Below are 55,327 nucleotides of genomic sequence, written 5' to 3'. Positions count from 1 at the left end.
GAATACAAGCCTCTAATTATGTCGACTCGACCGCCACGAGCCGATTACCCATCGTACCACGCCAATATTTCGAGATAGAAGCAGGGTGGTCGCATCCAGTTGGAGCGAGAACTCGCTCGCGCTAAGTCGACCTGATTGGCACGTGAGCTGTATTCCTTCTCTGGGTAGGGGTGAGGGGCGGCGCGAGAACGCCGCCCCTTTTTCTTTCCGAGGAAGGGCACTGGCTCGTCGCGAAGGGAGATGTCGCATGACCGCACCCCTCACCAAAGAGGTGATTGACGGCCTGGAGCCGGTGTTCCTCGGCCCGACCTGGAGCCACATGGACGATGGTTCGTGGCTGTTGCCCGAGCGCACGCTCGGGTGGCAGATCGCCGGATGGTGCGCCGAGTTCCTGAACTCGGACCAGGGCGGACCCTGGCAGTTCACCGCCGAGCAGCTGCGGTGGCTGCTGTGGTGGTACGCCGTCGACGAGCACGGCCGGTTCGTCCACCGATCCGGGGTGCTGCAACGTCTTAAGGGCTGGGGGAAAGATCCCCTGGCGGCGGTGCTGTGTCTGGTGGAGTTGTGCGGACCATCGCGGTTCTGTGGCTGGACGCCCGAGGGCGACCCGGTGGGAATGGCCCACCCGAACGCCTGGGTACAGGTCGCGGCAGTCTCCCAGTCCCAGACGCGCAACACCATGACACTGTTCCCTGCGATCATGTCGGACCGGTTCATCGAGACCTACGGCGTGAAGCCGGGCGCGGAGCTGATTCGCGCCGGAGGCGGGCGCCTCCGCCTGGAGGCGGTCACGTCCTCGTACCGAGCCCTTGAGGGCGGACGCTCCACATTCACCATTCTCAATGAAACGCATCACTGGGTATCGGGCAACAACGGCCATCAGATGCATGAGGTCGTGGACGGCAACACCACCAAAACCGACAGCCGGTTTTTGGCGATCACAAACGCCTACATGCCCGGCGAGGACTCGGTGGCCGAGCGGATGCGCGAAGCCTACGAGAAGGAGGCCGAGGGCCTGGCCCTGGACTCCGGGCTCATGTATGACTCGGTGGAGGCCGATCCCCGGACTCCTTTGACGCCGGAGGCGCTGCGGGTGGTGCTGCCCCAGATCCGGGGCGATGCGGTCTGGTTGAACATCGAGGCCATCATCAAGTCGGTTCTGAGCACGACGATCAGCCCGGCTCGGTCGCGGCGGATGTGGCTGAATCAGGTCGTTGCCGACGACGAGGCCCTGTACTCCCCAGCGGATTGGGCACGAATCGAGACCGAGACCGAACTTCAGGCTGGGGACGAGATCGTGCTTGGCTTCGACGGAGGCAAGACCGACGACGGCACCGCCTTGGTGGCCATTCGGGTCTCCGACGCGACGGCGTTCGTCGTCGGCTATTGGCAGGCCCCGGACGGGCCCGAGGCCGAGGGGTGGACGGTGCCGCGCGAGGCCGTGGACGCGGCCGTGCGCAGTGCTTTCGACGCCTTCAACGTGCGGGCGTTCTACGCGGACGTGGCTCTCTGGGAGTCCCATATCGACTCGTGGGCGGCCGACATCGGCGAGGGCCTGGTGGTGAAAGCCTCGGGCCGGCACCCGATCGCGTGGGACATGAGAGGTTCACTGAAGCGCTCGACCGCCGCTCACGAGCGGCTGATGAGCGCCGCCCTAAACGGGCAGTTGCGATACGACGGCGATCGGATCATGAGGCGGCACGCGCTTAACGCGCGCCGCCGCGTCAACAACTACGGCGTCTCGTTTGGCAAGGAGCACCGCGAGAGCAAGCGGAAGGTAGACGCCTACGCGGCCCTGATGCTGGCGCATGAGGCGCTGCAAGACCTCCGCATCCGCGTGAACGAGAAGCAACGGACGGGACGCGGGTATTTTGTCTAGCGCACCTATCCTCTGGCCCAAACAGTCCCTTTTGCGCTACACGCATGTCGTGACTGGCGATACCCGATCTATTACTTACTGGTAACAACTGATAACAGTTCTAACTGACCGCTTGGATACCGCGTGGGTGCTCGGGCAGGATTGGTTTATTGCCATGACGGCGACCGCGCGTTCAAAGGGACCGCCTTTGAGCCCCCTCGTGTGTTGTGACTGTGCGCGCGGTCGTCAACCCCTTGACCGGCCGGACTCCCGTGAAGTCCGGCCGGTTTTTTCTACCCATTTCCCCTGATCACACATAACTGAATAATGCGGGCGCCGAGCGCGCCTTGAGGCGGTGAAGCCCCCTTGTCGAAACCCCTGGCGAAGACTCTCCTGAAGATTCTGGAGGGCGACTCCGACCGTCTCGGCCGGATTGACGACTACCTGCGTGGCATCCATGCCGACCCGTATATTCCGCAGGACGCGGACGCCGAGTACCGCCTCCTCGCTCGGAGGGCGGTCTCGAACTGGATTCCGCTCCTCGTCGCGACGCCGGCCCAAGCCCTATATGTGGACTCGATCCGCCGGGCCGGTTCGGAGGCCGACCTCGCGGAGGCGGAGTGGGAGCACTGGCAGTACTCCCGGCTGGACGCCCGGCAGTTGGCGGTCCATCGCGCCGCCATCGCCTACGGCCACTCGTTCACGGTCACCGAGGCCGACCAGGCCGGGAAATTGCGGACCCGCGGTCTCTCGCCTCTCAGGACGGCGGCGGTGTTCGACGACCCGTCCGCTGATGAGGTGCCGATCGCGGCCATGACGGTGACCTCCTGGCCCGGCACGGACACCCCCGGCCGAGCCCGGCTGTGGGACCACACCTGGACCTGGGACCTGACATTCAAAGCGAACTGGGACGCCGACTCGATCCGAATCTCAAACGCCCGCAGGCACGGGGCACCAGAGTGCCCCGTCACCCGGTTCGCGGCCTACGTGGACTTGGATGGGCGTACGACCGGCGTGGTCGAACCGACGATTCCGATCCAGGACCGCATCAACCAGACGCTGTTCGACTTGCTCTTGACGCAGACGTACCAGTCGACGCAGGTCCGCTATGCCACCGGCATGGCCCCGCCGATCCGCCGCGACCCCGAGACAGGGGAGCCGGTGCTCGACGCCGAGGGTCAGCCGGTCCCGTTGCCGATCAACCACAACGGACGCCGGTTCTTGTTCGCCGAGGACCCGGACGTGCGCTTCGGGTCGCTGGACGCGACCCCGCTCAAGGGGTTTCTCGACGCGATCGAGACCTCCGTCCGCCACCTCGCGGCGATCTCCCAGGTACCGCCGCACCACATCCTCGGCGAGGTCGCGAACCTCTCGGCCGAAGCCTTGCAGTCGGCAGAGAATGCTCTGACGCGCAAGACCGAGGAGTTCCAGAACTCGTTCGGCGAATCGTGGGAGCGGGTGTTCCGGCTGGTGGCCGACGTGGAGGGCCGTGACGAGGAGGCGGGGGACTATACGGCGGAGGTGTTGTGGCGGGATATGTCGCAGACTTCCCTGGCTCAGTCTGCCGATGGCCTCGCGAAGCTGGCCGACGGGCTCGGCATCCCCAAGCGGGGCTTGTGGAACAGGGTACCGGGCGCGACGGGTGGGGAGGTCGCCTACTGGGACCGCCTCGCCCGCGAGAGCGAGTACCAGCAGGATCTGACGGCACTGGTCAACACGGCCACCACCGATGTTATGGCAACCGGAGCGGTGGTGAGTGTTGATGCCGGCCACGACGGTTCGTGAACGAGAGCAGGCCACCCGTGCCTACCACCAGACGCTGACCCGGCTCGGTCTCGCCGCCCACACCGGGGTGCTCAATCTTTGGCGTACCGCTGAGGCCGTGCCTTCAGCCCAGACGCAGCGGCGGATCGTCGCCACGGTCCTGGGAAACTCCTATTCAGTGACCGCCCGACTGGCGATCCTCTACTTCCAGCTGCTGCGGGCCATGTCAGTCGGCAGTGTTGCTCCGGCGGACGGTTGGCCCGCAAGCCCAGTAACGGTCCGGACGCTGCGCGAGATGTTCGCCCGCCTCACCCTCGGCGAGTATGAGCCCGGCGAGATGGCCGAGGACTATCGCAAGCTCGGCCTCGACCGGGGCGCGGGCGGCTCTCTGGCCGCCCGACTCTGGCAGGCACGGCTCAAGCGCTCCCTTGACTACCTGACCGGCCGCCTCGACCAGGTGAACGACGATGACGACCTGGACCCCGACGGCCTCGGGGACTGGTTGGCCGATGAGGTCGAACGGATCGCCATGGACGGCGCCCGCGACCTCATCCACGACGCTGTACGCCAGGACCGGACGGCGCTGGGGTGGGTGCGGGTCTCGAAGACGGGAACGCCCTGCGGGTTCTGCTCGATGCTCATCAGCAGGGGCCTGGAGTTCAAGTACCGCTCGGAGAAGACCGCGACCGGCCGCAGCCGCGAAGGCCCCGACCAGCAGGGCTACGACGGCAGCCAGTACCACCGGAAATGCCGGTGTATCGCCGTCCCGGTCTGGGACGCCGATGAATACGAGACCTCCGACCAGTTCACGACCAACCGCGAGCTTGCGGACGCCTGGCAGACGGTGACGCGCGGGGAGTCCGGCGCGGATGCCCGGCAAGTGTGGCGCAACTGGATCGACAAGCGCAACGCGCCGCTGCGAGAAGCAGCGAAGACCGCCGCTGAACGCGGTGACAACTGAATACGTAAACGAGCGTGGCCGGCCCCGGCGGCCGGGCCCGCTCTGACCTGAATCGTCCGGGAGGCGAGATGGACACCGAAAACACCGAGAACGAGACGACCACTGAGGCCCCTGCTGTTGAACCGGAGACCAACGACGACAGCTCAGCCTCTGATCAGAGTGATCTCCCTACTTGGGCACGCCGAGAACTCGACAAGACCCGAGGCGAGGCCGCGAACTACCGAACCAAGCTCCGTGCCACGGAGACGGAACTGGATTCCCGCGGTACGGCGATGGCTGAGCTGGAGGCGAAGGTGACCGCCCTGGAGGCGGACAAGCAAGCGGCCGAACTAGCCGCGACTCGAGCGCAGATCGCCGCGAAGCACGCACTTCCCGAGGCTCTGGCACGGGTGCTGGCCGGAGACGACTCCGAGGCACTGGAGGCGCACGCGTTCGAGCTGGCCCGCTATGTAGCGCCTGGGCCGGGGGACCCGCGCGGCGGCCTGGACGGCGGCGCGGGCGGCGCGGACTTCGACCCGGTGGAGCTGGCCCGACAGGTGCGGGCGTCTCGCTACTAACCACTTTAGACACAACTGAATAGGGACAACTTCATATGAGCTATACCCCGCATGATGTCGTCAAGCCTGAAAAGGTCGCGGCGACGGCAGCGGTCCTGCTGGAACAGCAACTGGTCCTCCCGGCTGTATTCCGGCGCGAAGGGATCGAACAGTACAAAGGCTCTGAGGGCGACGCGATCACGGTGACCGTCGAGGGTGTGCTTCCGTACCGCACGTACGGGTGGCGCAACGACCGCTCGACGGAACTCCAGTTCGACACCTACCGTGAACGCAAGATCGCCGTCACCTTCGGCGATGACGTGTACTCGGCGGTCAAGCTGACCGACGAGCAGGCCGAGTTCGACATGACCGGCTGGGCCAAGCTCTCGCGCAAGCAGACCGAAGCGCTGGGCAGAGGCCTGGAGCGCAAGGCCGTCGACTACGTCCGCAAGACCCCCTTCGCCGTGACCCTCGGCGTCGCCACGGAGAACCTGAAATCGGGGCTCATCCGCGCACGAGCGGCGATGCGCCAGCTACAGGTACCCGATGGCCCCCGCACGATCCTGTGCGGCGTGAACTGGGAGGCCGCTCTCCTGGAGGACGAGCGCCTGAACCTGGCCTCGAATGTGGGCGAGGCTGAAGCGGTGTCGTCCCTGCGAGAGGCGACCCTCGGGCGCCGGTACGGCTTCAACTTCGTCGTCGCTCCCGAACTGGACCCGGACACGGCCATCGCCATGGTCGATTCGGCCTACATTTTCGCCACGGGCGCACCGTATGTGCCGCAGTCGGTGCCCTTCGGCGCGACCGCCAGCCACAACGGGATTGCCCTGCGGTGGATCAGGGACTACGACTCCTCGCGCGTCATGGACCGCAGCATTTTCAACACCTACCAGTCGTTCAGTTATGTCGATGACATCCTTATCGGCGTGGACGACGCGACCGGTCAGGCGTTCGTCGGCGAACACGAGCACTTTATCCGCGCGATCGAACTGCGTCTCGATGGCACCGACAGTCTGCCGGACGGCGCGAACGGTCGCCCCGACCGCAAGCGCTCGGCCGAAGCCGATGACGAGCTGGCTGCGATCACCGGCCTCGGGACGCGCGCCGATAGCGCTGGCCCGCAGGCGGTGAGTGTCCAGTCGGCCGGAGCGAAGGAGACCGCTGATGGAAAGAGCACCGCTGGCAAGTCTCGTGGCCGTCGAGCAGCGTCTTGATTGGACGCTAGATCCGACGGAACGGAACATGGCCCAAGCGGCACTCGATGAGGCCTCGGCTCTCGCGCGGGAGTACGGGCATGCGGCCTGGGAACCGGGAACGGTGCCCCCGTTGGCGGCGAATCTCGTGGCCCGCGCGGTGGCGCGGTACCTGCGCAACCCGGCCGACTACTCCCGTTCCCGCTCCGGGGATGAGGTCGTTGAGTGGGCCGGCGAGGCGGGCGGGCTCGACTTCACCACCGAGGAGCGGCGTCTCCTGCGGTCCCTTTCGGGTCGGGGTGTGATCGCCTCCGTCCCCGTCATCGCGTGGCGGTCTCAACCGGTGGAGGAGACCGGCCGTGTGCCGGTCTCCGGCGGGGAGAAGCCCTTCCCCTATTACTCGGGTGGGGGGCCGTGGTGACGTATCAACGCCGACGCGGCGAGACGGCGGTCCTGTATCCGGTGGTCGAAACGGTTGACGGCCGGGGGCATCGGGTCCTGGCGGCATCTGTGGATAACCCTGTGGATATCCGAGGCCAGTTCTCCTTCGACCGCAGCTCACGAATGGAAGTCCCCGGCCAGAGCCTGATCAACTTCTACACGCTGCGCACCGAGCCCCATGAGGGCCTGGAGGTCGGGGCGCGGTTGAAATGGCGTGGCCGGCTGTGGGACGTGGAGTCCCCTCCGGCCCGCTACAGCGGGCCCAGAGCGACCGCGCACGTGACGGTGACGATCCGAGAGAGGGTGAACTCCTGATGGGCGACCTCCATATCTACCAGCGGGTCCCGGACACGAACCTCAAGTTGGAGAAAACCATCGGCCAGATCGACGGCGTGCAAGAGGCCCTGCGGGACTACGTCTTCGCGGCGAAGGCCCGGGGTGACGTGATGCTGATCGAGCACCGCGTCGACGGTCACGCCGAACTCCAAACCGAAGCCGGGAAGGTGGACCACTACCTCGTCCTCTCTGATGAAAGGGGCGAGCGGTACGCTGCTGCGATCGAGTTCGGCCGCGCCGCCTACAAGGACCCCGACACCGGCACCGTCTACCCGCAGACCGATGGCCTGTTCATCCTGCACAAGGCCATGGATGTCCCGATCAAGCACACCGTGAAGCCGCTCAAGATCAAGGCCCGCAGGAAGCCGGGGCCGAAGAAGAAGCGCAAACGGAAGAAGAGCTGACATGGCCGGACTCCCTGAAAATGTGCGCGACCTGGTCGAGCGCGAGCCGGTCGAGGACCTGATCCTCGCGCTATTGCGCGAGGCCCTACCGGGGGTGGCAGTCCAATCCCAGTTCGTCTACCCACAGCCGTTGCCGGTCGTCATCGCCCGCCGGGACTTCTCACCCGACAGCGATGAGGGCAACCGGTTCGTGGACCTGGCGGACGTAAAGATCCAGTCCATCGCACCGGACCCCGACGGGGACCGCGACGCCGCCCTGCTCGCCGAGGCGGTCCGGGTCGCGTTGCGCGAGGCGTGGACACGGCAGACGATCGTCCCCGGCATCGGCTACCTGACCTCGTGCCAGGTCCGCTATGCGCCTCGGCGGGTAGCGGACTGGGTGACAGCCTCCGGTCCGGTCCAGTACGCCGACCTGCCGGAAGGCACATGGCGGTACGAGTCCACCTACGCGGTGGCCGTGCGAAGGCTGATGCAACCCTAAGTCCAGAGACCGGAAATCTACTGACATATCAGCAGGAAGACAGCCGCATTCAACAATTCCACAACAATGGGGTGGCACAGTAGCAGGGCAAGAAAACCTCAGAACCTATTCCCTGAAGTTAAAAGGAGAATCGCTATGCGCAAATCTTGGATCACCCGCCTCGCGATCGCTGGTACCGCTGGCCTCGCGCTGGTCGGCATGACGGCTGCCCCTGCCATGGCTGGCGATAAAACCTACAAGACCGACCGTGGATACTTCAAGTTCATCGACGATGGCGACATGTTCAAGATTTGCGACACAAAGAAAGATGGACATGGAGTAAAGGGCTATCTTTACCTGAAAGATGGAATGACCGGGAAAGTTCGCAAGGTCATGACCATCGACGACGGTGGCGACAAGGGCTGCGATAAGAAGGGCTTCAATATCGGCAACTTTCACCAGTACCGGATGGTCTTCATCTGGAACGGCAATGGTGGCGAGTATCAGGCTGTTTCGCCCTGGTTCAATGAGTAACCACATTTCACTCAATCTAAGTCAATGATTCTCGACCGCTGATTGAGAATCATAAGCGCTTCCACACGGCGGAGGCGCTTTTCTTATGCCCCTGAAGTACTCCTGACCTCGGGCGGAAAACATAACTGAATCTCCATAACTGAATTAACACAACTGAATATAGCCTGCTCTCGGCTGCGGCCGTGGGCGGGGAGAAGGAACATAATTGAAGAACGACAGCGCAACGCTGGTCGTCGGTAGCGGTAACTATTTCGTCGCCCCGGTGGGGACGGCGCTGCCCGACGACCTTCTCTCTCCCACTTCTCCGTGGGACAACATCGGACACACCTCGCTCGAAGAGATCCTGGCGATCGAGGCCGAAGGCGGCGAGGCTACCTCGATCGGCACCTTGCAGAACAAGACCCTGCGGACGGTCTACAGCCCCCGTACCGAAACGCTGCGGGTGACGCTCCAGCAGTTCGACACTCAGTCGCTGCGGCTGTTCTTCGGCTCGAACATGGAGACCCTGTCGTCGGGGATGCAGGGCGTCCCGACCGAGGCGAAGCCCTCGAAGAAGGCCTTCCTCGCCGTCTTCCTTGACGGTGAGTCCTATTTCGCGATCTGGGCTCCGCATGTGGAGATCTTCCGCGCCGACAACCCGTCTCTTGGTGATGGCCAGACCCTCGCCGGTCTCCCGCTCGGGGTCAAGCCCCTCGCGTTCGAGCAGAACACCTGGACGTATGCGATCACGCCTCTCGGGGACACCCCGGTCGAGGCGGAGACGGCATGGGCCGGCAAGCCCGGCAGCTTCGAGCCGTACAACGCCGTCCCCCCGGCCGACCTTCAAGAATTGGGCGACCAGGCCCTGGCCGCCCAGCCCTCTGAGGCGTGGGATGAGGGCGAGTACATCGTGCTCGGCGACGCCACCGAAGCCCACTGGGACGGCACCGCCTGGACTGCTGGCAAGGCCCCGGCCCCCGAAGCCTGAATCGGTCTGTCCGCCGGCCAGACCAATATCGACAACTGAATAGAGGACGAATCACATGGCATCTACTGGGCTCGACGCGATCCGCGAGGCCGCCGAAGCGCGATACGGCAACCTCGACATCGACATGGGCGACGGCTCTACCGTCACCCTCTTGAACGCGCTGCGGCTGCCGGAGGCCCGCCGCGATCGTCTCGCCTCCCTCCAGGACTCGTTGAGCGACGGCGATATCGCCGTCGCCGACCAGATCGGAGCGTTGCGGGAGATGGTCGGCCTCGTCGCGGCCACGAAGGGGCAGGGCCGGCGCCTGCTGGAGGCGATCGGTGAGGACGTTCCGGCGCTGTTGACGGTGCTGGAGCAGTACGGGCAGGGCTCCGAGCTGGGGGAAGCCTAAGCCTGGCCCGACTCGTCGATGAGTACGGGACCGGGCTCTACCCCGATCTCAAACGGTATTACGGGGTCGACCTGGCCGGAGTGATCGCCGGGGACGGCCCCGCGCCGTCCCTCGTGCTGCTGCTGATCGAGGCGCTGCCGGAGGAGGCTCTGACGCGCGCCATCGCGGCGGGCAACGAGGGCCTGCACGGCTGGGACGCCTCCCGGTTCCTGCTGGCCGACATCTACGACGCCATCAACTTGAACACCCGCGCGACGGGCAACTGGAAGAAGAGCCCGCCGACGATTCCCCATTGGCCGCGCCCGAAACCCAGGCAGGCGAGGGAGCAGGCGAAGCGGGTGACGGTGGCGGATCTTCATGCCCGGTTCACGGCCGGGCCGAGGGGGTGAGGCCATGCCGAAGGTGAACACGGTCGGCAAGGTCGCCATCAAGGTCCTTCCCTCCACAACGGGGTTCGGCCGCCAGGTCAAGAAGGAACTCAACGGCGCCCTCAAACGCATCGAGAAGCAGTTGCGCAAGGTCGCCATCAAAATCGACCTGGCCGAGGCCTCGGCGGCTCAAGTGCGGGAACGCATCCGGGCGTGGGCGGAGAACCTGGACCCGTGGGCCGTGGACGTGACGCTCGACCAGTCGTCGATGAGCCAGGCGTCGGCCAAGTTGAAGGCGTGGCAGGCGCAGTTCAACGAGGCGCGCATGGAGTTGAAGCTCGACGGCACCGACGCCGCCGAAGCCCAACTGAAGACCTTCCTTTCGGAACAGCGGCAAGTCCTCATCGGCCTGGAGCTACCCGACGAAGAACAGGCGAAAGCCGAACAGGCCCTGGCCGACTGGGAGAACGACAACGAACCGAGGGACATCAGGATCGTCCCCGACCTCTCCCGCACGGCCGTCACGCTCACCAACCGGCGTATCGGCTGGCTGACTCGTGCTCGTCAGGTCGTGATCTCCCCGGTGATCGACAACGCCGCGTTCACGAACGTGGCGACGACGCTGGCCGCGCTCTCCGGGGCGCGGCTGGCGTGGACGGGCTTGGACAAGATCACCAACCAGCTGAAAGACCTCGACAAGGCTTTGCCGATCTGGTCGGCCTGGTCTCTGGGTTTGGCGAACGTGACCGGGTGGCTGGCCGCCGCGACCAGCAATCTCCTATCACTGGGCGCGGGATTGGCCGCGACCCTCCCGGCGGCCCTTGCGTTGCCGGGCATTCTGACCGGTATCGGGATCGGCCTGGGTGCCCTCGTCGCGGTCGTGAAGGACTTCAACCAGGTGCTGCCTGAGGTGAAGGACCAGCTGGCGGTTCTCCAGGATCAGATGTCGGCGGCGTTCTGGGCGAGGGCCGCCGAACCGATCCGGGGCATGATCGACACCCTCTTCCCCGCCTTCGCGGCGGGCCTGCGGGACACGTCGTCGGTGTTGGGGACGTTCGCGGCGAACCTCTCGACCAGTCTCGCAGCGAGCCTGGAATCGAGCATTCCGGGCATGTTCGCCGACCTCACCACCTCGATTGAGATTGCGGCGACGGCGACCGACGCCTACGCCGAGACGATCCGCATTCTCGGTGAAGTCGGCGCGGGAATGCTCCCGCGCCTCTCGGCGTGGTTCACCGACAACGCCGAGGCCTTCGCCGCGTTCCTGCAACGGGCGGAGGCCGACGGGTCGCTGCAACGGTGGGTCGACACTGCCGTTGAGAACCTGGGGCATCTGGGCGACATCATCGCCGCGACGTTCAGCACGTTCTCGGGCCTGGCTGGTGCGGCGGCCGACGCCGGAGCCGCCAGCCTGGAATCGTTCGCCGCGCGGATGCAGTCGATCTCCGATGTCGTGAACTCGCCGGAGTTCCAGGAGCCGCTGACGGCGTTCCTGGCCTCGGCGCACCGGGGGATGCAGGCCCTTGCTGATACAGCGGGGCCGGCGGTGCGGGACCTGTTCATCACGCTCGGCGAGACCATGCAGACCATCCTGCCCGTCGCCGGTCACGCCCTCGGGACGCTCGCGGGTGGCCTGGCGGAGGTGGCGGCGAGCCCGGCCGTGCAAGGCGGCTTGACCGACCTGTTCAACGGGATCGCCCTGGCGATCTACGACCTCGAACCGCTCTGGGGCCCCCTCGGGGCCGGGCTCGGGGCGCTCCTCAGCCTCGGCGGCCAGTTCGCCGAGTCCGCAGGTCCCTTGCTCGCGGGGGTGTTCGGTACCCTCGCCGAGACCGCCGCGATCGTCGCTCCGGCCCTGGAACCGGTCGTGGCCGTGCTGGCAGGCGGGCTCCTGTCCGCCGTTCAGGCCGCCGCTCCCTTGGTGCTCGCTGCGGCCGAGGCCTTCGCGGGCTTCGCCGCGGCCATCCCCTTCGACCAAATCAGTGGGTTCGCGACCGCGTTCGGTGGCCCGATCCTGGAGGCCGTCTTCGGGCTCGGCGCGGCCTTCGCGCCGTTGATCGAGTTCGGCGGCCGACTCGTCGCCGAAGTCCTCGCTCCCTTGGCGGCCGAATGGCTACCCAAGATCGCCGCGATTGTCACCGGGTTCATCAACGACGGCCTCACGCCCCTGATCAGCGCTTTCGGGCGCCTAGTCGATCTCTTGGAGCCGATCCTGCTGCCCGCCTTGAAGTTCGTCGGAGACGTCCTGCTTGACAGCATCGTCTTCGCCTTCGAGGGCGCGATGCAGGTGGTGACCGGTTTCCTGGAGATCATATCGGGGCTGATTGATTTCGTGGTCGGTGTTTTCACTGGCGACTGGGAACTGGCCTGGTCGGGGGTCAAATCCATCTTCGAGGGCATCTGGGACCTGATCGTGGGTGGCCTGAAACTCGCCTGGGTGCTGCTCACGGACGTGATCCTCGGTGGCGCCGGGAAACTGCTCGGCAAACTCGGGGAGTGGGCCGCCAAGCTGTGGCCTCGTTTCCAGAAATGGTTCGGTGACCTGTGGCGCAAGGCCGTGGCCCTCCAAGGCGAATGGACGCTGAAACTCCTGAACAAGATCAAGGAATGGGGCACCTCGTTCATCGAGTGGGTCAAGAGCCTGTGGCCGCGCTTCAAGAAATGGTTCGGCGACCTGTGGGACAAAGCGGTCCTGCTTCAGGCGCGGATGAACGAGAAAATGCTCGCCAAGATCAGAGAATGGGGCGAGTCCCTGATCAACTGGGTGAAGGGCTTGGGACGCAAGTTCGTCGACAAGTTCAAAGACATGTGGCGCAAGGTCGTGGACGGCGTGAAGTCCTGGGCGCGCAACATGGTGCGCAAACTCGGCGAGGTCAAGGACGGCATGATCGACCGCGCCAATCAGATCAAGTCCCTACTGCCGAAGAAGTTCCAGCAGGCGATTGACAAGGCGATCACGTCCGTCAAGAAGCTGCCGTCCAAGGCCAAAAAGGCCCTGAAGGGCATCAAGGACACGCTGATCGAGGCCGGTAAGAACCTGATCAGGGGTTTCATCACCGGCATCCAGGACATGTGGGGCGATGTGCAGGACTCCCTCGGAGACCTCACCGACGCCCTGACCGACTGGAAAGGCCCGCCCGAGAAAGACCGGAAGCTCCTCATCGGCGCGGGGCAGCTGGTCATCGAGGGGTTCATCGAGGGCCTGGAGTCCAAATATGCGGCCGTCCGCGCCTCGCTGGCCGGACTGTCACGCGAGGTCGCAGACACCGAGATCGCCCCGGTCGAAGCACCCGACGTGGTCGGGGAAGCGACGGCCGTCTTGCACCGGTCGGCTTCGGCCCGAGGTGAAACCGAAGGGGCCGGCGGACGCGTACTGAACTACTACGCCGCCCCCAACCAGTCGCTCTCGGAAGAGGAAGCCCTGTTCGTGGTGGCGGCGCGCAGCCGCCGCCTGGGATGGTGAGGAGAGACCCGTGTCGTATCTGATGTTGGTCAACGACTCGGACCGGCTCTCGCTGGGCGGTATCGCCAGCGACGGGACCGGGATCGAAGTCGGGCCCGGTGCGGGAGGCCTCGGCCTCCCACCGGTGGCCACCCAATGGGTAGAGGGCGCCGGAGACGGCGCCCTCTACCGCGGGCGGCGTATTCTGCCCCGCGATATCGACCTGCCCCTCCAGATCCTCGGGCAGAGCCCGGAGGACCTGCGCTCTTGGTTGAGGGTGTTGGAGCGGATGCTCGCCGGTCCGGCCGAATTGCGGTGGATGCTCCCCTCCGGCGAGTACTGGAAGGTCGATGTCGTCCACACCGGCGGCGGCGACTGGGCCACCGGCCAGGACACGACCGGCCGCGACTGGCTGCACACCATGATCACGCTGCGGGCGGGCGAGCCCTACTGGACCTACTCGCGCACCTCGCACGTGGTCATCAAGGCTATGGGCGGCCGAGGCCTGCTGGGCGGGAGCCTCGTATCGCTGCAGGTGTCGTCTTCTCAGGCGCAGGGTGAGGTCGCCCTCGTCAATGACGGCTCGGCCCCGTCCTGGCCGGTCTGGGAGGTCACCGGACCGGCCAGCAACCTATCGGTCTCCCTCGAAGGGAAAACCGGGTTCGACTGGAACGGAACCCTCGGCGAGGGCGAACGACTGGTGATTGACGCGAAAGCCAAGACCGTCACCGACTCCTCGGGGGCCTCGCGCTACGCGTCGATGTCGTTCGGGCCCGACCTGTTCTCCCTGCCGCCGGGCCGCAGCCACATCACCATCGGGCTCGACAACGTCACCACCGATTCCCTGGTGGTCTGCAAATGGAGGAAATGCGCATGGTCAGTTCTGTAGGGCGCGTGCGGATTGAGGTCCGCGACCGGACCCTGACGCGGGTCGGGCAACTGCCCGAATCCGCGTCCTGGCTCATCCAACCCCTGTTCAACGATGTCGGCACCTGGGAGGTGCGCCTCCCGGTCGAAGAACCCATGGCGCAAGCGCTGCAACAGCCGGGTGCGGGCATCATCGTCCACGGCCCCCACGGGCCCTTGTTGTCCGGGGAGATGACCCGCGCCGAACATCAAGCCACGGCCACCGACCCGGCCGGGATGGTCATCGTCACGGGCGTCTCCGACGAGATCCACCTGAAAGACCGCCTCATATTCCCGGTGTTCTGGAAAGGCCCCACCGACCAGGGCGACGCCACGTGGACGTTCACCGGCACCGCCGAGAAGGTCATGGTCGATGCCGTCAAGAAGAACCTCACGATCGGTTCCCGAAAGATCCGGCTGAAGCTCTATATCCACAGCCCGCCCCTGGGCCCTGAGGTCGCGGTGAAGATGCGGTGGGACAACGTACTGGACGTGTGCAGGCGCATGGGCGAGATCGGCCGTTTGCGGTTCTGGATCACCCAAGTGGGCTCCTACCGCGAGTTCCATTGCAGCGTCCTGGAAGACCTCACCCGTGAGCGGACGTGGACGATCAAAGGCAACCAGCTGGCCGGGGCCCGATGGGCCATCGCCGCACCCCAGATCACCCAGTACATCAACGACACTGTCGTGAAAAACGACGACGGGGCCGAGGAGCGGGTCATCACCGCGCCCACCGTCGCCGAGGTCGAGGCCGCCTCACGCGCATGGGGCCGACGCATCGAGCAGATCTCGGAGTCGACCAACAAAGAGATCGACGCCGAACTGAGGGCGAAACTCAAAGCCGAAGGCGTCGAGCAAGTCGCCGCTCAAGCCGTCCCGATGGACGACGGCGCCGACCCGGCCACCTACCCGCTCGGGTCGCGCATCAGCGTCGATATCGCCGGACGCCCCGCCACCGCCCAGGTCACCGGACACGTCCTCAAAGGCGACAAGGACGGCGTCCTCTTCGGTGTCCAACTAGGCGACCCCGAACTACTCTCCACCACCGAATACAAGGAGCGAACGCGATGACATGGACATCCTTCCCCTTCGAATCCCAAGACACGACCGAAGACCAGTACACGCTCCTATTCCAGGAACTGGCCGACTCCGGCGTGGTCGGCGGCTACCACTCCGGAGCACTCCAGGTGACGGCCAACGCCTCCGGCATGGAGGTCACGATCAGGCCCGGCTCGGCGATCGTGCGCGGCCACATGGTCGTCAACTCCGACGCCCACACGGTCCCTATCTCGGCGTCCGCTTCGTCGGAGCGCCGCGACCGGATCGTGCTGCGCCTCGACCCCGAGGCCAACACCATCGAACCGGTCGTCCTGGAAGGAACACCCGGCGCCAGCCTCCCGCCCCGGCCGACTCAGGACAAGACCGGAGTCTACGAACTACCTCTCGCGGCCGTCTCCGTGCCGCAGGGGTCGGTGTCCGTGCCCGCCTCGGCTCTCACCGACGAGAGGCCGCACGCCTCCCAACGGGTCGGCGTGTGGTCGACCGACACCCGCCCGACCTTCCCACAACTGGGATTGCTGGGCTACAACACGACACTGCGACGGTGGGAGTACCCCGACCGGATCGGATGGCATCCACTGGTCGAGTCGATCAACTGGTCCACCATCGAGGGCCGCCCCGAGACGTTCCCCGCCGCCGGCCACTCCCATTCCTGGGACTCGATCACCGGCAAACCACGATCGTTCCCACCGGGCCACCACAGCCATTCGTGGGGATCAATCACCGGCAAGCCCTCCACGTTTTCGCCCAGCTCCCACCGCCACTCGTGGAGTTCGATCACCGGCAAACCCAAGACCTACCGGCCTTCCGGCCACTCGCACAGCAAGTACCTCACCTCCGGGTCCACCATCGCGTGGGCCAACGGGTCGAAGCGCGTGCGCGGCAACAGCCCGCGCGGCTCCTCCACCTGGTACTCGGTGTGGATCGACGGATACAACAAGTTCTGCAAGAACACCAGCTCACGTCGGTTCAAGCAGAACATCCGCCCCCACGCCCTGGACCCGGCCGACGTGCTCGCCCTGCGCCCGGTCCTCTACGACCGCAAACCCGACAACGACGGTGAAGACGCGCCCCGCGACCAGTACGGGCTGATCGCCGAAGAGGTCGAACAGCACCTGCCCGAGCTGGTCACCCACGACGAGGACGGCCAGACCGACACCGTCCGCTACGACCTGCTGGGCGTAGCGCTGCTCGATGTCGTCAAGAACCTCACCGAACGCGTCCGCGACCTGGAAGACCGCCTGGCAGACAAGGAGAACCCCCGCCCATGACTGAAGTGCTCGTCGCCCTCATCTCAGGACTCTCAGCCGTCTCCGCCGCCGGAGTCGGGCTTCTGACCAAACGACTCAAGCAAGTCGACCACCAAGTCTCGAACAACCACGCTTCCAACCTGCGCGACGACGTGGACCAGATCAGCCACGGCATCGCCCAACTACTGGCCCGGCACGAACGCCACGAGATCGAACTCCAAGGCATCCGCACCGTCCTCGCCACCGACGCCTCACGACTCGTGGACCTGGACGCCCGCCTCGCCCACATCGAGGCCCCTCGGAAGGAAGCCAGCGGGACCGGCGACGCTACCCGTGATGAGGGGGCGACGTAGCGGCGCGAACGCGCCGGTCTGTTCGAAAGCATTATCTGTCTCGAACTCCGCCACTTCTAATGCCGAAATGGTTCTGCTAGAGACATTTCCTGAAGCACTGGTGTGAAAGCCTCACCCGCCCTGACCATCACTACTCCTGGCTCCGAAGAGTTTCTGCTGGAAACTTTTAACGAATCTCCGGACGGGCACCCCTGCCCGGCGACACAACTGAATAGAGGAGGTCGCGCATGACCTATGCGCCCAAGCAGCTCAAGAAGCTGCACAACTACCTGAAGGATAAGACGGGCCTGTCGCCAGCCGCGCTCGGGATCGTCGGCGATGCCGCCCACCGGGGCGGCTACCACTGCGGACGTGACCGGACCGTGTCCGGTGACTACTCGGTGGTCGAGTCGTCCCGCGACCGGCGTGGCCTGTCGAACGCCGCTAGCGCCATCGACATCGGCGGCTTCGCGAAGAACGGCAAGACCCTACGTGGCCTGTCGCTGTGGCTGGTCGGTCAGTGCCGCAAGAGTGCGCCCGGCACCGAGGACATCCGCGAGATCATCTACTCCCCGGACGGCAAGAGGGTCAAGCGGTGGGACCGGCTCGGCAAGCGCTCCTCCGGCGATGACTCGCACCTGTGGCACACCCACATCTCCTACTTCCGCGACTCCGAAGGTAAGGACAAGACGGCGCTGTTCAAGCGTTATTTCGGTGGCAGCGACTCGGGGAGCAAGAACCCATCGAGGCCCAGTCGCCGGCCCGCGCCGAAGCCGCGCTATTCCTTCCCGCTTCCGGGGGGCTATTACTTCGGGTGGGCGCACTGGGGCAACGAGTCGATCTCCGGCTGGTACGGCACCCGGTTCAAGGGCGTGTCCTCGCGGACCTGGCTGAAGAGGTTCGGGTCCCAGCTGTCCAAGCGCGGTTGGCCGGTCGGCAAGGGCCGCAAGTACCTGCGCCGGTTCGGCAATGACGGCAAGTACGGCGACGAGTGGGACCACCTCGCCCGGGCCTTCCAGCGCGACCAGGGCCTGGCCGTGGACGGACTGATCGGGCCGGCGACCTGGAGAGCTGCGTTCCGCAACCCCATCACCTGACCAGCCATTTCACCACAACTGAATAGGAGAAACGACGTGATCGACAACTTCATTGAACTCATCGCCCGCGGTAGCGTCCGCAAGCGCATCTACAAGGGCGTGGTCGGGCTTGCCCTGGCCCTCGCTGCCGTCGGCCTCCTGACCGACGCCAACGCCGAAGCCGTCATCTCGGGCCTTGCGGTCCTCGGCGGAGGCGGCGGCCTCCTCGCCGACGCGAACGTGACCAGCGACGACACCTAACCGATATGCGGGCCAGCTCTCACGCTGGCCCGCCTTTTTTGTTGCCCAAAGGGTTTCTGGGTCAAAAACCCGAATCTCCGGCCAAAACCTCATGAAAAATTTCATCGAACACTTGTACGATTGAGCCACTATTTTAACATTGACCTGCACAAACGGGTTTGTGGATGGCCAACAACACGGCTGGGGCCCGTGCTAGCCTAAATGTACTTGTAGTGAGGGGGAAGTCTGCGCTGAAGCGGACCGGCACCCATTGCGCTGCAAGACCATCGCCAAGGAGACCACACCCAGTGAACCCAACTCACCCAACAGCACACACACATGGCCAACATCAAGATACAAGATGAACGCCAGGTGATCGCTTGGCTCGAAGAAGGCCACACCTACCAAGCGGTCGCGAACCTGCACCTGGAAAAGTACGGCGTCAAGGTCGGTAAGACCGCGATCGCCGAATTCGCTAAACGACACGACCTCAACCCACGGCAAGTCATCAACCGGGACCTCATCCCCTGGAAGATCAAGCTGGAGCACCAGTACGAGCAAGACGCGCGGATGCTGCGGCAACTGGCCCGCCGACTCGCGGGCCGAACGGTCAGTCAGGCTGACGAGCTCGACCGTTGGGAGAGCCGCCTTAAAGCCGAGAACAAGGTGGTCGCCTACGACCCCAATAAGGGTTGGTCCCATGTTGAACGGCGCGACGGCGATGCGGAGTACATCCGCCCGCCCGATGCACGATTACCTCATGGGAAACCCTGGATTGTAACAACTCGATACCCGAACCCCGCGTAGTCCCGGACGTAATGCGTCCGGGACCAACTGTGCCGCACCCGTTACCTTTTGTGTCAGGACCCCTTGCTATAAGTAGTTACCACTCAGTTGTCAACCCCAATTGAGTGAAAGGTGAGCAGCAGCAGCCGCGCCCCTCCTAGCGCGGCCGGGGCTAGGAGTACATCCTGAAAGAACACACGCACTACCCCCTCATATCCGTTTCCGCGCCCGCATCGACCGTTGTTGACGACGAAGGGGACCAATTCGCGGTCATCCCTGCGGTCGACCACGCCAAGGTCATCACGACCGTCATGGCGGAACTGGCCGAGCAGGGGTACCAGCTGATCGACCCCGACATGGCCGATGACGTGAAAGCCCCGACGAAAGACGAGCACGACAACGTCCACATCCTCATCGTCACAGCACAATAGACATACCAGTATTGGAGGCTCTATGCCCGCAACCCTCGTACCGCTCACCCACCTGGGCACCGACCCGCAGGCGTCCGGTTCATGGCCGCGCAACGGGCGCGGCCAGCCCCTCGTCATTCCCCGAGGCGGCGGAAAGCCCGTGACGCACACCCGCGTCACCACCCTGGCCTCTACTCTGGACGACGGTTCGTCGCTGACGACATGGAAAATGCGCACCACCTTGTGGGGCGCGGCGACCACACCGAGCATCACCGACCGCGTCCGCACCATCGACGCGGGCGGCCCCGAGGGAAAGCGCGAGCTGACCCGACTGGCCTACAAGGCGTTCCGGTCGGGCGGCGGTCACGCCAAGGCCGACTACGGCACCGAGATGCACCACTGGACCGAACTCCACGACCAGGGCGAGGCGCCCCGTCCGTCCAGCACCGACCAGGCCCGTGACCTGGCCGCGTATGTCGCGGCCACGCGGTCGCTGACCATGCGCGCGATCGAGCAACCGGTCGTGGTCGCCGGAATCGGCGCGGCCGGCACCGCCGACCGGCTTCTTCACACGGACATGGAGACCCCCGACGGCGCGCCCGCCGGGACGGTCGTCGCCGACATCAAGACCGGGTCGATCGACGGGCAGTTGACGATCGCCACGCAGATGGCCTCCTACGCGCACGGTACCGCCTACAATCCTGTGCGCTGGCTGGCCAACCCCACCGACGCCGCCGCGCTCGACCGGTGGAAGGGCTACGAGTTCACCGCCGACCAGGCCGCCGAGGCCTACACCGACCTGACGGGCGTGAACCAGAAGTGGGGCCTGGTTATCCACCTGCCTGCCCGCGAAGGCCGCTGCACGCTCCACTGGATCGACCTGGTCGCCGGGTGGGAAGCGGCCGGTGAAGCCGTGATCGTCCGCAAGTGGCGGTCGCGCAAGGGCCTGATCACCGATTCCATTTCCCCGAAAATGGACTTGTAGCAAGTTGAACTTGTAGTGTAGAGTGGTCGTCACGTAAAGTTCACGGCTTGGTCGTGAAGCAAATTGGACTTGTAGCAAGGGGTTGGGATGTCGAACACCGGATACACGATGGCTCTCACGGTAGAGCTGCCCGAGGGCGTCTCGGCGACGTTCACCGGCAGCCTGGACGAGGTCGCCGGAGGTATCGCGGTGTTTTTCGACCTGGACGAGGAGGCCCTGAACCAGCCGGTCGCCTCGATGGTGGTCCGCGCCGCGCAGACAGCGCGGGCCACCGCGAAGCTCGTGGCCGAGTTCGATGCCACCGAGGTCGCCCCGGAGCCGGTGCAGGATTCCCTGCTCGGCGGAGTCAACAGTCTGTACGAGGCCGTTGAGAAGGCCACCGGTAAGAAGTCCCTGGATGCGCTGTGGCGGTCCAACGCTGAGGCGTTCAAGTCCGACAAGGGCTTGGCCTCGGCGTGGAAGGTCAAGGCCCGCGCTCTCCAGTCCCAAGCCCAGCCGCTGCGCTGAGGCACTACCCCGTTCCCTATATCCCGCACGAATTGAAGGAGGACTCCTGTATGGGTCTGATGTCACTGTCTGAAGTAGCCAGCTCTGGTTACTTTAAGCCCGCCGAGCACTCCGGGGTTGCCGCACTCCTGGTCGAGCCGACCAGTGTGGAGCGCGATGTGCCGAACGAGTATCAGGGCGTGGTCACCAACCGCGACGAGGTGACCGCCGATATCTCCGTGTTCGCCACGGCCGCCGATGCCGAGGCCAAGCGTCCGTCCACTGTCCTGCGGAGCGTGAAAGTCACCCACGCCCGCTTGACTCCACCCGCCTCGCGGGCCGTTGCAGGCGCGTTTATCGCCACCGTCGGCCAGAAGCCGAACGAGAAAGGCTATGTCTGGCTTCCCGTCGACGCACCTGTCGAGCGCGCGGTGACTGAGTATTACGAGGCCCGGCCCGCCGAGGCCGATCCGGTGACCCCGGCGCCGGCCTCGGCCGATGGTGCCGACGACGCGCCCCCGTTCTAAGGGCCGTCTTTGCATTCAGCGGCGCAAAGCCTGTTGGCGGGCGCGGAGGCAGCCCCCGAGCTGCCCCGCGTCCCGCACTTGAGACCGCTCTACGATCTCGGCTGCACCATCCCCGCCGGTGATCCGGTGATGGTCTGCGGCCGATCCGGGACAATGAAGAGCTTGTTCGTGATGTGGCTGTGCCACATGCTGGGTCTTCCGACGATCTACTTCTCGGCGGACATGAACCCCCGCACCGTGGGGTTCCGCCTGGCGGCGATGGCCACCGGCCACACCACGAAACAGGTCAAGGCGGCCTTCGCGCGCAAAGACGGCCACGGCCAGTACGTCGAAGCCCTCGCCTCCTCGCCTATCTCCTGGGAATACGATTCCCCGATCACCTGGGCGGCGATCGACCAGGCTCTGGACGCTCACGTGGAGGTCTGGGACGCCTGGCCGCGAATCCTCGTCATCGACAACCTCATGGATGTCGAGGGAGCGGCGGCGGACTACACGGCACAGATGGACGCGATGCAGGGGATCACAGAGCTGACCCGCGACATCGGTTGCACGACGATCATCCTCCACCACGCCAGCGACAAACCACAATCCAAGCAAGACCCGTGGAAGCCCCCGGCGCGCTCGGAGGTCAAGGGTGGCATGAGCGAAAAGCCCGGCCTGAGCCTGTCGGTGGCATTGGACCCGCAGACGAACGAATACCGAATCGCCGTGACGAAGAACCGCCACGGCCCCTCCGACCCGTCCGCGCAGACCTGGGCGAGCCTCTACGTCGACCCCGACACCTGCCGGTTCTACCCGTCCAAACCCGTCCCGGGCTCGACCGCGAGCCTCGGACGCTACTGAACCTCTACCCCTACAACAAGGAGAAGGCCATGAATCAGAACCTCCGACTCATCCGCGATGAGGACAACCGCAGCCTGTTCGATGAGATCAAGCACGTCAACAGCAGAGGAACAGAGTCCTGGAGCGGACGAGAACTGCTGCTCGGTGCCATGCGATACCGGGACTGGACCAAAGCGAAGCACGCCATCAACAGGGCACGCGAGGTGATGAAGCTTCAGGGCATTTCCCCTGATCAGCACGTAATCTCCCAGGTGGGAGTAAGCAAGATTGTCAATGCCGTTGGCGGGCGGCGACAGGTTGAGGACTTCCGCCTGACCCGCACGGGCGCCTACTTCGTTGCCATGTGCGGCGACCCCAGCAAACCCGAGATCGCGGCGGCTCTCACCTACTTCAATATCATGACCCAGGCCGCTGAGCGCATAGCCCGCAAGCTCCCCGAGACCTTCGGCGAGGCTCTGCGCGAGCTGGCCGACGAGGTGGAGCGCCGCGAAGTTGCCGAGACCAAGGTGGCGCTGCTCGAACCCAAGGCTGAAATCTTCGACAAGTGGCTATCTTCGGACGGCCTGGCCTCATTCCGCGACGCCGTGCGGATGCTCCGCGAGTACTACGGCGAGCACATCACCGAACCCAGCGTCCGCGTCCTCCTCCAGTCCTGGGGCCTGACCGAGCTGTACTCCAACGCGGCGACCGCCCGCGCCACTCGCAACGGGTGGATGCGCAACCGCGCCGGGCTCAAGGCCTCCGGCGCCCAGTGGGTGCAGGGCAAGTTCACCAGGCGTGGACTCGAATACCTGTTGAAGAAGTGGGACGGGGCCGGCGACGCCCGCCGCGGAACCGCAATTCCCGGCGTGGCCGAACGCATCCTCCCCTAACCCCAGCCCCCGACCGGAGAAGAGGCCACATGGCTAAGAAGACCACAGACGCGACCACAGCGCGCAACAACAGGAACAAACGCAACGGCCAACGCTGGCAAACCGCCCTCCGTGACGGACTCCGAGGCGCGGGCCTGGATGTGGAACGGCTCGTCCAGACCGGCACCGACGACGAGGGTGACCTGGTGATTCGCCTCGACGACGGAAGGTTCATCGTCATCGAGGCGAAGGCCGGGGTCATGCACGCGGCCGACTTCGTGGACCAGACCCGCCGCGAAGCAAGCAACTTCGCGCGGCACCGCGCCCTCCCGCACAGCGCCGTCGACGGGATCGCCGTCGTCAAACGCCGCCAGAAGGCCTGGGAAGAGGCTTACGTCCTCACGACATTGCGCGACTACCTGGGGCTCGGGGCCGCCGAGTGAGGCGAACCCGAGGGGCCGGCACCGACCGGCCCCAGAAACCGGACCTCGGTGACGTGCTCGCCCGCTACGGGCGGGCCGTCACCCGACCCCGACAGACCATCAACTGTCCCCTACATGAAGACCGCACCCCGTCCTGTTCCGTCGACCTCGACAAACAGCTGTGGCACTGCCACTCCTGCGACTCCGGCGGCGACGCCTGGACCCTGATCATGAGCCTTGAGGAGGTCGGATACCTTGACGCACGAAGCATTGCGGCCTCTGCCGGACTCGTCGCGGAAGATGCTCCGCGAGGCTACCGAGGCCTACGCCGGGCAACTGACCCCGGCGGTACGCGGCTACCTGGCCGGTCGTGGACTCGACGAGAAGACCGTACGAGCGGCAGCACTCGGGTACGTCGGTAACCCGCTACCAGGGTTCGAGCACGTCCGAGGCCGCCTTGCGATCCCCTACCGGAACCAGGCCGGGGTCGTCGGCATGAGGTTCCGTTGCCTCCACGCCCACGACTGCCGCGCCGCCGGCCACGGCAAATACATGGCACTGCCCGGAATGCAGGGCCGACTGTACATGGCCTCAGGGTTCCGGTTTGACCAGCCAGAAGCCCATGTCCCGGAAGGCGAACTTGACGCGCTTGTGCTCGCCTCCCTCGGGCTCAACGTGGCAGGGGTGCCAGGCGCGAACGCCTGGCGACCCCACTACGGACGCCTCCTCGCCGGGTTCCCGAAGGTCTACACCTGGGGCGACCCCGACACCGCAGGCCAGAAATTCAACGCCGCCATCACCAAGGACCTCCGGGCCGCCGAACCCGTCCCGCTGGAGGCGGGCGACGTGACCGAAACGTGGCAACAGCACGGACCCGACAAGCTCACCTCCCTGATCCCCAGATAGGAGACAACTGGATATGGACGAGACAAGGCTGCTCAGCTGCCCGCCAGCCGACCTGGAGTCGGCCTGGAGGGCACTGGGGCGACACCACCGACGCCACTTCGCGGCGGCCCTCACCAGGGAGCACGTCGCAAGCGAGTTCCTGGTGATGTGGCTGGAACAGTTCGGCTGGGACATCGACACAGACGAAATGGAACGGTATCGGCGCAGGGCCGGCATGGGAAGCGGACAGGGGGCGCAATGAGCCAGTACGAGCGAGCGACAGTCGAGATGCTGATGCCCTACATGTGGGGCCACGACTACGCCTATGGAATCCACAGCGTCTACGCGGCCGACCCCGACATGCCGCGAGGCCGTGCGAACCCGGCTGAGGGTTGCACGCTGTGGGCTGTGATGGCGGACCTGAAGCGAGCGTGGGTGAGAGCCGACCTGACCGATCTTGAGCGCGAAGTGATCGTACTGGTCTACGGAGCGAGGATGGGCCTCGGAGAGGTCGCCGCCAAGCTCCGGGTGGAGGGATGTGCAGTCGAGACCGCTCTGTACGAGGGTGTAGGCAAGCTCCTTGACCATCTCAATAACTGTCCATAAGCGATCATTCTCTTCAACACTTTTCCAACACAAGGCGCCACAAAAGGCCGGTAACCAGAAGTATGCGGAGGTATGTATCTCCTGGTTACCGGCCTATCGGGCATCTATAGAACATGTGTACTATTAGGGGCTTCTTCCTGAGGAAATAGGGAAGAGTGAAAATGAGCTGGTAGGAGAAGGTCAGGGGTTCGATTCCCCTCAGCTCCACAAACTGAAAGCCGGTTCTCTGCGGAGAACCGGCTTTTTCAGTCTCCATTGCATGGCCTTAGGGCCGAAATCCAGACATCTCCCCATGCAACGAGGACCCAGTGCCGACATGAACCTGCACGATCGGCCCGAGTTTTTCAGCAGGAATAGATGCCACCACGCGGTAGTATACTCACCGTATGGCATTCAAGAGAACGAGTCGCCTTCAGGTCTTTTTCTCCTGGTTCAAGACGGCCACGGGTACGAGCCTGGCAGATTGGCTCTTCCGATCACTGCGTCCGACGATAGAGCCGCCTCCTTTCATCGCCAGGCTTGCCGTGTGGAGGACGATGACGGGCTTCGCATGGACCACAGCCGTCTACTTCTCCCTGCACGGCCCTTCGGTCCTGGGCTGGATGACCGGGCAGCTGGTCGGCACGGTCATCACGATCGCAGGTATATACGCTGCAATCTACCTATTCGGGCCAATGTTCATATCGCTCTTCGGTATCGGAGATGAGAATCCAGAATTGGCTCGGAGAATTTGGACGAGGCCACTTACGCTCCTATGGTGGCTTTTCGTTGGTTGGGTATTCCTGGCTTCGGTGCTCGCTGTCGGCGCTACTGCGAACTTCCATTGGGGTGTGGGCCTGATCAGTCTACTGCTGCTCATTCCCGCTGGAGGGTTCGTGATCCGCTCAACGTATCTCGCGGGTCGGGACCTGTTCGCAGCGCGGGAGTTCCACCCCCTCCTACCGCCATTGCTGACTCTGATCGCGGCATGGTTCACCGCTTACGTCAAGTTCTCCATCATGTCGCCCGACACCCAATTGAGTCTGATTGAGCGGTTGACTCTGGCGGGCGGACTCCTGACAGTGAGTGCCCTGGCGCTCACAGAGGCTTGGTTCCTGCGGGACACCCTTCGCAGCCTTCCGGTTTTCCGCGACAAATTTCGGAAGCCCGTTTCATCTTGACCTCGTGCCGGCGACTGTACAGACTTTCGCTGCCGATGAACATTCCCCGAAGTCCAGGGCAGGGAGGTATCAACTGCAAGACTCCGGGTCGTATACCGCCGTGAGCATTGCTTCAAAGCTGGATCTGCCAGCGAAGGTGAACGATTGTGGCCATGAGGCATCCCCATGGAGCCTTGAACTCCCGAAGAACACTAATCAATGTGCGACTCGCTGCCGGAACTCCCGCGAAAGAGGCCGCTGGGGGATAGCAAACGTTGTGAACTGCGATTACGAGTACGAATAGGCGGCTGTGAGGTCCACAGTCAAAGAAGGGCTGCACCCGTGTGGGAGCAGCCCTTCTGGCTTTTCTGGTCTAGGGTCGGGCTTCGACCCCTGCCGCTATCGGCGGCCTCCCAAAGCGAAGTATCTCGTTGAAGTACAAGTTGCCGAACAGTGCCTCCCATCCCCATTCAGCACGATCGAAGCAAGCGTCATCGAAGGTCATGTTGATGGTCTCCTGGTACGAACCATCGACCAACCAGCTGCAGCGCTCGTCGATGCGTTTCATGCCCTGGGACTTGATCGATTTGATGACCAGGTTCAGCGTGTGGACCCAGGTAGCGTGGTCCCGGCGTCCGACAGTAGGCCACTGGGCAGGGGGAAGATCTGAAAGCGCCATATAAAGCGCGGCCTCGATCATATCCTTGTCCATGGCGAACACAGCTTCTGATACAGGGATCATGTCGTCAGAGACTGCGGGGACTCCTCTGCTGATAACGGATGAGGTGGACAGGTGGCATGTCATGTCGCTCTCCTTCGTCGTCGGTATCCACAACCGTCCATTGGAGAAAAGAGGTCGGCCATGGGCAGTAAATTGACTATGATCGATTAACGAAAGTGTGTGCAGATCGGTTACGGGTCAGGTGGACGCCGATCTAACTGCCACAGGGCGCTGATCGGGACTGCGTGGATCATGTCGCTCAGCGCGAATGAGTGGGGGACGGTGTGCAGGACGATTCCTGCGGCGAACCGGTCTCCGATTTCCTGGGCCAGCCAATCGAGGTGGACGGCGGCCTTGTGGTTCGGGGCGGCGTCGGCCTTGATCTCCACGGCGATGACGCGGTCTCCGGGAAGTTCGACGATCAGGTCGATCTCATGGCGGCCTTGCTGTTGTCGAAGATGGTAGAGGCGGGGAGAGAGCCCGGAGGCTTCGAGCTCGGCTCGCCACTGAGCGATCACGAACGTTTCGAGAATCTGCCCCACGAGGCGTCCGTCTCGGATGATCGAGTCCATGTCGAGTCGGAGGGCTGCGGCGAGTAGTCCTGAATCGGACATGACTCGTTTGGGAGCTTTGGTCAGTCGCTTGAGACGGTGCTGTGTCCAGGCGGGGACCGCCTCCACGAGAAAGAGGTTCTTCAAGAGCTGTTCGTATTCCTGGGCGGTGTTCCGCGCGAGTTCGGCAGCTTGCGTGAGTTTGGTGAGTTCTACCGTGGAAGCGCTGTTGAGAATGAAGGCGTGCACGAATCGCCTCACGCGGTCGGGATTGCGGTCTCGACTGTCGGGTACGACGTCACGCGAGTAGATCTGGTCCCAATAGCCTTCGTACCATCGCGCTCCGGCCCTTCGTCGATAGCGGAGCGCCGGTTCGGGGAAGCCCCCTCTCAATGCCCGATCGAGGTAGTCACGCAGGTCCAGCTCTGTCGGCGGTGTCTTCAGAATACCGGAACCGTCGCGAGCGATCTGGTCGATGAAGGACGGGCGGTGCTGGTTTCCCTCCAGTTCCCGTTCCGCCATGGGCGTGGCGTGTATCGGGACTACTCGCCCGGTCCCGGGCCAGGTTTGCGAGTTCAATCGCGCATTGACCGATCCGGTCAATAGGAATCTTCCCGCCCCGGCATCGGCGTCGATGGAGCGTTTGACTGCTCCGAGCACGGTCGGGACCTCTTGCCACTCGTCGATCAGCACCGTTTCCCCCTCTCCGCTCTGTATTGAACGTTTGACACGCTAGCTGCTGAACAAAATCCACACTATTTGATGAGCAAAATACGCCGATTAGACCGATCGGTTCTGAGATACAGGATCAACCTGCGGAAATGGGGACGAATAGGCAGATATGGGATTAACAACTAGAACCGGTTCTCCACGGAGGACCGGTTTTTCTTGCCCCGCTCCCTATCTCCGGATTCCCGCCGGGGCCGTCGTCCGAAATGTTCCCGGACCGGCTTCCATCATGGGGGACAGTTCTATCCTGAACTTGCGGATCGAGTCCGGGGCGCGTTGCCCTCGCTTCGCTCGCGGCAGTGCTCCTTTGTGTGGGTGGCAATGCCATTGGCATACGATGCAACAAGTGCGAACTCGATCCTCTCTGAGGCTACTCGCTCCGAATCGGAGCGGCCTCCGTCCTGCTGCTCGTTCTCAAACACCCGAATCACATGCATGGAAGATGACAAGGTCATCGATTTAATGATCGACGGCACATGGATTCGGTGCGATGACTCGCGGTCTCGCAGCGTCTAGCCAGTGTGGAAAAGAATGCCAAGACAGAGGGGAGCGGTCCCGTAGGCAAAACGGTCTACGTTCTCGGGACCGTATTCGGGACTGTGATTCTCCTGTTCCTCCTAGGCTGCGGTGTTGGTGCGGTGGACGCCTATCTCGGCCTGTGCGGGCCTGTGGACAAGGCCCTTGCACCAGCCATCATTCCAGCTAACGCCGATCGGGTGGAGTCCAAGTACGAGGAGTGCGGTTGGGAGAGGCCGTACTGGCTCGGGTACCCGAGTTAGTACGAGCGGATCGGATCCTGCGTCGCTCTTGAGCGGTCCAGTCCCGACACGTGTGCCGGGCGCGGACGCAGGATTTCGCCGCGTGAGCATTGGCCGGTCGCCCGACTTGCCTGCATCCTGGGCCTGGTGAACCTTGTACTTCCATGGCGCGACGGGCGAATTTTAGGAACCTCTCGGTCTTGTAGGGCAGCGAGGCCTCCGTGAGATCGGTCTTTTGGCGCGTCAGGGGCGGCCTTTGTCAAAGATTTCGACGAGGATGGGTAACGGCCTCGGGAGCTGGATATAGGGCGGGAACGAGAGTGGTCGCAGTGCTCGGACTTGTGTCCAGCGGTGAAACGGGAAAAGCCGGCCGGACTTGTGACTGGAGGGAAAGTCCGGCCGGCCAAGGGGTTGACGGCCGTGCGCACAGCCAGAACGCAAGGGGTATCCGGGGGCGGTCCCTTGGGAACGCACGGCCGCCGTATCGGGCTTGAACCAAGACTGCCCGAACACCCACGCGGTATCCAAGCGATAAGTTAGAACTGTTATCAGTTGTTACCAGTAAGTAATGAACTGAGTGTCGGTGGTCACGGTTTTGCGGTAACGCGTGAATGAACTCCGGCTGGATGGGGCGGAGCGAGTGGGACGGAGCATAGATCTAGCGCCTGAGCGGATGCGCGAGGCCCGTGAGCAGACAATCGGCCAGATGAACCCTTCCCCTCGAAAAACTGACGACCGCTGGTGGACACCGAATCGCGTAAGCGCCGCCTGGCGCGGCGCGGCGGTCGGCATTGTGAACTGCGCAGTACCGATGCTCATCTTTTTCTGGGTAGACTCCGAGCCGAAGCGGAGCTCACCCGAGGGCCCGGCCTATTGCGGCCGCTTCTTCCAGCCCGACTGTCCAGGGGACGATTCGTCCGGAGACGCCTTGTATGCGCTCTTCTTCCTTGGCATTCCGCTCTCGTTCCTGTTCACGGGCGCGATCGCGGCGGCCCTTCTGCGGCTGCCCTATCCAGGGGTTTTCATGCTCCTCGTAATCGTCTACGTCCCTGCCACATTGAGTCTTGCGCAGAGCGTCTCGTCCAGGGTGGAGCCGTGGCTTTGGCTGACGGCTTTCGTGTGGCCCGTTCTCACGTCGGCTACGGCGATCCTGCTGAGGGACATCCGCGACCGGCGGTCCGATAGGCGGCCGAGAACACAGGCGCCTTGACCGAACCCCTCCCCCCCGCGCCTTTTACGGCGCAACTCCTCTATTTGAAGGCGGAGTTCTCGTTGGACGCAGGTATAGGGGAGAACGCGAAGGCCAGGGCGTGCACCAGTTCGTCGAGGCATGCGTCAGTAGGCTTTCGCAGTCCACGATTCATACGGTGTGAGAATCCAGATCCGCCCGTCTGCGTCGACCAGTTGGTGAGTCGTGCCTTCCTGCCGGAGCCCTCCTGTCGAGGAGGCGAAACGATGGCCGCCCTGCTCTACGGAGACCAGAAGATGGGCCAGGAACATGAGGTACAGGGGGCCTTTGCCGAGCGATCCACCATGGGCAAGGGTGAATTCGAAGTCCGGCCAGGCGCCGATTTCCTCGTCCTCGTCCATGCGGGAGAAACCGCCGGCGGTCGGTAGTCGTGGAGCGCGAAGTGCCAGGCGTTCGCCCATCTCGTTTCGGAAGGTGAACTTGTCGGAAACGGTGGTCGAGTCCGGTTCGACCGTGTGCTCAGGCGACAGCTTCCCGGCCTGAATCAGTTTGAGGGTTTCGCACAACCGCTCCAGATACTCCTCCCAGGAGCGAATGTCGTTGAAGCCCGGTGCGGTGGCGCGTTCTGCTCCAGCACGGGAGGCTCGGTGGGCGTTGATCAGGATCATGCACCACAACACCACGACGCCCTGCCCTCCGTGGGGATAGGTGAAGATCAGCGTGGCGAAGCCGCCTGCGATGCCGCCGGTCCACGAGACGAAGTCAGCCCAATCGGGCAAGCGGTACCGGACCTCCAGGCAATAGGCGGGAAGCCCGAGGGTCACTTGGGTGAGGATGAAGAGCACCGGCACGATCTTCGCGGTCTGGGCGGCGAAGTCAGACGGCGTCACCTGATCGAACTCGTACAGCCCGAAGGAGAGGACGTATACCCCGCAGGCGGCCAGCGGAACCATGAGCAGATACTTGCGGAGCAGGGGTTTGACAAGGGGCATGGGATTCTCCGAGGGGGGGGCGGGTTGATCCCAGGATACTCTCCCGCGGTGCGTCCGTTCTTGGAGAGGCGGTGGCGACCAGACGAATCCGGAGTGGTTCAAGCCCGAGCCGTCACGGTCGACGCGCTATTGCGCGACTCGTCGCAGGGATGCGGAACTGTTCGGAAGACGAGGACTGTGGTTCCCTTTGTCGTCCGTTCGTCTGCGGGAATGCGGGCCGAGCGGCGAGTGCCGCCGCTCGGGGTCGTTCAGATAAGACCGCCTTCTGCCCCACCGGATGAGCTCCGCGGCCGCACCGCGAACACCGGCCGCGAGTCCGGTAGTGGAACGCGGCCGCGGCCAGGAGTACCAAGGGTCCCCAAACGGTCAGAGAAACGACGGGGAGGTACGAGACCCAGGTCAACGCCGAGTCGGTCCCCGCGTAGTAGACCGTTTCCCCGGAGACGGCAGTCAGCAGAGCGGGGGACAGGGCAGCACCGTATCCGGTCAGACCCACGCCGCAGGCGACCGCTGATCCGATCGGGAGCCAGTGCGGCACAGGCTTTCCTGCCAAGCCGATCACCCATCGCGGCCACGTCTCGCTCCACGGCCGGGCGAGCCCGAAGCACAACAGGCCGCCGCACAGCGCCAGCGAGGCGAGGGTCAGTTCCAGGTACACGGTCCCGTTCCCAGGATTGTTGGAGTTCAGCAGTTCGAGGTGTTCCTTAGTGGTGCCCAGAGGAATTCCGAGCGCCCAGCAGATGCGGCTGACCGCGTATCCCAGCGGTGCCAGGGCGGCGGCGAGCGCGGCGGCCGTTCCGATCCGCGACCACCGGCGGCGGGACCATCCCGGACGGCTTCCCCGTCCACAGTGAATGCAGGCCTGTCGACTGGACCGCGCGTACGCCAGAGTGGCGGCGCCCAGGGCCAAGCCGACGTAGGTCAGAACCACGATATGGACCGTCACCCAGTCCAGGCGTTTCAGGTTGAGCAGGTTGAGAACGGGAATGGTGTCGAGCGACATGGGTCCGGAGAGCACGAGCGCCAGAAAAGCCGCGCTCGAAGCCCCTACGGCTATGAGCACGGGACGCAGTGGGCCGCCAAGCCCGAGGCGCATCATCAGGAGCGCCGTAATAACGACCGCACCGCCCAGCAGTGTCGCACTTTGGACGGTATCGGGGTTCAGGCCGGCCAACCAGTGCTGGTCGAAGTTGTTCTCCGGGTTCCCCGGCAGCGCAAAGGCATACGGTCCGCCGAAATACCACAGCGCGGCGAAGATCGCGTATGAGGAGAGAACGGTGACGGCCACCGACCCGGTCCATTGCGGCCACTGCGTCGCCCAGCGGCGAATACGGTTGTTCGTTGTCGGTCGGGGTTCTGTCGGAGTCATCCTCTGCCACCTATTCCGATCCGCCAAATGCGCGTCGCGGTCAACGGGAGACCATTGAGTGCGCGGCACGGAACTTCGGCGGCACCTACGTTTGCCATGGGGAAACAGTAGGGTTTCTCGACCTGCCGGCTCTTCCCCCGCCGAGGGGATTAAGTCCCAGCGCCTCACCCGGCAGGGGGAGTGGGCGGTTCCGGTGGAGGCCGGGCGCGACGGTTATGTCGGTCGCTGGGGGGATAGGGCTCGCGAGGTGGGCTGGGGAACCGGAGCGGCGTCCCCTCCCTGGGGCCTCCAGTATATCGAGGTAGTCGAGCCCGTCCGCCCACGCTGGGTACCCGATATGACCTGGTGCTTCGTGCATAATCTGCGCATATCGACGGAAACTGCGGAGAGGAGCGGCACGGAATGCGTGTGGTCTTGTCGACCTTCGGGTCAAGGGGAGACGTGGAGCCCATGGTCGGGCTCGGAGTGGAGTTGAAGGCGCTCGGGGCGGAGGTCGCGGTGTGCGCACCGCCGGACTTTGAGGAGCGCCTGGCGAGGGACGGTCTGGAGTCGGTTCCGGTCGTCCAGTCGGTGCGCGAACTGGTGTCGTCCCGGCCGAGGAAGTCGGGGGAGTCTTTCATCCAGCAGGTCGCGACCGGGCTGATAGCGGACCAGTACGACGCGATCATGGAGGCGGCGGGGGACTGCGACGCGGTGGTGGGAACGGGCCTGTTCCCGGCCTCGGCGGCGGCGAGGGCCGCGGCGGAAAAGCTGGAAGCCCGCTACGCCCTGGTCGGGTTCTTCGCGAAGGTGATGCCGTCGCCGAACCACGCTCCGCTCGAGTATCCGGGACATCCGCTGCCGGAGGGCGTCACGGACAACCGCGCCCTGTGGGAGCACAATCGCGAGGCTATGAACGGCCTGTTCGGGGGAGTGGTCAACGAGTTCAGGACGTCAATCGGGCTGGCGGAGGTCGACGACGTCCGAGCCCACGTCTTCACGGATCGGCCCTGGATCGCTTCGGACCCGGTGCTGGACCCGTGGCGGGACGAGGCGGGATACGAGGCGTTCCAGACGGGGGCGTGGATCCCATCGGACGGGCGGGAGTTGCCGGAGGAGTTGGAGGCCTTCCTGAACGACGGCGAACCGCCGGTGTACGTGGGCTTCGGCAGCATGGCGATGCGGGAGGCGGAGGACGTCGCCCGGGTGGCCATCGAGTCCGTGCGAGCGCAGGGGCGCCGCGTGCTGCTGTCCAGCGGATGGGCCGGGCTGGACCTGAACGGGGAGCATGACGACTGCTTCGGTGTGGGAGAGGTGAACCAGCAGGCCTTGTTCGGCAGGGTCGCCGCGGTGGTTCACCACGGCGGCGCGGGCACCACGACCACTTGCGCGAGAGCGGGAGCGCCGCAGGTGGTCGTACCGCAGATCGCTGACCAGCCGTACTGGGCGGAACGAGTGGCGGACCTGGGGATCGGCGCGGCGCACGACGGGCCGGTACCGACGGTGGAGTCCCTGTCGGCGGCTTTGGAGAAGGCCCTAGAACCGGAGGTGGCGCAGCGGGCGGAGGACTTGGCGCAGAAGGTCCGCGCGGACGGGGCCTCGGCGGCGGCGAAACGCTTGGCGGACATGATCGGCCGGTAGGCGGTGGATTCGGTGGCGGAGCACCTCGGCGGAGGCGCGCGAGTCCGCGATGATCGACGCCGCGTCGGCGAGCGGGAGGCCGGAGGGCAGTATGGCGAGGTACTCGTGGACGGGAGGGACGCGGAGCGAAACGCCGATGCGCCGAGGAGGCGCCTCGGGTAGTCTGGCCGGGTCCCTCCCCACCGTCCACGACCAGAGGAAACCGGCGCGCCACCATGTCACCGATCAAGCTCACCGAGGACATCGTCATCCCCGACGCGGACCTCTACTGGCGCTTCTCGCGTTCCAGCGGGCCGGGCGGCCAGGGCGTCAACACCACCGACTCGCGCGTGGAGCTGTCCTTCGACTTGGCCGGGACCGCGGCCCTCCCACCGCACCTGCGCCAACGGGCGATCGAGAACCTGCGGAAGCGGATGGCCGGGGGAGCGGTGACGGTCGCGGCCTCCGAACACCGGTCCCAGCTGCGCAATCGCCAGGCCGCCCTGGAGCGGATGGAGGCGCTGTTGAAGAAGGCCATAGCCCCGCCTCCGCCGAAGCGCAAACCGACCAAGCCGACGAGGGGATCGGTGCGGCGGCGTCTCAAGGAGAAGAAGCGCCGGAGCGACATCAAGAAGTTGCGGCGCAGCACCGAGGACTAGGGCTTCCAATCGAGGATGACCGCTACCTGGATGGTCGCCGCTAGGCCGGCGCCTCCGCGTCGGACGGTCCGGGGTGCGCCGGTGACGGCGGGCGGGCGTCTCGTACTCTGGATCGTTATGAACGGCATTGGGACGAAGTGGAAGACGCTGCGCCTGGCGGCCGGCGTCGCGGTGGTCGGCGTGCTGGCCTCCTGTGCTGCGGCGGAGAAGCCGAAGCCGGAGGCGGTCGACGAGGCCGTGGTGCTCGGCGAGGAGGCGATGGACGACCTGGCGGAGGCCGGAGTCCCGCGCCCGGAGTTCATAGAGACGGTCGAACACCCCTGCCAGGACGAAGAGGTCGTCAAGTTCCGCATGGTCGCCCGCTACGAGCTGATGGCGGAAAAGGACGACTCCGCGAGGCTGCTGCGGATCGTCCACCGCTACTGGATCGACGAGGCCGAGTACCGCGACGTGGACGGCGGGATCCAGTGGGGCGAGAGCGGTTACGCGTCGACCCGTGCGAACGACGGCGAGGTCCAGTACAGCGCCACGAGGCAGCCGGACTACCGGACGATCAACCTGGCCGTGAGCACCGAGTGCTATGAGGACCCCGATCCGGACGACTGGGTCGAGCCGGCGACGGAGCCCTCGATCCGTCCGAGCGAGACGGACACGCCCGAGGAGTAGCTCACCGGGCGGGTGAGTGCGTCTCCCTCATGCGGAGCGCGACGACCAGGCCGGAGAACGCGGTCAGGACGGCGATGGCGCCGATGGCGGTGGGAATGCCGAACCGGTCGGCCAGCAGCCCCGCCGTGAGCGCCCCGACGGCGAATCCCGCGTCGCGCCACAGCCGGTAGACGCCCACGGCCCGGGCCCGCCACGACGGGTGGGCGACATCGCCGATGGCGGCGAGGATGGTCGGGTAGACCATGGCCGTCCCGGCGCCGAGCAGAAGCGCGGCGGCGAACCAGACGGTGAAGCCGCCGGCGGTGGCGAAGGCGGCCAAGGCGACCGCCTGGGCGAGCATTCCCGCGACGATGAGCCTCCGGCGCCCGGCCCTGTCCGACCAGGGCCCGGTGGCCAGCTGCCCGAGCCCCCAGACGAACGGGTACACGGAGGCGATGAGCCCCGCCTGGGTGAGCGTCAGCCCGTTGGCGGTGAAGTAGACCGGCAGGAGCCCCCAGACGAGCCCGTCGTTGAGGTTGTTGACCAGTCCGGCCTGGCTGACGGAGGAGAGGGTCGGGTCGGTCAGGCTGGTGCGCGCGAAGACCTGCCTGGTGGAGAGGGTCTCCGCGGTGGCGTGGGAGGCAGATTCGAGTTCCGCGTGGGCTGTGGTGTCGCGGACGGCGAACACGGAGAGCCCCAGGGCCAGAGCGATATAGGCCGCGCCGAGGAGGAAGGCCTCGGGCTGCCACCCGTACTGGGAGGCGACCCAGCCGGTGGCCATGGAGGATACGGCTACGGCGATGTACCCGGCGGCCTCGTTGAGCCCCATGGCGAGCCCGCGGCGGCTGGGCCCGGCCAGGTCGATCTTCATGACGACCGTCGCCGACCAGGACAGCCCCTGGTTGATGCCGAGGAGCAGGTTGGCGGCGATGACCCATCCCCAGTCCGGGGCCAGGATCAGCATGGCGGGCACGGGAAGCGCGAACACCCAGCCGAGGATGAGGACGGGCTTGCGCCCCCACCGGTCGCTGAGGTGGCCGGCGGCGAAGTTCGCCCCGGCCTTGGACAGGCCGAAGACGGCGATGAAGAGCAGCGCCAGAGTGTAGGGGGAGGAGCCGAAGGTCGACTCCCCGAAGGCGGTGAGCAGCCTTTCCTGCCCGAGCAGTGCCCCGACGAGGGCGTTGACGGCGACCAGGAGGCTGAACTGGCCGATGTTGGCGGCCAGGCCGAGGCGCGGTGCGGGCGGGGCCGTCCGGGTCATGATCCCTCCACCAGGGACGTTCCGGTGGCGGCGGCCAGGTCGGCGGGCCCTCCGGCGAGGACGGCGACCGAACTGGCCGGCGCCAGGCTCGCCGCGGTCATCGCGCGTTCGCCGTGTCCGCACATGACCAGGACCTCGTCGGACCGCGGCGCCTCGGCGGCGAGCGACCCGAGTTCGATGGAGACGGCCCGGGGTACGTGCCCGGCGGCGAACTCGGAGCGCTGGCGCACGTCCCAGACGGCGGCATTCGGCATGGCCCGCACCGCCTCGGCGGCGGTGTAGAGGGGAATGGACGAGGTGGGGCCGGTCCAGGCGGACATGCCGTCGGCGAGCTCGCCGACGATGGAGTTGTGACCGATCTTCACCGCCTGCCAGAGGATCTCGGCCGGATCCTGGTCGGCGTCGCGGACGACGACGACAGGACGGTCCGGGTCGACCACCCACCCCAGCCACGAGGCGAACTGGTCGCGGAGCGCGATCGACACGGCGCCGGGAACGTGGGAGCGGGCGAAGGCGCCGACGGGACGGACGTCGATCAGGAGCGCGCCGGACGAGAGGCGCCGCCGCACGTCATCCTCGGCCAGGGCCGGCATGGTGGGAGCGCCGGGCAGGAGGGGCGGTCCGAGGCGGTTGACCTCGGGGAGCCGGTCGAAATAGGCGGGGTAGCTGCCGAGTCCGGCCGTCAGAAGCCGGACGAACTCGTCCTCGCCGGAGGCTTGGAGGAGCGGGTTGGCGGCCTTCTCGGTGCCGATGGTGGAGACGCGCCGGCTCGACGCGGGGGCGGAGCAGAACGACCCGGCCCCGTGGGTCGGCCAGACTGCCACTTCGTCGGGCAGGTCCAGCAGGCGTTGGAGCGAGCGGTACTGGGCGCGGGCCAGTTCCTCGGTGCGGGAAGGGTCGACGAGGTCGGTGCGGGCGGCAGAGGACACGAGGAGGGAGCCGCCGGTGAAGACGCCGAGGGGCTTCGCGCCGTCGAGCAGGAGGTAGGAGAGGTGTTCGTCGGTGTGCCCGGGCGTGCCGAGGGCGCGGAGCGTCAGGCCGCCGAGGTCCAGCTCGTCGCCGTCGGCCAGGCCGCGGTGGCGGAAGGAGCGACCGCCGGCCGCGGAGGCGAGGATTTCCGCGCCGTCGGAGTGCGCGAACTCGCGGGTGCCGGACGTGAAGTCGGCGTGGAGGTGCGTCTCGGCCGTCCAGCGGGGCCGCAGGCCGGAGCGTTCCAGCCGGGCGCGGTGCGCTCGCAGGTCGCGGGAGGGGTCGACTACCAGCGCGCCTCCGTCGCCCAGGTCGACGATGTAAGAGGCGTTGCCCAGACCGGGGTCGGGAATGACCTCCAGGTGGATGTCGCTCATGGTCCTGCCTTTCCGTCGGCGTCCTTCGAATAATGCTACAATATTCCAAGGAATCATGGAATACAAAATCCTGGGAGGCACTGTGGCGGACGGCACGGGCAAAGCGGCGCTCTTCGACCAGATGGCGCGGCTGGGAAAGGCCCTGGGCAACGGCAAGCGGCTGGAACTGGTGGACCTGCTGTCCCAGGCCGACCACTCGGTGGAGGAGTTGGTCCGCATCACCGGCATGGGCGTGACGACGGTGTCGGCGCACCTCCAGACGCTGAAGGCGGCCGGCGTGGCCGTCGCGCGGAGGAGGGGCCAGATGATGATCTACAGCCTGGCCGGGGACGACGTGGCGGGCCTGTACCGGTCCGTCAGGGACGTCGCCTTCGAGCGCATCGCCGAGGTGGAGAGGGCCGCCCGGGCCTACCTGGGCGACGAGCCGGAGACCATCTCACGGGACGCCCTGGTCGCCGCGGTGGAGAAGGGCGACGTCGTCGTGCTGGACGTGAGGCCCGGCGACGAGTACGAGGCCGGGCACATCCCCGGGGCGGTGTCGATCCCGCTGGAGCAGCTGGGCGAGCGCCTGGGGGAGCTGCCCGAGGGCGCACGGGTCGCGGCCTATTGCCGCGGGGCCTTCTGCGTCTTGGCCCATGACGCCGTGCGGCTGCTGGAGGGCGCCGGGCGCAAGGCGGTCAAGCTCCAGGACGGGATCCTGGAGTGGAGGTTGGAGGACCTGCCCGTCGAGACGGGTAGGGGCTGAGCCCGGTCCGGTGCCGCCCGACCCTTTCCCGCTCATGGGCGGACGGTGCGGCCCCGGCCGGACAGGGGGTCAGAGCTGATCGCGGTAGTGGTCCAGGAGGTCTTGGCCCTCGACGACTTCGCCCTCTGGAGTGGCGATCTCGGCCTCGGTGCCCCAATCGGACACCTCGATCCGGTAGTCGAGGGTGACGGGGCCGAAGTCCACCTCGTCGATGGCGAGGGAGAACGCCAGGTCGGAGAGGCGGCCGTCCTCGTCGAGGGTGACGCTCACCGGCACGTCCGCTTCGGGGACGCCTTCGTAGGTCGCCAAGAGCAGATCGAAGACCGGGTCGCCGACAGGCAGGGTCCCGGTGAGCTCCTCGGGCGATCCTTCGGGCGCCTGCATGGCGGCGAGGACCTGTTTCGCGTAATCGGTGTAGGCGGCGTCCTTGATCTGGAAGGCGACGCCGAACTCGTCCCGGGCGGAGGAGGGTCGGTGGAACCACGTGTCGTCGGCGTAGTCGTCGGAGACGAGGGAGTAAGGGCCGCCGGCCATCCGGTGGTAGGTTTCTCCCTCGACGGCGACGGTGGACACGGAGAGGTCCGCGAGATATGCCTTGAGCCCTTCGAGGTCCACTCCTGGAATGTCGGCGCGTTCGAAGAGTTCGTAGGTGTTCGTCAGCCGTAGGTCCGTGTCGGTGGTGTAGGTGTCCTCGCCGAGGACCGTCATCGACCCCTCCAGGTAGCGCTCGCCTTCGACCTCGACGGTGATGGCGGCCGAGTAGGGATCCGCCGCCAGAGTGTGGAGAGCCTCCGAAAGCGCCTCCTCCGGTGTGGGGGCCGGGCTCTCGGAGGGGGCCGGGGAGGATTCCGGCGCGGGGTCGTCGTTGCAGGCGGCGGTGCCGAGGGTGAGGACGGCGAGCGTGGCGGCGCCGAAGGCGCGCAGGGGCGAGGTCATGGTGCGGGGCTTTCGTCGAGGGGGCGTGGGCTGCAAAGGGGACGGGGAAATCAGCTATGGGCATGTCATGGTATCAGTGCGTGAAGTGGAACGGGGCCATAGGGTGTCGTGATTCGCCCGGTCTGAGCCACGCTGAGACGTGATGTCCGATGAGGGGCGTCTCCTTAGGGCACGTCGTCGAGATGGCAAGGGGCGCGGGTATTCGGAGCCTCACCGGGCCAGGCGGCGTTGAGAGAAGCGGGCGGCGCGGGCGCGGTTGCCGCAGGCGGTCTTGCACCACTGCTGGCGCCCGTGATCCTGAACGAAGTAGCGGACGCAGCGAGGGGCTTGGCAGGAGCGCAGTTTCGCGGCGAGGGGACCGGTCAGGAAGTCGGCGGTGGCGAGAGCGAGGGTTCCTTTGAGGAGGGTTTGTCCCGTCGCCCGCGTGGTGAGGACGCGGTGGACTCCTCGGTCGTCGACGGTGACGGCGGTTTCGGCGCGCAGCCCCTCGATGGCGGTGGTGAGGGTTTCGCCGGCCTCGGTGTCGCTCATGCGGTTCCGGCGTTCGACGCGGCTGGGCGGGTGCGGGGAGACGGCGGCGGCGAAGGCGGAGCGGGCAGCGAGCCGGAGGTAGCGCAGCTCGTCGGCTTCGGCGGGGTTGCACGGCGGCAGGTCGGGGAATCGTTCGGCGATCCAGGCGTTCACGAGGTCGTCGGTGGCGAAGTCGTCGCGGACGCCCCCGTTTCCGTCGTGGGCGATGGTGGAGACGAGGTTCAGGGCGGTGGCGCCGTCGGTTCCGTCGGGCAGAACGGGCATGAAGGTCCTAACGGTTAATTTCAGTTTAGTGTTAGTATAGCGCGCATGACCCTCACATTGATGCACATAAGTGACACGCACATCGACGGCTCTCCCGAGAGCGTTCGGAGGCTGGAGGCGGTCTTGGATCTGCTGCCGCCCTCCCGGCGCCCCGACGCGATCGCAGTGACGGGCGACGTCGCGGACACCGGCGCCGACGGGGAGTACCGCAGATTCGGGGAGGCTCTCGCCGGCCGAGAACCGTGGATCGCGGTGCCGGGCAACCACGACGACTCGCCGCTGTTCGCCGAACGCCTGGGCGTAGCGGACGTCCTCGACGCCGGCGGCCTGCGGATCGTGGGGATCGACGTGTCCGTCGACGGAGAGGACCACGGAGTCCTCGGTCAGGAGGCCGCGGACCGCGCCGCTGTGCGGGCGGAGGGCGCGGAGGCGACCGTGCTGGCCTTCCACCACCCGCCGGTGCCGATAGGGCACTCCCTCATCGACCCGACCCTGCTGCGGAATCCGGAAGCCCTGAGGGAACTCGTGGATCGCATCGGCACGGTCCGCGCGATCCTCTGCGGGCACGTCCACACGGCGGCCAGGTCGGAGTTCGCCGGAGTTCCGGTGCTGGTGGCGCCCGGGGTCGCGTCCGCGCTGAAGCCCGATCCGGACGCCCGTCCCATCATCGACGCGGCGCAGCCTCCGGGGCTGGCGCTCCACCGGTTCGACGACGGCGGCGTCACCACGACCTTCCACTACGCGGGCTGACAGGTGCCGGTCCAGGCTGCCGCGGCCTTCGCCTTGGTGGTGCTGCCGATGGTGGTGACCCCGGGCGCCAGTTTCACGCTCATGGCCACGCATGTCCTCCGGTCGGAGGCGGGGGCGACTCGCCGCGTGGTGGCCGGAACTGCCCTGGGGATCCTGACCCACGCGCTGCTGGCCGCGCTGGGGCTCTCCGCCCTCGTCATGCAGTCGGCCCAGGCCTACCGGGCCGTCCAGGTCGCGGGCGCGGTGTACCTGGCGGCGTTGGGGATAGCGATGATCGTGCGGAAAGGGGCGCCGAAGTCTCCGGGGGCGGGCGGTACGGAGGCGCCGGGCGGCGAAGCCGAGCCGAAACGGATCAGGGTGGCGGTGGCCTTTCTGGCGAGCCTGCTCAACCCGAAGGCCGCGGCGGTCTACCTGACGCTGGTGCCGCAGGTCCTCGGCCCCGGAGAGCTGACCGTCCCCGGCGTGTTGGCGCTGGCCCTGGTGCACGCCGTCATGATGGCCGCCTGGCTCGCCACGGGCGCGACGATCCTGCGCGCGGTCGGCCGAAGCCGATTCTCCTTTCCCCGCAAGGCGGTCGACCGGGTCGGGGGAGCGGTTCTCGTCGGCCTCGGCGTCCGGACGTTCGTCCGGGCGCAGGCTTGACGCGCTTCCCGGGCCTGCGACGGGTCGTCGCCAGGCCTCGCTAGGAGACGACGTCCTTGGTCCGGAAGCCCCGGAAGGCCAGTGCGAAGAGGACGATGGCAAAGGCCAGCGACAGCGACGTCCCGCGGATCATCTCGCTCCAGTCGACGTCGGCGCCGAAGGCGCCCGTCCACGAGTACTGCCAGTGGGCCGGAAGGAACTGCCGCCACTGCCCGAGAGCAGTGATCTGGTCGAGGATGGCGCCCAACAGGGAGAATCCGACAGCGCCGCCCACGGCGCCGAGCGGCGCGTCGGTGCGGGTCGAGAGCCAGAAGGCGATCCCGGCGACGGCCAGCTGGGAGACGAAGACATATCCGACGGCTATGGCCAGGCGGGCCGGGGCCTCAGCGGCGGGAATCGCTCCGCCGAACGGGAGGTCCAGAGACCCCCACCCGTAGGCGAGGGTGCCGATCAGCAGGCTCGCGGCCCCCAGCAGCACGATGGCGGCCAGCGAGAACAGGAACGCCACGACGAGTTTGGACAGCAGCAGCCTGTTGCGCGGCACGGGAGCCGCCAGGAGGTACCGCAGCGACGACCAGCCGGCCTCGCTGGCGACCGTGTCGCCGAAGAACAGCGCCACGGGAATGACGACCAGCAGCCCCGTCGAGACGAAGAGGACGGCGGCGGTGAAGTTGGCCCCCGAGGCGGTCGCCGTGTCCATGAAGCTCGAGCCGTTCGCCGAGTCCTCCTGGGAACCGCCGATGGCGAACGCGACGACCATGATGGCCGGCAGGGCCGCCAGCAGGCCCGCCATGACGAGCGTGCGGCGGCGCTTCCACTGCCGCAGCGCCTCGACGCGGAACGGCAGTGTCCGCGACGGCCGGTAGCCGGCGGCGGCGCCGCGAGCGCCGACCGGGCTCTCCGGCGCGGGTGGTTCGGTGGCAGTGGTGGTCATACGGCCGCTCCGTCCGATATCAGGGTCAGGAACGCGTCCTCGAGGCGCCGGTGCGGCCCCAGGGAGCTGACGGGCACGTCGAGGCGCACGAGCTCGGCGTTGAGGTCCGAGGCGCTCGCCCCGTCGAGCCGGACGGAGAGCCCGCCTTCGGCGGGTTCGGCCGAGGCGACGCCCTCCAGCGCGGCGACCTTGGCGACCACGTCGTCGCCGACTTCGCCGTCCACGCCTACGAACAGGGTGTCTCCGTCGCCGGCGATCTCGCCGACGGGCCCGGCCTGGACGAGCCGCCCGCGGTCCATGACCACGAGGTCGGTGCAGGACTGCTCCACTTCGGAGAGCAGGTGGCTGGAGACGATGACGGTCCGGCCGCGGTCGGCGTAGCGGATCATGACCTCGCGCATCTCGCGGATCTGCGGCGGGTCGAGCCCGTTGGTGGGCTCGTCGAGTATCAAGAGGTCGGGCAGGCCGAGCATGGCCTGCGCGATGGCCAGGCGCTGCCGCATGCCCTGGGAGTAGGTGCGCACGGCGCGGTCGACTGCGTCGCCGAGCCCGGCGATGTCGAGGGCCTCGTCCATGCGCGAGTCGGCGGCGGGCCGTCCCGTGGACTTCCAGTAGAGGTCGAGGTTCTGGCGCCCCGACAGGTGCGGGAGGAATCCCGCGCCCTCGACGAAGGACCCGACCCGGGACAGCACCGGCGCGCCGGGGCGGACGGCGTGGCCGAAGAGGCGGATCTCTCCGGCGTCGGGGCGGATGAGCCCCATGAGCATGCGCAGCGTCGTGGTCTTCCCCGCTCCGTTGGGGCCCAGCAGTCCGAGGACCTGTCCCCGCTCGACGCGGAAGGAGAGGTCCTTGACGCTGTAGGCGTCCCCGCCCTTATAGCGTTTGGAGAGCCCCGTGATCTGCAGTGGCACGTCGGCCAGGTCGGGGTCGGGCGCGGGGTGTGTGGTCCGCCGGCGCCGGACCAGCAGCAGGACCGCGGCGGCGAGGGCCGCGGCGGGAAGCGCCCAGACCCAGACGGGCAGGGGAGCGGCGGTCTCGGTCAGTTCGGGCACGGTCGGGACGGTCAGGTCGCCGACCGCCTCGGCGGAGTACTCGGCCGCCGGGGCGGGCGTGGCGAACCCGAGGTCGGTGGAGGAGAGGACGAGCCGGAGCCGGTGCCCGGCGCGGACCTCCTCGTCCAGTGCGGGCAGGCGTATGGAGACGGTCTCGCCGTCGGGGGCGCGCACGGGCGTCACCTGCTGGACGGTGAGGGACGCGGTCCCGTCGGGGCCGACGTCGTAGAGCTTCGCGAAGACGACCGCCTCTCCGGAAGAGGAGCCCAGGGTCACCTCGGCCTCGGGCGATCCGGTGATCCGGACGGCCCGGTCGAGCGGCTCGGTCTCGAACCGCGCGAACTGGCCGGGGAAGTCGACCGACAGGCCGCCGGGGAGGGCGGAGAAGTCGCCGGCCTCGCCTAGTCCGGGGATGGCGGACAGGCTCGACGGGGAGCCTCCGGGCGGGTTGGCGAAGGGCTGCGCCTCGCCGCTGAGCGGTAGCGAGAGCTGTTCGGTGCCGTCGAGCCCGGGGTAGGAGTCCGCGACGGCGCCGGCGATCTCGGCGTCCTCGGCGGCGTCGATCCGGCGGTCGCCGCTGACGCGGAACGCCGGCCCGGTGTCGGCCGACTCGTCGCCTTTGAGGTGGCGGTCGAAGAAGGCCGCCGTCCGCCGGTCGACGCGCTCGTTCTCCATGTCGCCGCCGTCGTGGCCTCCGGAGATCCAGTCGGTTCGGACGGGGGCGCCGTTGGCCTCGATTTGGCGTACCGCCTCGTCGGCCTGGGAGAGGGGGAACAGCGAGTCGCGCCGTCCCTGGACGAAGTAGGTGGGGACGTCGATCTCGTCGCCCACGGCCGAGGGGCTGCGCTCCTCCAGCAGGGCCCTCGCCTCGCCGTCGGGGCGGCCGCTCTCGGCGACACGCTCGTACATCCGGCAGATCTCGTCCTGGAAGGCCTGGCAGCCGCCGCCGGAGGTGACGAACATGCCCGCCCACAGCTTCTTGAAGACGCCCTCGGGGAAGAGAGCGTCGGCGAGGTTCCAGTAGGTGATCCGGGGAGCGATGGCGTCCACGCGGTCGTCGTGCCCGGCGGCCAGCAGCGCGACCGCGCCGCCGTAGGAGCCGCCGGCGATGCCGGCGCGGGGGTCGCCCTCGGCGTCGAGCATGACCTCGGGGCGCTCGGAGAGCCAGTCGAGGAGCCGGGAGACGTCGGCGACCTCGGCTTCGGGGTCGTTCAGCCCGATCGCGCCGGTCGACTCGCCGAACCCGCGCGCCGACCAGGTCAGGACGGCGTAGCCCTCGGCGGCCAGGGACTCGGCCTCGGACGCGACGTTGTCCTTGGATCCCCCGAATCCGTGTGCGAGGAGGACGGCGGGCCGTTTCCCGTCGGAGCCGGCCGAGTAGTAGGAGGTGTCGATGTCGGCGCCGGGCATGGCGATGACCTGGTCGGTGCGGTCGACGTCCGCCTCCGAGCCGCCCGGGTCCCAGCCGGCGGTCCAGATCGCGGCGCCCGCGGCGACGGCGATCGCTCCGACGGCCGCCGCCATGGCGCGCTTGGACTTCCGCAGCCGGGGCAGCGGACCGCCGCCTCGCGAGCTCATGTCGCGGTCCTGTTCTCGCACACGGTGGATCCTTCCTGCCGCACTGGTCTGTCGGCAACTCTAGATCACGTCGGCGCGAGTGGACAAACGCCTTTCCGGGCGGAGGCGTTGTCGTCCTGGGCCGGTCAGGGGCCGGAGCCGGTCGGAAGCGTGGTCGGCCTGGGCCGGTCAGGAGCGCGGCCGGATGGTCAGCGTCTGCTGGGCGAACCCGACGTGCCCGTCGGCGTCGTGGAGGGCGGTGGAGGTGACCCCCTGGCCGCCCGGGCCGAAGACGACGCTCGTGTCCAGGCCCAGCCACTGGCCCGAGGGCCGCCGGAAGTAGTGGATCGTCAGATCCAGGTTGGGGTAGATCCACTGCTTCGCCGACACGCGCGGGGCGACCCCGTTGGCGGTGTCGACGAGCCCGGTCAGGCGGGCCAGGTCGCTGACCTTCTCCCCCTCGACGAGGTCGGCCAGGGACGTGATCCAGGCGGTGGTCCGGCCCGGGCGCGGCTTCGCGGTCGGGCGCAGTTCGAGCGACTGGATGTAGCCGCCGGGCCAGGCCTCGGCCAGGTCCGTCCAGGGTTCGACGGTCTCCGGTGCGGGCAGGGCCTCGGCCGCCCCGCCGGCGACGGCCTCGGTGTCATTGACCGAGGAGCGCCAGATCCGGGCGCGGACGGCGGGACGGCCCCCGCAGACCACGGTGGCCTCGAGCAGCTCGATGGTGCGTCCCGGGCGCACCACGTCGACGGTGATCTCGAAGGGGTCGAGCGGCAGCACGCCGAGGATGTCGATGCTGATCCGGCCGATCTCCATGCCGTCGGGCCCGCGTTCGGCGATGTACCGCTCCACGGCGTGCGTGATCAGCCCGTTCATGGGGCTGATGTGCTGCTCGGCCGGGTTCCACGCGCCGCTGGTCAGTTCGGTGGGCCGGTAGGCGTTCTCTCCGAGGCGGACGAAATAGGCTTCGGCGTCGCTCATGGGATCTCCTTCGATCTGGTGGGGCGGCGGACCCTGCGCAGGCTTCGCCTGTGATTCTGCTCCACGGGGGAGACCGGGGGAGGCACTGGTCCAACTGGTGAGTAACAAACGTCACGGCGGCGGGCGGAACCGTCCGGAGGGCGCGCGGGCGGGCCCGGCGGACTAATGTGGCGGAAGGGAATCGCCGTGAACCGGAGGGAGAGCGTTGTGGACGTCGATGTCATCGTGGCGGGATCGGTCAACCAGGACCGGAAGGTCTCGGTCCGGCGCCTGCCCGGACCGGGGGAGACCGTCCTGGCCGAAGGGGCGGGAGTCTCCGGGGGAGGAAAGGGCGCCAACCAGGCCGCCGCAGTCGCCCGCGCGGGAGCGACGGTGGCCCTCGTCGGGGCCGTCGGCGACGACGAGGCCGGAGAGGCACAGCGCGCCGACCTGCGAGCCAGCGGCGTCGACGTGAGCCTCCTGCGGACCGTGCCGGGAGAGCGCACCGGGACCGCGCTCATCACCGTCTCCGCCGACGGGGAGAACACCATCGTCGTCGACCCCGGCGCCAACGCCCGCGTCACGGCGCCGGACCGCTCCGTGCGTGCCGCCGTCGTCCTCACCCAGGCCGAGATCCCCGCCGACGCGATCCGGGACACCGCCGCGGCCGCCACCGCGATCGGCGCGCGATTCGTTCACAACGCGGCCCCCGCTCCGGCCCTGTCGGAGATCCCGGCCGGGGCCGATCCGTTGGTGGTCAACGAACACGAGGCCGCCGCCCTGCTGGGCGAGGCCGGCGGACGCCCCGAGGAAACCGCCGAACGCCTTCGGGCGGCGGCGAACGCGCGGTCAGTGGTCGTCACGCTCGGGGCGGACGGCAGCGCGGCGGCCGACGCGGAGGGCACGTTCCGCGTCTCCGCGACCGGGGCGGCGGCGGTCGTGGACACGACCGGGGCCGGCGACGCCTACACCGGCGCGCTCGCGGCGGCCCTGGCCTGCGGTGAGCCGCTCCACGGAGCCGTGAAGTCCGCCTCAGAGGCGGGTGCGGCCGCGGTGGCCTGGGAAGGCGCCCGCCCGGAGTGAGGGCGGAGACGCCGGTGTGACCGCCGCCTCCGGTGGGCCGCAAGACCATTCCCCCGGTGCCGGACGACGCCTCCCGCCTTCTCGACGCGGTATCCGCACGGCTGTACACTGTATTCCGGATATGTACTAGCGGGGAGGGCCTTCGGTCACCGCTTCGCAACGAAACGGCAAAGGCTTGGACTCCCTTCCGCTGACGGCGTATCCACCAGTGGCATCGCGACCCTATACTGAGAATCAGGGCGCGGAGTCTTTCTGCGGGAGAGGGCAACCGGGAGGGGCCCTCGAACGTTGAGTTCATAAGCGAGGCGTGCCCGCGACGAGCCGGACATCTCGGATCAGGACCACACCCCGGAGGAACACCATGGCGACTCATGGCGAATCGGACCAGACCCCACCGCAGACGCAGGATCCCGCTCCCGCGGAGCCCGACACCGGCCGCAACCTGAACCGCCGCCGCGCCCTGACGGGCGCCGCCATCGTCGGCGCGGGAGTGGCGGCGGGCGCCGGCATCGGAGCGTTCGCGGCCGCGAAGGAGTCGCAACCCACGGCCACCTACACCCCGCCCCCCAAGTACGCCACCTTCACCACGACCGTCTTCGACGGCATCCACCCGGCGGAGACCTTCACCGTCGACGTGGTCGACGGCCAGTTCGACTCCGTCACCGTCGCCGACGCGGACGGCAACGAGGTCGACGGAGACCTCGACGACGGCGCGACGCAATGGAAGTCCAAGGGCGTCATGCTCGCCGAACACGAGTACACAGTGACCGCCAAGGCGACCAGCGTGGACGACAAGGCCGGCGAGTTCACCCAGGCCTTCACCACCGGATCGGTCGACACCGGCGACTTCACCGTCGTCGACGTCACCCCGACCGGCGACGACTTCGTCGGCGTCGGAGCCCCCATCATCGTCGACTTCAACAAGCCCGCCCCCGACAAGAAGGCCGTGGAGAAGCTGCTGAGGGTCGAGTCCGAGCACGAGCACAAGGGCGCCTGGCGCTGGATCGGCGAGACGCGGGCGGTCTACCGCACCGAGGAGTACTGGAAGCCGCACCAGAAGGTCACCTTCACGGCCGACCTGAAGAGCGCCTACATCGGCAACGACGAGTGGGGCGGCGAGTCCTACACCGTCGACCTGAAGATCGGCCGCGAGTTCATCACCAAGACCGACCTCGCCACGCACCAGATGGACATCTTCATCGACGGGGCGCTCGACCGCAGCTACCCCACCAGCGGGGGCAAAGAGGGCTTCCTGACCCCCGAGGGCGTGTACCTGGTGATGGTCCACGAGGGTACTGTGCGGATGATCCCGGACCTCCCCGAGGACCACCCCGAGTACTACGACCTGGACGTGGAGTGGTCCACCCGCATGAACTGGAGCGGCATCTACGTGCACGCCGCACCGTGGTCGGAGTCCGACCAGGGCAAGCGCAACGTCTCCCACGGCTGCCTCAACCTCATGCCGGACCGGGCCAAGTGGTTCCACGAGAACAGCCGCCGCGGCGACCCCATCGAGGTCGTCAACACCGGCAGGCCGCTGCCCTGGGACGACGGCTGGTCGTTCTGGCAGATGGACTTCGACTCCTGGAAGGAGGGCTCGGCCCTCGTCTAGCGGCACGGCCGCACTCGGCCGCCGCCGGGACGACCCGCCCCCGGTCGATGCTAGGCGGTCCCTCCCCGGCACCGTCGTATCGGGCGGGCCCGTCCACGGCCGTCCACCTCGGTCGCCGTTGTCCCGCACGAGCCCGTCCGAGGACGCCCACAGCCTCGGCGCGGTCGCCGCGACGAGGCCCGGCCCGCCTCCCGCGCGGCCGACCGCCGACTGTCGGAGGGATGCTGTAGAACAGTCCCCATGACGGTAACCAGGGCAGAGGCAGAGGAACGGCTGCGCGCGCTCGCCGGCGAGGACGCGCGCCTCCGCGACGACCAGTGGCGGGCCATCGAGGCGCTGACGGACTCCTCCGGGCGCCGGGTGCTACTGGTGCAGCGCACCGGGTTCGGGAAGTCGGCGGTCTACTTCGTCTCCACCGCCCTGCAGCGGCGCCGGGGAGCGGGCCCGACCGTGATCGTCTCGCCCTTGCTGGCCCTGATGCGCAACCAGATCGAGGCCGCCGAGAAGGCCGGCATCCGGGCGCGGACCATCAACTCCGCCAACCTCGAGGACTGGGACTCGATCGCCGAGGCCATCGCCGCCGACGAGGTCGACGTCCTGCTCATCAGCCCCGAGCGACTGAACAACCCGGCGTTCCGCGACCACCAGCTTCCCAAGCTGGCCTCCGGCTGCGGCATGCTCGTCGTCGACGAGGCCCACTGCGTGTCCGACTGGGGCCACGACTTCCGGCCCGACTACCGCCGCATCGCGACCTTCATCGACGGCCTGCCCGACACTGTCCCGGTGCTCGCCACGACCGCGACCGCCAACGCGCGGGTCAGCTCCGACGTCGCCGAGCAGCTCGACCGGGAGGGAAGCCCGACCCTGGTGCTGCGCGGCAGCCTCGACCGCGAGTCGCTGCGCCTGTCGGTGGTGCGCCAGTCCGACAACGCCCACCGCATGGCCTGGCTCGACGAACAGCTCCACAAGCTCGCCGGCTCGGGCATCGTCTACACCCTGACCGTCGCCGCCGCCGAGGAGGTGACCGCCTACCTCTCCGAGCGCGGGCACGCCGTCGCCTCCTACACCGGCCGCACCGACAACGCCGAGCGGCTCGACCGCGAGGAGGCCCTGCTCGGCAACCGCCTGAAGGCGCTGGTCGCCACCAGCGCGCTCGGCATGGGCTTCGACAAGCCCGATCTGGGCTTCGTCGTGCACCTCGGCGCCCCGTCCTCGCCGGTCGCCTACTACCAGCAGATCGGGCGCGCCGGGCGTGCCACGGACCGGGCCGAGGTGGTCCTGATGCCGGGAGCGGAGGACAAGGCGATCTGGGAGTACTTCGGCTCGCTGTCCTTCCCCGCCGAGGACGCCGTCCGCCGGACGCTGGAGGCCCTGGCCGAGGCCGGCGGGCCGCTGTCCACGGCGGCCCTGGAGCCGCGGGTCGACCTCCGGCGCTCCCGCCTGGACATGATGCTCAAGGTGCTCGACGTCGACGGCGCCGTGCGACGTGTCAAGGGCGGTTGGGAGTCCACCGGTCGGCCGTGGGAGTACGACGCGGCCCGCTACGCCAAGGTCGCGGCGACGCGGAAGCACGAGCAGGAGCGCATGCTCGCCTACGCGGCGACGGAGGGCTGCCGGCTGGAGTTCCTGCGGCGCGAGCTCGACGACGAGGCGGCAGTGGCCTGCGGGCGTTGCGACAACTGCACCGGAGAGCGGTTCGAGGCCGAGGTGTCGGCCGAATCGGTCGGACAGGCCTCCACAGCCCTGTCGCGCCCCGGCGTGGCCTTCGCGCCGAAGAAGATGTGGCCGACCGGGATGCAGGCGATGGGTATCGACCTGCGCGGCAAAATACCCGCCGAAGTGCGGGCGGAGTCGGGGCGGGCCCTGGCCCGGCTGTCCGACATCGGTTGGGGCGGGCCGCTGCGCGAGCTGCTGTCCGACGGGGCCGACCGCGAGGTGCCGGAGGACGTGTTCGCCGCGCTGGTGAAGGTGCTCGCCTCCTGGGACTGGGACGAGCGGCCCTCCGCCGTCGTGTCCATGGGGTCCCTCAGCCGTCCGATGATGGTCGACGGCCTGGCCAAGCGCCTGGCGGCGCTCGGCCGCATGGACTACCTGGGCAGCCTGGGGCGTCCGGACCGCTTTCCGGAGGCGCGGCGGTCCAATAGCGCGCAGCGGCTCCGGCAGGTGCTCGACGCTTTCAGCGTCGACTTCGAGGTTCCGCCGGCGAGTGTGCTGCTGGTCGACGACCTCCTCGACAGCGGTTGGTCGGCGACGGTGGCGGCCCGGCTGCTGCGGCAGGCGGGAGCGACGGCGGTGCATCCGCTGGCCCTGGGGCTTCAGGCGTAGGGCGCCCTGGGGCGATCAGCGGCGGGAACGAGTGTCGGAGCTCTGGGCTCGCGTCGTATCCGGGCGCTTCAGCGCTCGCGGGCCGTTGGCCCGCAGGATTCGCCTGCCGGGGATCAGGACCGAGGGCGCTCGGCTCCATCGCTCACCGCTGCGGATGGCCCGTATCCCTGTCTCCCGTTGTCCGCCGGGGAACGCCGCCGGCGCCGTTGTTTCCCCGCACTTGTCCTGGAGCGCCTGCCGTGCCGCCGAACTCCGGCGCCACGGGCGGCGGGAGGTGTCCCGCATCGGCGAATCCGGGCGCGACCGGCGGCGGCACGCTTCCGCTTCCGTCGAATCCCGGCGACCTCGGCGGTGCCACGCGGTCATGGATGTTCGTCGTCGGCCGCTGCTTGTTGCGGCGCCTCTTGCGGGCACGGTGAAGCCACCACAGCGTCATCGTCGTGCCGAAGGCGAAGAGGATCGGCCCGATGACGAGCTTCTCCCGGTCCCAGCTCTTGTAGACCGTCTCTTTCTCGCCGACTTCCTTGCAGGGCTTCTCAAGCTCGAACGCCCCAGTGCTGTATCCGCTGTTGACCTCGAACTCGCACACGTCGTTCGCACGGACCTCCTGCCCGCGCCACATGAGCACTTCCTTGTCGCCGGGGAATCCGCTGAAGAAGATGAGGACGCCCGCGATGGCCGGCATAACGGCGGCGACGAGGGCCCAGTAGCGGAAGACGAACGTGTACGTCCTGCGGAAGACGGTGAGCATGGTACTCCTGGTCAGGTCGGGCGGGCGACCCGTCTAATGTAGCCGGGCCGTCCCAGCCCTCCGGGACCGGTATCGGTACTACTCAGGAGAACTCAATGTCCCCGCACAGGACCCGGTCGCCCGACCCTCCGTGGTCGTGATCGCCCTCGTCGGCAATGTGGACCACAATGGACTTGACTCGTTCGTCGGCGGTGTTCGGGCTGGAGACGGTCTCCACGGCGGACCCGTCACCGTCGGTGGTCAGGGACAGGTGGATCTCATTGTCCTCGCCCATGCCCTCGGCAGGGTCGGCGAGCCAGTGCTCCCCTCCGGGCGGGTCGTGGCCGCAACCGCTGTCGTGCAGGTGCGAGATGTAGGCGGTGTCGGGATCCAGCCCGGCGACGGACAGGGACACCTCGGTTCCGTCGCCGAGGACCAGTTCGGCGACGCCCGATCCGTGGGCCTCTCCGACACCCGCCAGCTCGGCGGAGGCGTCGGCATCGCCGGAGAGCGGCTCCGGGTCGGAGTCGTCGCCGGGCCCGCACGAGGTGTGGGCCCCGAGCAGGAGCACAATCGTCGTCGTCGCGATGGCGCGCACACGCTTCCCTTCTCTCGATGGACTTGGCCTCGATGGACTCGGCCAGCACCATAATGCGGTGCGGCGGGCGCGGGGCGGAACCGCTCCACGGCGCGGCGCGCTGTCGGATCGCCGACGGACGGGGAACCCGAGAGGCCGTCGGCACCGCTCGGGTAATGTTGGGGCAAGCCGAAACGGAAGGGGTGCGGGACTCATGTCGGCACCGGAACTGTACAGGGAACTCGACACCTACAGCCAGGCACTGGTCCACCAGGTCGCGACCGGCGACGCCGAGGTGCGCCTGCTCCAGCACGCCACGGAGGCGAACCGGCAGGAGATGGCGGCCAAGGTCCGCTCGCTGACCGAGCTGGCGGTCCAGGCCGGAAAACTGAACATGAACTTCCTCCAGATGCAGAAGCAGCTGCAGGGCATGGGCGGCGACGGCATGAACACCGGTCCGCTCGAGAAGATGAACGGGCGGCTGCGCGAGAAGATCCTCGACATTTGCGAGCTTTGCTACCCGGGGCAGCCGACCGGCCTCTGACGGGCGCCGGCGCCGCAGCGGTGTCACCGCTCGGCGCCGATCCCCGATCGGGCACCGGTTCTCGAACGACGCCGGAGGCCTCCGGCCCGCCCCGAAGCCCCGCCGTGGGCGTCAACGGACGCCCGCGGCCTCACAGCGAATCGGGGAACAGCGGCTCGATCAGGATGTCCGCCAGGGTCTCGCAGTCGTCGCCGTACACGAACCGGGCGCGCACGCGGGCTCCCGCCAGGACCGGCGGCAGCCAGTGCCGCGAATCGGCCCACATGGACTCCAGCGGCAGCGCCCCGACCGGCACCCACTCCGGCACGATCTCCTCGCACGGACGCAGCGTGCCCTCGAACTCCCCGGAAGCGAACACCGTGGAGTCCAGGTCCCACTCCGGCCTCGCCGGAAAACGGAACTCGATGGACGCCACCTGCCTCAACGCCGCCTCTTTGACGACCAGGCCCGTCTCCTCCCGAGTCTCGCGCACGGCGGCGCCCACGGCGGACTCTCCGTCCTCGAGGTGGCCGCCGATCGCCACCACCTTCCCCGAGCCGAAGCCCCTCTGCTTGCGCCCCAGCAACAGGCGCCTCTCATCGCCGGCTCCTTCGACGAGGAGGACGAGGCAAGTCGATCGAGTGGGCATGGGGTACTCCGCTCTTCTGTTCGGGCACAGGCAGACCTCCTAGATCGTACCGGCAGGGCCTACCGGCCCACCGGTCAGCTTCGCCGCCGGTAGACGGAGCCGTCGGGCTCGCGGTCCAGCAGCCCCTCGTCGACGAGATACCGGCGCAGGGTCGCCGGGTCGTCGAACTCCGAGAGGAGGCGCTCGGTCACCTGCTTCTCGGCGTACTCCGCGTCCTGGGCGAATAGGCGTTTCGCGAGGTCTTCCAGGAGCCGGACCCGCATGTCCCGCTTGACCGGGATCTGCCGCAGGCGACCGCTTTCGTAGAAGTTCGCAAGCTCTTCCGTCCCCGTCGGAGCGCTCCGGTCCGGCCGGGCGTTCTTGACCGTGGCGCGCAGGCGATCGCGGTCGACCCTCCAGCGCCCCTCCTCGGAGACGACCATCCGCGACTGGACGAGCTGCTTCAGCAGACGCGCGGCACCGGGACGGGCCCGTTCCAGCTCGTCCGCCCCGATACCCTCGTCGCCCCGCGCGGCGATGAGACCGAAGACCCTGAGACGCTCCTCCTCGGCGAGAGCGCCGATCATGGACACTGCTGGATTCATCCTTCTCCTCTACGTCGGACATGAAACGGACGCCACAGGCATCCTCGCCTCCGAGGCTAGAGTGGCGCGGGCCACGGCACAATCGGTTTTCGCCGCCCCTGGACTCGACACCGGCCGGAGCCGGGACGAGGACCGCAACGGCCGTGCCGGCTCGCGGCGAGCGCCGCGGGAGAGCGGAACCGGCGGTAGAACTCCAGGTCGAAGCCCCACACCGACCGTTCCAAAAAGGCCGAGCCCGTCCGCCTCGAGACACTGCGATGCGCGTCCCTACGGCGGATCCGGCGCCCCGGCGGAGCCCGGCCGGGTGACACCATCGAAGCATGCACGTGGGGCAGCGCCCGTTCCGACTCCTGCGCGCAGGCACCTTCGCCTTTGTCTGCGTGTCGGTCACCGCTGTCCTGCACGTCGCCGCCGGGGGCATGCCCGTGAAGGCCGGCGTTCTGGCTCTGGCCGGGGCCGCCGTCTTCGCGCTCGCCTACCTGGCCGCCGGAGCACAGCGCAGCCTGCGGTTCATCGTCGCCTGCGGCTTCGCGGCGCAGGCCGGTCTGCACCACCTGTTCTCTATGGGTGCCGCCGAGATGCCCGCCGGGCACGAC

At 67.1% G+C, this 55,327-nt stretch carries 60 protein-coding genes and 1 pseudogene (1 of these 61 only partly in view); 45 read left to right on the top strand and 16 right to left on the bottom strand.

Annotated features, from left to right (window positions below):
• Positions 1-247 precede the first annotated feature (247 nt).
• The 31 genes and pseudogenes from ACFTE1_RS16280 (at position 248) to ACFTE1_RS16130 (ending at position 25,319) form a co-directional block, all read left to right on the top strand.
• On the top strand, positions 248-1,879 hold the full coding sequence (locus ACFTE1_RS16280; RefSeq protein ID WP_380621458.1) for a terminase: 1,632 nt from the start codon (positions 248-250) through the stop codon (positions 1,877-1,879).
• A gap of 345 nt (positions 1,880-2,224) precedes the next feature.
• Entirely contained in the window at positions 2,225-3,643 is a 1,419-nt protein-coding gene (locus ACFTE1_RS16275; RefSeq protein ID WP_380621457.1) for a phage portal protein, read from the top strand.
• On the top strand, positions 3,621-4,583 hold the full coding sequence (locus tag ACFTE1_RS16270) for a VG15 protein (RefSeq protein WP_380621455.1): 963 nt from the start codon (positions 3,621-3,623) through the stop codon (positions 4,581-4,583). The genes ACFTE1_RS16275 and ACFTE1_RS16270 overlap by 23 nt, the downstream gene beginning before the upstream one ends.
• A gap of 68 nt (positions 4,584-4,651) precedes the next feature.
• The gene (locus tag ACFTE1_RS16265; protein ID WP_380621453.1) at positions 4,652-5,140 is read left to right on the top strand and encodes a hypothetical protein; all 489 of its coding nucleotides are present in this window, start codon (positions 4,652-4,654) and stop codon (positions 5,138-5,140) included.
• 35 nt (positions 5,141-5,175) lie between these two features.
• Positions 5,176-6,333, top strand: a complete 1,158-nt coding sequence (locus tag ACFTE1_RS16260) for a phage major capsid protein (protein WP_380621451.1) — start codon at positions 5,176-5,178, stop codon at positions 6,331-6,333.
• Positions 6,334-6,361: 28 nt separating this feature from the next.
• Positions 6,362-6,733 (top strand): hypothetical protein, encoded by a 372-nt coding sequence (locus tag ACFTE1_RS16255; protein WP_380621449.1) that lies wholly within the window; start codon positions 6,362-6,364, stop codon positions 6,731-6,733.
• A gap of 101 nt (positions 6,734-6,834) precedes the next feature.
• A complete protein-coding gene (locus ACFTE1_RS16250) occupies positions 6,835-7,068 on the top strand; it encodes a phage head-tail adapter protein (RefSeq protein ID WP_380621447.1) in 234 nt (77 codons plus the stop codon).
• Positions 7,068-7,493: a DUF5403 family protein gene (locus tag ACFTE1_RS16245; protein ID WP_380621445.1), complete on the top strand. Its 426-nt coding sequence runs from the start codon at positions 7,068-7,070 to the stop codon at positions 7,491-7,493. Before ACFTE1_RS16250 ends, ACFTE1_RS16245 begins: the two co-directional genes overlap by 1 nt.
• A 1-nt stretch (position 7,494) precedes the next feature.
• Positions 7,495-7,974, top strand: a complete 480-nt coding sequence (locus ACFTE1_RS16240; protein ID WP_380621443.1) for a hypothetical protein — start codon at positions 7,495-7,497, stop codon at positions 7,972-7,974.
• A 135-nt stretch (positions 7,975-8,109) separates the two neighbouring features.
• On the top strand, positions 8,110-8,487 hold the full coding sequence (locus ACFTE1_RS16235; protein WP_380621441.1) for a hypothetical protein: 378 nt from the start codon (positions 8,110-8,112) through the stop codon (positions 8,485-8,487).
• Positions 8,488-8,692: 205 nt separating this feature from the next.
• Positions 8,693-9,454 carry a phage tail tube protein gene (locus ACFTE1_RS16230; RefSeq protein WP_380621439.1) on the top strand — a complete coding sequence of 254 codons (762 nt, stop codon included), beginning with the start codon at positions 8,693-8,695 and terminating at the stop codon, positions 9,452-9,454.
• Between the two features lie 55 nt (positions 9,455-9,509).
• Entirely contained in the window at positions 9,510-9,845 is a 336-nt protein-coding gene (locus tag ACFTE1_RS16225) for a phage tail assembly protein (protein ID WP_380621437.1), read from the top strand.
• Between the two features lie 80 nt (positions 9,846-9,925).
• A complete protein-coding gene (locus tag ACFTE1_RS16220; RefSeq protein WP_380621435.1) occupies positions 9,926-10,234 on the top strand; it encodes a hypothetical protein in 309 nt (102 codons plus the stop codon).
• Between the two features lie 4 nt (positions 10,235-10,238).
• On the top strand, positions 10,239-13,676 hold the full coding sequence (locus tag ACFTE1_RS16215; protein ID WP_380621433.1) for a phage tail protein: 3,438 nt from the start codon (positions 10,239-10,241) through the stop codon (positions 13,674-13,676).
• Between the two features lie 10 nt (positions 13,677-13,686).
• Positions 13,687-14,544 carry a phage distal tail protein gene (locus ACFTE1_RS16210; RefSeq protein ID WP_380621431.1) on the top strand — a complete coding sequence of 286 codons (858 nt, stop codon included), beginning with the start codon at positions 13,687-13,689 and terminating at the stop codon, positions 14,542-14,544.
• The gene (locus tag ACFTE1_RS16205; protein ID WP_380621429.1) at positions 14,529-15,632 is read left to right on the top strand and encodes a Gp37-like protein; all 1,104 of its coding nucleotides are present in this window, start codon (positions 14,529-14,531) and stop codon (positions 15,630-15,632) included. The genes ACFTE1_RS16210 and ACFTE1_RS16205 overlap by 16 nt, the downstream gene beginning before the upstream one ends.
• Entirely contained in the window at positions 15,629-16,891 is a 1,263-nt protein-coding gene (locus tag ACFTE1_RS16200) for a tail fiber domain-containing protein (protein ID WP_380621427.1), read from the top strand. Before ACFTE1_RS16205 ends, ACFTE1_RS16200 begins: the two co-directional genes overlap by 4 nt.
• Positions 16,888-17,223 carry a hypothetical protein gene (locus tag ACFTE1_RS16195; protein WP_380621425.1) on the top strand — a complete coding sequence of 112 codons (336 nt, stop codon included), beginning with the start codon at positions 16,888-16,890 and terminating at the stop codon, positions 17,221-17,223. The genes ACFTE1_RS16200 and ACFTE1_RS16195 overlap by 4 nt, the downstream gene beginning before the upstream one ends.
• A gap of 227 nt (positions 17,224-17,450) precedes the next feature.
• Positions 17,451-18,299, top strand: a complete 849-nt coding sequence (locus ACFTE1_RS16190) for a peptidoglycan-binding domain-containing protein (protein ID WP_380621423.1) — start codon at positions 17,451-17,453, stop codon at positions 18,297-18,299.
• Between the two features lie 36 nt (positions 18,300-18,335).
• Positions 18,336-18,539, top strand: a complete 204-nt coding sequence (locus ACFTE1_RS16185) for a hypothetical protein (protein WP_380621422.1) — start codon at positions 18,336-18,338, stop codon at positions 18,537-18,539.
• 318 nt (positions 18,540-18,857) lie between these two features.
• Positions 18,858-19,325, top strand: a complete 468-nt coding sequence (locus ACFTE1_RS16180; RefSeq protein ID WP_380621420.1) for a hypothetical protein — start codon at positions 18,858-18,860, stop codon at positions 19,323-19,325.
• A gap of 432 nt (positions 19,326-19,757) precedes the next feature.
• Positions 19,758-20,699 carry a hypothetical protein gene (locus ACFTE1_RS16175; protein WP_380621418.1) on the top strand — a complete coding sequence of 314 codons (942 nt, stop codon included), beginning with the start codon at positions 19,758-19,760 and terminating at the stop codon, positions 20,697-20,699.
• Positions 20,700-20,786: 87 nt separating this feature from the next.
• Positions 20,787-21,206 carry a hypothetical protein gene (locus ACFTE1_RS16170; RefSeq protein ID WP_380621416.1) on the top strand — a complete coding sequence of 140 codons (420 nt, stop codon included), beginning with the start codon at positions 20,787-20,789 and terminating at the stop codon, positions 21,204-21,206.
• A 50-nt stretch (positions 21,207-21,256) separates the two neighbouring features.
• The gene (locus ACFTE1_RS16165; RefSeq protein ID WP_380621414.1) at positions 21,257-21,712 is read left to right on the top strand and encodes a hypothetical protein; all 456 of its coding nucleotides are present in this window, start codon (positions 21,257-21,259) and stop codon (positions 21,710-21,712) included.
• Positions 21,713-21,721: 9 nt separating this feature from the next.
• A complete protein-coding gene (locus tag ACFTE1_RS16160; RefSeq protein WP_380621412.1) occupies positions 21,722-22,555 on the top strand; it encodes an AAA family ATPase in 834 nt (277 codons plus the stop codon).
• Between the two features lie 29 nt (positions 22,556-22,584).
• The gene (locus tag ACFTE1_RS16155; RefSeq protein WP_380621410.1) at positions 22,585-23,427 is read left to right on the top strand and encodes a phage antirepressor KilAC domain-containing protein; all 843 of its coding nucleotides are present in this window, start codon (positions 22,585-22,587) and stop codon (positions 23,425-23,427) included.
• Positions 23,428-23,456: 29 nt separating this feature from the next.
• Entirely contained in the window at positions 23,457-23,849 is a 393-nt protein-coding gene (locus ACFTE1_RS16150; RefSeq protein ID WP_380621408.1) for a hypothetical protein, read from the top strand.
• Positions 23,846-24,049, top strand: a pseudogene (locus tag ACFTE1_RS16145) (CHC2 zinc finger domain-containing protein); the annotation flags it as partial. The gene ACFTE1_RS16150 and the pseudogene ACFTE1_RS16145, both read left to right, overlap by 4 nt.
• Positions 24,050-24,083: 34 nt before the next feature.
• Complete coding sequence (locus tag ACFTE1_RS16140) at positions 24,084-24,734, top strand: toprim domain-containing protein (RefSeq protein WP_380621726.1); 651 nt, start codon at positions 24,084-24,086, stop codon at positions 24,732-24,734.
• A gap of 13 nt (positions 24,735-24,747) precedes the next feature.
• Positions 24,748-24,975 carry a hypothetical protein gene (locus ACFTE1_RS16135; protein WP_380621406.1) on the top strand — a complete coding sequence of 76 codons (228 nt, stop codon included), beginning with the start codon at positions 24,748-24,750 and terminating at the stop codon, positions 24,973-24,975.
• Complete coding sequence (locus tag ACFTE1_RS16130) at positions 24,972-25,319, top strand: hypothetical protein (RefSeq protein WP_380621404.1); 348 nt, start codon at positions 24,972-24,974, stop codon at positions 25,317-25,319. Before ACFTE1_RS16135 ends, ACFTE1_RS16130 begins: the two co-directional genes overlap by 4 nt.
• 85 nt (positions 25,320-25,404) lie before the next feature.
• On the opposite strand, the gene ACFTE1_RS16125 is transcribed toward ACFTE1_RS16130, so the two are convergent.
• Complete coding sequence (locus ACFTE1_RS16125) at positions 25,405-25,575, bottom strand: hypothetical protein (protein WP_380621402.1); 171 nt, start codon at positions 25,573-25,575, stop codon at positions 25,405-25,407.
• 130 nt (positions 25,576-25,705) lie between these two features.
• On the opposite strand from ACFTE1_RS16125, the gene ACFTE1_RS16120 reads away from it, so the two are divergent.
• Entirely contained in the window at positions 25,706-26,479 is a 774-nt protein-coding gene (locus ACFTE1_RS16120) for a hypothetical protein (protein ID WP_380621400.1), read from the top strand.
• Positions 26,480-26,831: 352 nt separating this feature from the next.
• Here the strand turns inward: ACFTE1_RS16120 and ACFTE1_RS16115 are convergent, their stop codons facing one another.
• A complete protein-coding gene (locus ACFTE1_RS16115) occupies positions 26,832-27,263 on the bottom strand; it encodes a hypothetical protein (protein ID WP_380621398.1) in 432 nt (143 codons plus the stop codon).
• Between the two features lie 107 nt (positions 27,264-27,370).
• A complete protein-coding gene (locus tag ACFTE1_RS16110; protein WP_380621709.1) occupies positions 27,371-28,447 on the bottom strand; it encodes an ATP-binding protein in 1,077 nt (358 codons plus the stop codon).
• A 533-nt stretch (positions 28,448-28,980) separates the two neighbouring features.
• On the opposite strand from ACFTE1_RS16110, the gene ACFTE1_RS16105 reads away from it, so the two are divergent.
• Together ACFTE1_RS16105 and ACFTE1_RS16100 are read left to right on the top strand one after the other, a co-directional pair.
• Positions 28,981-29,238, top strand: coding sequence for a hypothetical protein (locus tag ACFTE1_RS16105; RefSeq protein WP_380621396.1), 258 nt, complete (start codon positions 28,981-28,983; stop codon positions 29,236-29,238).
• Between the two features lie 685 nt (positions 29,239-29,923).
• Positions 29,924-30,427 carry a hypothetical protein gene (locus tag ACFTE1_RS16100; RefSeq protein WP_380621394.1) on the top strand — a complete coding sequence of 168 codons (504 nt, stop codon included), beginning with the start codon at positions 29,924-29,926 and terminating at the stop codon, positions 30,425-30,427.
• Between the two features lie 125 nt (positions 30,428-30,552).
• On the opposite strand, the gene ACFTE1_RS16095 is transcribed toward ACFTE1_RS16100, so the two are convergent.
• Both ACFTE1_RS16095 and ACFTE1_RS16090 read right to left on the bottom strand, forming a co-directional pair.
• On the bottom strand, positions 30,553-31,398 hold the full coding sequence (locus tag ACFTE1_RS16095; RefSeq protein ID WP_380621392.1) for a hypothetical protein: 846 nt from the start codon (positions 31,396-31,398) through the stop codon (positions 30,553-30,555).
• 112 nt (positions 31,399-31,510) lie between these two features.
• Positions 31,511-32,767, bottom strand: a complete 1,257-nt coding sequence (locus ACFTE1_RS16090; RefSeq protein WP_380621390.1) for a hypothetical protein — start codon at positions 32,765-32,767, stop codon at positions 31,511-31,513.
• Between the two features lie 402 nt (positions 32,768-33,169).
• Here ACFTE1_RS16090 and ACFTE1_RS16085 point away from each other — a divergent pair, with 402 nt between their 5' ends.
• From ACFTE1_RS16085 to ACFTE1_RS16075, 3 genes are all read left to right on the top strand, one after another.
• The gene (locus ACFTE1_RS16085) at positions 33,170-34,387 is read left to right on the top strand and encodes a glycosyltransferase (protein ID WP_380621388.1); all 1,218 of its coding nucleotides are present in this window, start codon (positions 33,170-33,172) and stop codon (positions 34,385-34,387) included.
• Positions 34,388-34,602: 215 nt separating this feature from the next.
• Complete coding sequence (gene arfB / locus ACFTE1_RS16080; RefSeq protein WP_380621386.1) at positions 34,603-35,025, top strand: alternative ribosome rescue aminoacyl-tRNA hydrolase ArfB; 423 nt, start codon at positions 34,603-34,605, stop codon at positions 35,023-35,025.
• Between the two features lie 117 nt (positions 35,026-35,142).
• Positions 35,143-35,691, top strand: coding sequence for a hypothetical protein (locus ACFTE1_RS16075; protein WP_380621383.1), 549 nt, complete (start codon positions 35,143-35,145; stop codon positions 35,689-35,691).
• A gap of 1 nt (position 35,692) precedes the next feature.
• On the opposite strand, the gene ACFTE1_RS16070 is transcribed toward ACFTE1_RS16075, so the two are convergent.
• Both ACFTE1_RS16070 and ACFTE1_RS16065 read right to left on the bottom strand, forming a co-directional pair.
• Complete coding sequence (locus tag ACFTE1_RS16070) at positions 35,693-36,931, bottom strand: MFS transporter (protein WP_380621381.1); 1,239 nt, start codon at positions 36,929-36,931, stop codon at positions 35,693-35,695.
• Positions 36,928-38,277: a rhodanese-like domain-containing protein gene (locus ACFTE1_RS16065; protein ID WP_380621379.1), complete on the bottom strand. Its 1,350-nt coding sequence runs from the start codon at positions 38,275-38,277 to the stop codon at positions 36,928-36,930. The genes ACFTE1_RS16070 and ACFTE1_RS16065 overlap by 4 nt, the downstream gene beginning before the upstream one ends.
• Positions 38,278-38,359: 82 nt before the next feature.
• Between ACFTE1_RS16065 and ACFTE1_RS16060 the strand changes: the two genes are divergently transcribed.
• Complete coding sequence (locus ACFTE1_RS16060; RefSeq protein ID WP_380621707.1) at positions 38,360-39,022, top strand: ArsR/SmtB family transcription factor; 663 nt, start codon at positions 38,360-38,362, stop codon at positions 39,020-39,022.
• A 69-nt stretch (positions 39,023-39,091) separates the two neighbouring features.
• On the opposite strand, the gene ACFTE1_RS16055 is transcribed toward ACFTE1_RS16060, so the two are convergent.
• Both ACFTE1_RS16055 and ACFTE1_RS16050 read right to left on the bottom strand, forming a co-directional pair.
• Complete coding sequence (locus ACFTE1_RS16055) at positions 39,092-39,958, bottom strand: hypothetical protein (RefSeq protein ID WP_380621377.1); 867 nt, start codon at positions 39,956-39,958, stop codon at positions 39,092-39,094.
• Positions 39,959-40,168: 210 nt separating this feature from the next.
• Positions 40,169-40,753, bottom strand: a complete 585-nt coding sequence (locus ACFTE1_RS16050) for a CGNR zinc finger domain-containing protein (RefSeq protein WP_380621375.1) — start codon at positions 40,751-40,753, stop codon at positions 40,169-40,171.
• A 45-nt stretch (positions 40,754-40,798) separates the two neighbouring features.
• Between ACFTE1_RS16050 and ACFTE1_RS16045 the strand changes: the two genes are divergently transcribed.
• Entirely contained in the window at positions 40,799-41,503 is a 705-nt protein-coding gene (locus ACFTE1_RS16045) for a metallophosphoesterase family protein (RefSeq protein ID WP_380621373.1), read from the top strand.
• A 3-nt stretch (positions 41,504-41,506) separates the two neighbouring features.
• The gene (locus ACFTE1_RS16040; RefSeq protein ID WP_380621371.1) at positions 41,507-42,145 is read left to right on the top strand and encodes a LysE family translocator; all 639 of its coding nucleotides are present in this window, start codon (positions 41,507-41,509) and stop codon (positions 42,143-42,145) included.
• A gap of 40 nt (positions 42,146-42,185) precedes the next feature.
• On the opposite strand, the gene ACFTE1_RS16035 is transcribed toward ACFTE1_RS16040, so the two are convergent.
• The 3 genes from ACFTE1_RS16035 to ACFTE1_RS16025 form a co-directional block, all read right to left on the bottom strand.
• Positions 42,186-43,079 (bottom strand): ABC transporter permease, encoded by an 894-nt coding sequence (locus ACFTE1_RS16035; RefSeq protein WP_380621369.1) that lies wholly within the window; start codon positions 43,077-43,079, stop codon positions 42,186-42,188.
• Positions 43,076-45,709 (bottom strand): alpha/beta fold hydrolase, encoded by a 2,634-nt coding sequence (locus ACFTE1_RS16030; RefSeq protein ID WP_380621705.1) that lies wholly within the window; start codon positions 45,707-45,709, stop codon positions 43,076-43,078. The genes ACFTE1_RS16035 and ACFTE1_RS16030 overlap by 4 nt, the downstream gene beginning before the upstream one ends.
• Positions 45,710-45,877: 168 nt before the next feature.
• Positions 45,878-46,669 carry a thioesterase family protein gene (locus ACFTE1_RS16025; protein WP_380621367.1) on the bottom strand — a complete coding sequence of 264 codons (792 nt, stop codon included), beginning with the start codon at positions 46,667-46,669 and terminating at the stop codon, positions 45,878-45,880.
• Positions 46,670-46,876: 207 nt separating this feature from the next.
• Between ACFTE1_RS16025 and ACFTE1_RS16020 the strand changes: the two genes are divergently transcribed.
• From ACFTE1_RS16020 to ACFTE1_RS16010, 3 genes are all read left to right on the top strand, one after another.
• A complete protein-coding gene (locus ACFTE1_RS16020; RefSeq protein WP_380762779.1) occupies positions 46,877-47,731 on the top strand; it encodes a PfkB family carbohydrate kinase in 855 nt (284 codons plus the stop codon).
• Between the two features lie 361 nt (positions 47,732-48,092).
• The gene (locus ACFTE1_RS16015; protein WP_380621362.1) at positions 48,093-49,343 is read left to right on the top strand and encodes a L,D-transpeptidase; all 1,251 of its coding nucleotides are present in this window, start codon (positions 48,093-48,095) and stop codon (positions 49,341-49,343) included.
• Between the two features lie 240 nt (positions 49,344-49,583).
• A complete protein-coding gene (locus tag ACFTE1_RS16010; RefSeq protein ID WP_380621360.1) occupies positions 49,584-51,668 on the top strand; it encodes a RecQ family ATP-dependent DNA helicase in 2,085 nt (694 codons plus the stop codon).
• Positions 51,669-51,810: 142 nt separating this feature from the next.
• Here ACFTE1_RS16010 and ACFTE1_RS16005 read toward each other — a convergent pair whose 3' ends face one another.
• Both ACFTE1_RS16005 and ACFTE1_RS16000 read right to left on the bottom strand, forming a co-directional pair.
• On the bottom strand, positions 51,811-52,419 hold the full coding sequence (locus ACFTE1_RS16005) for a hypothetical protein (protein WP_380621358.1): 609 nt from the start codon (positions 52,417-52,419) through the stop codon (positions 51,811-51,813).
• Between the two features lie 82 nt (positions 52,420-52,501).
• On the bottom strand, positions 52,502-52,996 hold the full coding sequence (locus tag ACFTE1_RS16000) for a hypothetical protein (protein ID WP_380621356.1): 495 nt from the start codon (positions 52,994-52,996) through the stop codon (positions 52,502-52,504).
• A 193-nt stretch (positions 52,997-53,189) separates the two neighbouring features.
• Between ACFTE1_RS16000 and ACFTE1_RS15995 the strand changes: the two genes are divergently transcribed.
• On the top strand, positions 53,190-53,519 hold the full coding sequence (locus ACFTE1_RS15995; RefSeq protein ID WP_380621354.1) for a hypothetical protein: 330 nt from the start codon (positions 53,190-53,192) through the stop codon (positions 53,517-53,519).
• Between the two features lie 130 nt (positions 53,520-53,649).
• Here the strand turns inward: ACFTE1_RS15995 and ACFTE1_RS15990 are convergent, their stop codons facing one another.
• Entirely contained in the window at positions 53,650-54,147 is a 498-nt protein-coding gene (locus ACFTE1_RS15990) for an 8-oxo-dGTP diphosphatase (protein WP_380621351.1), read from the bottom strand.
• 74 nt (positions 54,148-54,221) lie between these two features.
• Complete coding sequence (locus ACFTE1_RS15985; RefSeq protein ID WP_380621349.1) at positions 54,222-54,731, bottom strand: DUF2087 domain-containing protein; 510 nt, start codon at positions 54,729-54,731, stop codon at positions 54,222-54,224.
• 320 nt (positions 54,732-55,051) lie between these two features.
• Here ACFTE1_RS15985 and ACFTE1_RS15980 point away from each other — a divergent pair, with 320 nt between their 5' ends.
• On the top strand, positions 55,052-55,327 hold the 5' portion of the coding sequence (locus tag ACFTE1_RS15980) for a hypothetical protein (RefSeq protein WP_380621347.1). It continues 312 nt past the right edge of the window; 276 of the gene's 588 nt are visible here — the first part of the coding sequence; the start codon lies at positions 55,052-55,054; the stop codon falls past the right edge of the window.

It is taken from the genome of Salininema proteolyticum, from assembly GCF_042685645.1.
In the GTDB taxonomy this organism is placed as follows: Bacteria; Actinomycetota; Actinomycetes; order Mycobacteriales; family Micromonosporaceae; genus Salininema; species Salininema proteolyticum.
The sequence above is the reverse complement of the archived record's forward strand: the minus strand, read 5'-3'. Positions and strand labels throughout refer to the sequence as shown.

Coding starts and splice junctions, on each gene's coding strand:
- ACFTE1_RS15990 (WP_380621351.1), bottom strand. CDS start 54,147: ATGCCCACTCGATCGACTTGCCTCGTCCTCCTCGTCGAAGGAGCCGGC.
- ACFTE1_RS16215 (WP_380621433.1), top strand. CDS start 10,239: ATGCCGAAGGTGAACACGGTCGGCAAGGTCGCCATCAAGGTCCTTCCC.
- ACFTE1_RS16135 (WP_380621406.1), top strand. CDS start 24,748: ATGGACGAGACAAGGCTGCTCAGCTGCCCGCCAGCCGACCTGGAGTCG.
- ACFTE1_RS16075 (WP_380621383.1), top strand. CDS start 35,143: ATGAACGGCATTGGGACGAAGTGGAAGACGCTGCGCCTGGCGGCCGGC.
- ACFTE1_RS16180 (WP_380621420.1), top strand. CDS start 18,858: ATGGCCAACATCAAGATACAAGATGAACGCCAGGTGATCGCTTGGCTC.
- ACFTE1_RS16235 (WP_380621441.1), top strand. CDS start 8,110: ATGCGCAAATCTTGGATCACCCGCCTCGCGATCGCTGGTACCGCTGGC.
- ACFTE1_RS16280 (WP_380621458.1), top strand. CDS start 248: ATGACCGCACCCCTCACCAAAGAGGTGATTGACGGCCTGGAGCCGGTG.
- ACFTE1_RS16005 (WP_380621358.1), bottom strand. CDS start 52,419: ATGCTCACCGTCTTCCGCAGGACGTACACGTTCGTCTTCCGCTACTGG.
- ACFTE1_RS16155 (WP_380621410.1), top strand. CDS start 22,585: ATGAATCAGAACCTCCGACTCATCCGCGATGAGGACAACCGCAGCCTG.
- ACFTE1_RS16200 (WP_380621427.1), top strand. CDS start 15,629: ATGACATGGACATCCTTCCCCTTCGAATCCCAAGACACGACCGAAGAC.
- ACFTE1_RS16255 (WP_380621449.1), top strand. CDS start 6,362: ATGGCCCAAGCGGCACTCGATGAGGCCTCGGCTCTCGCGCGGGAGTAC.
- ACFTE1_RS16050 (WP_380621375.1), bottom strand. CDS start 40,753: ATGCCCGTTCTGCCCGACGGAACCGACGGCGCCACCGCCCTGAACCTC.
- ACFTE1_RS16130 (WP_380621404.1), top strand. CDS start 24,972: ATGAGCCAGTACGAGCGAGCGACAGTCGAGATGCTGATGCCCTACATG.
- ACFTE1_RS16260 (WP_380621451.1), top strand. CDS start 5,176: ATGAGCTATACCCCGCATGATGTCGTCAAGCCTGAAAAGGTCGCGGCG.
- ACFTE1_RS16205 (WP_380621429.1), top strand. CDS start 14,529: ATGGTCAGTTCTGTAGGGCGCGTGCGGATTGAGGTCCGCGACCGGACC.
- ACFTE1_RS16225 (WP_380621437.1), top strand. CDS start 9,510: ATGGCATCTACTGGGCTCGACGCGATCCGCGAGGCCGCCGAAGCGCGA.
- ACFTE1_RS16265 (WP_380621453.1), top strand. CDS start 4,652: ATGGACACCGAAAACACCGAGAACGAGACGACCACTGAGGCCCCTGCT.
- ACFTE1_RS16240 (WP_380621443.1), top strand. CDS start 7,495: ATGGCCGGACTCCCTGAAAATGTGCGCGACCTGGTCGAGCGCGAGCCG.
- ACFTE1_RS16115 (WP_380621398.1), bottom strand. CDS start 27,263: ATGACATGCCACCTGTCCACCTCATCCGTTATCAGCAGAGGAGTCCCC.
- ACFTE1_RS16170 (WP_380621416.1), top strand. CDS start 20,787: ATGTCGAACACCGGATACACGATGGCTCTCACGGTAGAGCTGCCCGAG.
- ACFTE1_RS15995 (WP_380621354.1), top strand. CDS start 53,190: ATGTCGGCACCGGAACTGTACAGGGAACTCGACACCTACAGCCAGGCA.
- ACFTE1_RS16070 (WP_380621381.1), bottom strand. CDS start 36,931: ATGACCCGGACGGCCCCGCCCGCACCGCGCCTCGGCCTGGCCGCCAAC.
- ACFTE1_RS16195 (WP_380621425.1), top strand. CDS start 16,888: ATGACTGAAGTGCTCGTCGCCCTCATCTCAGGACTCTCAGCCGTCTCC.
- ACFTE1_RS15985 (WP_380621349.1), bottom strand. CDS start 54,731: ATGAATCCAGCAGTGTCCATGATCGGCGCTCTCGCCGAGGAGGAGCGT.
- ACFTE1_RS16045 (WP_380621373.1), top strand. CDS start 40,799: ATGACCCTCACATTGATGCACATAAGTGACACGCACATCGACGGCTCT.
- ACFTE1_RS16245 (WP_380621445.1), top strand. CDS start 7,068: ATGGGCGACCTCCATATCTACCAGCGGGTCCCGGACACGAACCTCAAG.
- ACFTE1_RS16095 (WP_380621392.1), bottom strand. CDS start 31,398: ATGCCCCTTGTCAAACCCCTGCTCCGCAAGTATCTGCTCATGGTTCCG.
- arfB (WP_380621386.1), top strand. CDS start 34,603: ATGTCACCGATCAAGCTCACCGAGGACATCGTCATCCCCGACGCGGAC.
- ACFTE1_RS16165 (WP_380621414.1), top strand. CDS start 21,257: ATGGGTCTGATGTCACTGTCTGAAGTAGCCAGCTCTGGTTACTTTAAG.
- ACFTE1_RS16175 (WP_380621418.1), top strand. CDS start 19,758: ATGCCCGCAACCCTCGTACCGCTCACCCACCTGGGCACCGACCCGCAG.
- ACFTE1_RS16090 (WP_380621390.1), bottom strand. CDS start 32,767: ATGACTCCGACAGAACCCCGACCGACAACGAACAACCGTATTCGCCGC.
- ACFTE1_RS16270 (WP_380621455.1), top strand. CDS start 3,621: ATGCCGGCCACGACGGTTCGTGAACGAGAGCAGGCCACCCGTGCCTAC.
- ACFTE1_RS16010 (WP_380621360.1), top strand. CDS start 49,584: ATGACGGTAACCAGGGCAGAGGCAGAGGAACGGCTGCGCGCGCTCGCC.
- ACFTE1_RS16190 (WP_380621423.1), top strand. CDS start 17,451: ATGACCTATGCGCCCAAGCAGCTCAAGAAGCTGCACAACTACCTGAAG.
- ACFTE1_RS16120 (WP_380621400.1), top strand. CDS start 25,706: ATGGCATTCAAGAGAACGAGTCGCCTTCAGGTCTTTTTCTCCTGGTTC.
- ACFTE1_RS16015 (WP_380621362.1), top strand. CDS start 48,093: ATGGCGACTCATGGCGAATCGGACCAGACCCCACCGCAGACGCAGGAT.
- ACFTE1_RS16035 (WP_380621369.1), bottom strand. CDS start 43,079: ATGACCACCACTGCCACCGAACCACCCGCGCCGGAGAGCCCGGTCGGC.
- ACFTE1_RS16150 (WP_380621408.1), top strand. CDS start 23,457: ATGGCTAAGAAGACCACAGACGCGACCACAGCGCGCAACAACAGGAAC.
- ACFTE1_RS16030 (WP_380621705.1), bottom strand. CDS start 45,709: ATGAGCTCGCGAGGCGGCGGTCCGCTGCCCCGGCTGCGGAAGTCCAAG.
- ACFTE1_RS16100 (WP_380621394.1), top strand. CDS start 29,924: ATGAACCCTTCCCCTCGAAAAACTGACGACCGCTGGTGGACACCGAAT.
- ACFTE1_RS16125 (WP_380621402.1), bottom strand. CDS start 25,575: ATGGAGACTGAAAAAGCCGGTTCTCCGCAGAGAACCGGCTTTCAGTTT.
- ACFTE1_RS16025 (WP_380621367.1), bottom strand. CDS start 46,669: ATGAGCGACGCCGAAGCCTATTTCGTCCGCCTCGGAGAGAACGCCTAC.
- ACFTE1_RS16085 (WP_380621388.1), top strand. CDS start 33,170: ATGCGTGTGGTCTTGTCGACCTTCGGGTCAAGGGGAGACGTGGAGCCC.
- ACFTE1_RS16055 (WP_380621377.1), bottom strand. CDS start 39,958: ATGACCTCGCCCCTGCGCGCCTTCGGCGCCGCCACGCTCGCCGTCCTC.
- ACFTE1_RS16065 (WP_380621379.1), bottom strand. CDS start 38,277: ATGAGCGACATCCACCTGGAGGTCATTCCCGACCCCGGTCTGGGCAAC.